Raw genomic sequence first — 57,671 nt, 5'->3', positions numbered from 1 at the left:
GGATTCTGGATGGAAAGTCCGGATACCGAGACGAGCACCGGACGGGCGGAGAGGGAGGAAGAGGCGGCAGCAGGCGGCGGGGAGCAGGTCGTCAGCCGCGACACAGTGCGCCGGGACAGCGGCGCACGCAGGGCATACGCATCGCTTTCGCGCCAGCTGTCGTCATGGGGGCCTCACTGTGCCGGGTCGGGTGCCGGTCCTGTGATGGTAACTCCGGTGGGGCCGCCGACCTGGTGTGACGTAGTCGTTGTCTCACTTTGTGAGAATTGGTGTCCAGGGCTTTGACGATTGGCTGGAAACGTTCTCATGATCTCCCTATGAAGACGCTGCTGCTCGTGCGTCGGCTGTACGTGGATCTGCTCCGGATGACCACAGCCAGCTGTCGCTGACCCCTCCCGGAGCCCCCGCGCGCCCCGCCACCGACCCCTGACGCCGGTGGCGCATTCCTTTCGCTCGCTCCGGGACACGCACCCCTCTGTCTTCGCCACCCCGCACCTGGAGCCCCTCATGTCCCGTGCCCGCCTCCCGCTCGCCGCGCTCTCGCTGGCCTCCGTCTCCGCCCTCGTGCTCTCCGGCTGCTCGCAGTCCACGGACGCCTCGAAGAACACCGCCGACACCGCCGCCTCCCCCTCGGCCGCCACCGGCAAGAAGCCCGCCCCCTTCAGCGCGGGCGCGGTCAAGGTGGCCCTGGTCCGGCAGAGCGGCGCCGGTGACTACTTCGAGCAGTGGGGCAACGGCGCCAAGGCCCAGGCCAAGGCCCTCGGAATCGACCTGACCGTGTACGACGCCCAGGCCGACAACGCCAAGCAGGCCACCGACCTGTCCTCCGCGATCAACTCCGGAGCCAAGGCGATCATCATCGACCACGGCTTCCCGGCGACGATCCAGCCGGAGATCGACCAGGCCGTGAAGAAGGGCATCAAGGTCGTCGTCTACGACGTCGACACCTCCACCAAGGGCGTGGTGAGCACCGAGCAGGACGACGCGAGCATGGCGCAGGCCGTCCTCGACGTGATGGCGACGAAACTCGGCAAGAACGCCAAGGTCGGCTACGTCAACGTCGCCGGCTACGCGGCCCTGGACAAGCGGAACACCGTCTGGGCGAAGGAACTCGCCGCGCAGGGCTGGAAGCAGCAGTTCAAGGTCGGCAAGGTCACCGACTCCACGGCCACCGACAACGTTCCCCTGGTCTCCGCCGCGCTCACCCAGCACGCGGACGTGACCGGCGTCTTCGCCCCCTACGACGAGCTCGCCAAGGGCACCGTCCTCGCCGTCCAGAACAAGAAGCTCCAGGACAAGGTGAAGGTCTTCGGCGCGGACGTCTCCAACGCCGACATCCAGCAGATGACCGCCGCCGACAGCCCCTGGGTCGCCACCGCCGGCACCGACCCGTCCGCGGTCGGCGCCGCTGTCGTGCGGACCGCCGCCCTGGAGCTGGCCGGTCAGCTGAACAAGACCTCCGTGGAGTTCCCGGCCGTCGCCATCACCCAGGACTTCCTGCGCGAGAAGAAGATCGAGAACATGGACCAGCTCCGCACGGCGCTGCCGGCGCTGAACCTGTCGCAGGTCTCCACCGCCGACTGGATCTCGAATGTCGCGCACTGACATCGGCCACCCGGAGGCCGCGGTCGGCCTCACCGACGTCAGCATGGCGTTCGGCGGCAAGACCGTGCTCGCCTCCATCAGCCTCGACATCGCCCCGGGCAGCGTCGTCGCGCTGCTCGGCGCGAACGGCGCAGGCAAGTCCACGCTGATCAAGATCCTGTCCGGCGTGCACGCCGGACACGGGGGACAGGTGCGGGTCGCCGGGGAGCCCGCGGCCCTCCGGTCCCCGCTCGCCGCACGGCAGTTGGGCATCCAGACCGTGCACCAGCGCATCGGCGAGGGCATCGTCGCGGGCCTCTCGGTCGCCGAGAACCTCGTCTTCGAGGAACTGGCGCAGAAGCGCGGAAACCCGCTGCTGAACAGCGGCCGGCTGCTGGCCCGTGCCCGCGAGATCCAGGCGGGCCTGGGCCTCGACTGGAGCGACACCCTGCTCAAGCGGGACGTCACGGAACTCGGCATCTCCGACCGCCAGTTGCTGATCCTCGCCCGCGCCCTGGCCACCCGCCCCCGGCTGCTGATCCTCGACGAACCGACCTCGGCCCTGTCCGCCGCCGAGGCCGAACGCCTCTTCGCCCTCGTCGAGAAGATGCGCGACGAGGGCATCGCCGTCCTCTACGTCTCCCACAGGCTCGGCGAGATCGACGCCCTCGCCGACCGCCTGGTCGTCCTGCGGGACGGCCTCCTCACCGAGGACCAGGCCAAGCCCTTCGACTGGGACAGCGCCCTGCGCGCGATGCTCGCCCAGGCCCAGGAGACGACGACGGCCCGCCCGGTCAGGGAGGGCGCCGAGGGCGATGTGGTGCTGTCGCTGCGAGGGGTGCGGCTCATCGAGGGCCGGGCACCTCTGGACCTCGACCTGCGGACGGGTGAAGTCACCGGTGTGGTCGGCCTGTTGGGCGCCGGGAAGACCGAGCTCGCCCGCGGTCTGTTCGGTGCCGAACCCTTCCGGACGGGTTCCGCCGAACTGGACGGCAGGCCGTACGCGCCGAAAAGGCCCTCCGACGCGATCCGCGCGGGCATCCACCTGGTCCCCGAGGACCGGCACACCGACGCACTCGTGCCCGGCTGGTCGCTGGCCCAGAACATCTCCCTGCCGTTCCTCAAGTCGCTGTCCCGGGGCGGACTCGTCCAGCGTGCGAAGGAGGACGCCCTCGGCCGCGACACCATCGAGGCCCTCGGCGTCGTCGCGCGGGACGAGCACAGCACCGTGGAGGAGCTCTCCGGCGGCAACCAGCAGAAGGTCGTCGTGGGCCGCTGGCTCGCCGAGACACCCCGTGTCCTGATCCTGGACGAGCCGTTCCGAGGCGTGGACATCGGTGCGCGTCGGGACATCGGCCGTCGCGCCAGATCCCTCGCCGCCGAGGGCGCCGCCGTGCTCGTCCTGTCCGCCGACGTCGACGAGATCCTCGAGATCGCCGACCGGGTCGTCGTGCTCGCCTCCGGCGAGATCCACCTCGACGCGTACGGCGAGGACGCGGAACGCGACCGCGTCATCCAGACCATCTCCGCGTCCGTGTGACCCCGGCTCCCTGAGGAACTACGCCATGACCACCACCCAGAGCACGGAAGTCCCCACGAAGGCGGCCCTCCCGCCGGCCACCGGCACCGCCGTGCGGATCCAGAACGCCGTCATCAAGTACGGCTTCATCTTCGTCACGGTCGCGCTGTTCCTGTACTTCGCGCTCAGCGAGGGTTCCTTCCGCGAGTCCGCGACCCTCCTCGACACCCTCCGGTACGTCTCCGTCGCCGCGATCCTCGGCCTCGGCGTCACCCTGACCATGGCCGCCGGCGGAATGGACATGTCCGTCGGCGCGGTCGCCGGCCTCGGCGTCTCGGTCTCCGCCCAGACGATGGTCGTGTACAACCAGGTCGGCACGGTCGCCATCCTCGCGGTGCTCGCGGCAGGCGCCCTGGCGGGCCTGCTGAACGCCCTCCTGATCGTCGTACTGAAGATCCCCGACATGCTCGCCACCCTCGGCACCATGTTCGTGATCCAGGGCGGCAAGCTCATCCTGGTCGACGGCCAGTCCATCACCCCCGGCATGACACTGGACGACGGCAGCACGGCCCCCGGCAGGTTCACCGCCGGCTTCCTGAAGATCGACCGTGGCACGGTCCTCGGCATCCCCGTCTCGGTCCTCGTCTTCGGCGGCCTCACCGTCGCCGCCTGGATCTTCCTCGCCCGCACCCGCTGGGGCCGCGTCCTGTACGCGATCGGCGCCAACCCCGAGGCCTCCCGGCTGGCCGGCATCCGCGTCGGCGCGTACCGGGCCCTGGCCTACGTCCTGTCCGGCGTCCTCGCCTCGATCGGCGGCCTGATCCTGGCGGCCCGCATCGGCCAGGGCGACGTGTCGGCCGGAACCTCCCAGCTCCTGGAGGCCGTGGCCGTGGCCCTCGTCGGTACCTCCGTGCTGGGCCGGGGCCGCCCCAACGTCTGGGGAACGGCCCTCGGAGCGGTGCTCATCGGCATCATCACCACCGGCCTGACCATCAAGGGCCTGCCGTACTACACCCAGGACGTCGTCGAGGGCGCGGTCCTCATCCTCGCCCTGGTCTTCAGCTTCACGTTGTCCAAGCGCCGCACGTCCTGAGGAGACACATGGGCTACCGCATCCTGGAGACCGACGACATCCCGGCATACCTGCGCGAGCGCGGCCACTGGGAGACCCCGGGCGCCATCGCCGTCCGCGAGGTCTCCGACGGCAACATGAACCGGGTCTTCCTCGCCGCGTCGGCCGACGGCACCCGCCGCCTCGCCGTGAAGCAGGCCCTGCCCTGGGTGCGCGTGGCGGGCCCGTCCTGGCCGATGAACCCGGACCGCGCCGACGCCGAGGCCCGCGCCTACGCGCAGATCGCCAAGGTCGCCCCCGACCGCATCCCGGCGATCCACGGCTACGACCCCGAGAACTACGCGACCGTCATGGAGGACATGTCGGACCTTGAGGTCCTGCGCACCCTCCTGAACGAGGGCGCGTCGTACGGCCCCGACACCTCGGCCCGCGTCGGCGAACTGGTCGCCCGCCTCTCCTTCGCCACCAGCGACTTCGGCATGCCCTCCGCCGAACGCAAGGCGCTGATCGCCGCCTCCGTCAGCCCCGAACTCTGCAAGATCACCGAGGACGTGGTGCTGTCCGAGCCGTACGTCGAGCACGAGCACAACCACTGGCACGAGGGAGTGGACGACCTGGCGGTGTCCTTCCGCGCGGACACGGCGCTCCGCACCGAGGTGGCCGACCTCAGGCATCTGTTCATGACCAGCGCCCAGGCACTCCTCCACGGCGACCTGCACACCGGCAGCATCATGGTCGGCGAACGCGAAGGCGCCCACGTGGTCCGGGTGTTCGACCCCGAGTTCTCCTTCGTCGGCCCGATCGGCTTCGACCTCGGCCTGTACTGGGCGAACGCGCTGGTCTCGGAGGAACGGGCCCGCGCGCTGGATGCGTTGAGCGATCACGCCGATCAACTCGCCCTGTCCTGGACGGCGTTCGAGACGGAGTTCCGCCGCCTGTGGCAGACCCGCGTGGACACCTTCTTCGACGACGCCTACCTGGACCGCTTCCTGGAGCGGGTCTGGACCGACGCCCTCGGCTACGCCGGCACGGAGATCATCCGCCGCATCATCGGGTTCGCCCACCTGACCGACCTCACGACCCTGCCGGACCCGGTCCCCGCCTCCCGCCGGGCCCTGCTCCTCGGGCGCGAACTCATCCTGCGGCGCGCGGAGTTGACGGGACCGGACGAGGTGCGGGCGGCTGTGACAGCACTGTCCTGAGCGGCGCGCCCCGACACGGGGTGCAGAGCCCGAGGGACGTCTCGCCGCGGTGCGCGCGAACTCCGGTGCCTGGACCCGAAGTACGTCCTTGACCGGCGGCGAGCCGGTCCACGGCCACTCGCGCGCGGACCAGAGACACGCATGCGAAAGGGGCGGCTCCGTCAGACGACGGGCCGCCCCCTTCACTACCGGCCCCCATAGGGGGGAGGGGCCGGGGTCTACTTCTTGTCGAGCAGGTCCTGGACCTTCGCCCGGACGTCGTCCGTGGCCAGGCCGCGGATCGTCAGGGTCGTACGGCGGCGCAGCACGTCGTCCTGCGTCTCGGCCCACTCGTTGTCCCGGGCGTACACGACCTGCGCCCAGATCTCGGGCGCGTCCGGGTGGACGCGCTCACCCAGCTCGGGGTTCTCGTTGGCGAGCCGCGCGATGTCGAAGGCCAGCGAACCGTAGTGCGTGGCGAGGTGCCTCGCCGTGTCGGCGGCCATCCGAGGGCCGGTCGCCGGGTTGTCCACCAGCAGCCGGTGCGCGACGGCGCGCGGGTTGGCGACACCGGGCAGCGGCAGCTTCTTCGGCAGGGAGGAGACCGGCTCGAAGTCGTCACCGAGCGGGTGGCCCGGCAGCGCCTCCAGCTTCTGCATCACCGTACGGCCGATGTGCCGGAAGGTCGTCCACTTGCCGCCCGCGACGGACAGCATGCCGCCCCTGCCCTCGGTGACCACCGTCTCGCGCTTGGCCTTCGCAGTGCTGCCGGGGCCTCCCGGCAGCACCCGCAGACCGGCGAACGAGTAGGTGATCAGGTCACGGGACAGCTGCTGGTCGCGGACCGAGAACGCGGCCTCGTCGAGTATCTGGGCCGTGTCCTTCTCGGTGACCGTGACATCCGCCGGGTCGCCCTCGAACTGCTCGTCCGTGGTGCCGAGGAGGAGCATGTCCTCCCAGGGCAGGGCGAAGGTGATCCGGTACTTGTCGATCGGGGTCGCGAGCGCGGCCTTCCACGGCGAGGTCCGCTTCAGGACCAGGTGCGCGCCCTTGGAGAGACGAATGGACGGCGCCGCGTCCGGGTTCTCCATCTTGCGCAGGTGGTCGACCCACGGCCCGGTGGCGTTGAGCACGAGCCGGGCGTTCACGCCGAACTCGTCGCCGGACTGCCGGTCGCGCAGGTCGGCGCCCGTGACCCGGCCCCTGGTGAACCGGAGGCCGGTCACCTGGGCGTGGTTGAGGACGACCGCGCCCGCCTCGACGGCCGCGCGGACCGTCATCAGCGCCATGCGGGCGTCGTTCATCTGGTCGTCGCCGTACACGGCCACGGCCTTGAGGTTCTCGGTGCGCAGCTCGGGCACGTCCTGCGCCGCCTTGGCGGGGGACAGGAGGTGACCGACGCCGTCGCCGAACGCGGAGAGCGCGGAGTAGGCGAACACGCCCGCCCCGAGCTTCGCGGCGCCGTGCGGCCCGCCCTTGTACACGGGGAGGTAGAACGTGAGCGGGTTCGCCAGGTGGGGAGCCACCTGGCGGGAGACCGCACGGCGTTCGAAGTGATTCTCCGCCACCAGCTTCACCGCGCCGGTCTGCAGATAGCGCAGACCGCCGTGGAGCAGCTTGGAGGAGGCGGAGGAGGTGGCGCCGGCGAAGTCGCCGGCGTCGACCAGGGCCACCCTGAGGCCGGACTGCGCGGCATGCCAGGCGGTGGAGATGCCCAGGATGCCGCCGCCGATCACGAGAAGGTCGTACGACGCCTTGGAGAGCTGCTCCCGGGTCTCGGCGCGGCTCGCGTTGGAGCCGAAAGCCGGGCGCGTACCGAGGGCAGGCACGGACTGCAGGGTGGACTGACTGGTCATGTGGGGTTCTTACTCCTCGTCAGAACTACGAGATGAGCCGGTGTGCGCTCGCTCGTCAGTTCTCGTCCTCGAGCCAGCCCATGGTCCGCTCGACGGCCTTGAGCCAGCTCTTGTACTCACGGTCGCGCTTCTCCGCGTCCATGTTGGGGGTCCACTCGGCGGCCCGGCGCCAGTTGGCGCGCAGGTCGTCGGTGCTGGTCCAGAAGCCGACGGCGAGGCCGGCGGCGTAGGCGGCGCCCAGGCAGGTGGTCTCGGCGACCATCGGGCGCACCACGGGGGCGTCCAGGAAGTCCGAGAGGGTCTGCATCAGCAGGTTGTTGGAGGTCATGCCGCCGTCGACCTTGAGGGCCGCGAGCTCGACACCGGAGTCCTTCGTCATGGCGTCCGTGATCTCACGGGTCTGCCAGGCGGTGGCCTCCAGCACGGCACGCGCGAGGTGCGCCTTGGTGACGTACCGGGTCAGACCGGCGATCACACCGCGGGCGTCGGAGCGCCAGTACGGGGCGAACAGACCGGAGAAGGCCGGCACGAAGTAGGCGCCGCCGTTGTCCTCGACGGAGAGCGCGAGCGTCTCGATCTCGGCGGCGGTGGAGATCAGGCCCATCTGGTCGCGCATCCACTGCACCAGCGAACCGGTGACGGCGATCGAGCCCTCGAGGGCGTAGACCGGCTTGTCGTTCCCGATGCGGTAGCCGACGGTGGTCAGCAGCCCGGAGTACGAGTTGATGATCTTCTCGCCGGTGTTCAGCAGCATGAAGGTGCCGGTGCCGTACGTCGACTTGGCCTCGCCCTCGGCGAAACAGGTCTGGCCGAACAGGGCCGCCTGCTGGTCGCCGAGCGCGGAGGCGACCGGGATGCCGCCGAGCAGGTCGCCGAGCTTGCCGCCGGTGACCTCGCCGTAGACCTCGGCGGAGGAGCGGATCTCCGGGAGCATGTTCATCGGGACGCCGATGGACTCGGCGATCTTCTCGTCCCACTCCAGGGTGTGGAGGTTCATCAGCATGGTGCGGGAGGCGTTGGTGACGTCGGTGTAGTGCTTGCCGCCGTTGACACCACCGGTCAGGTTCCAGATGACCCAGCTGTCCATGGTGCCGAAGAGGATGTCCCCGGCCTGGGCGCGCTCGCGCAGCCCCTCGACGTTGTCGAGCAGCCAGCGGGCCTTCGGGCCGGCGAAGTACGAGGCCAGCGGCAGGCCGGTCTCGCGGCGGAAGCGGTCCTGGCCGACGTTGCGGCCGAGGTCCTTGCACAGGGCGTCGGTGCGGGTGTCCTGCCAGACGATGGCGTTGTGGACGGGCTGACCGGTGTTCTTGTCCCAGAGGAGAGTGGTCTCGCGCTGGTTGGTGATGCCGATGGCCTTGATGTCGTCACGGGTGATGCCGGCCTTCTGGATGGCTCCGGCGACGACTTCCTCGACGTTGGTCCAGATCTCGTTGGCGTCGTGCTCGACCCAGCCCGGCTTCGGGAAGATCTGCTCGTGCTCCTTCTGGTCGACGGAGACGATACGTCCGTCGCGGTCGAAGACGATGCAGCGGCTGGAGGTGGTGCCCTGGTCGATCGCGGCGATGAACGGGCCGGCGGTGTGGGCGTCGGTCACTGTGTGCTCCTGGGTTCCGTGAGTTAGGGACGGTCTACGACTGCTGTTCGACTGCTGGTCTAAGCGAACGCGATGTTGTAGATGCCTGCAGCGATCGCGCCGCCGATCAGCGGACCGACGACCGGAACCCAGGCGTAGCTCCAGTCGGAGCCGCCCTTGTTGGGCAGGGGCAGGAGTGCGTGCACGATGCGCGGACCGAGGTCACGGGCCGGGTTGATCGCGTAACCGGTCGGGCCACCGAGGGACAGACCGATGGAGACGACGACGAGTGCGGTGATCAGGGCGCCGAGGGTGCCCAGGCCCTTGCCGTCACCGTTGAGGCCCTGGGTGAGGACGGCGAGCACCAGCACGATCGTGCCGATGACCTCGGTGGCGACGTTCTGCCAGGCGACGCGGACCTCGGGGCCGGTGGAGAAGATGCCCAGGACCGGGCCCGCGCCCTTCTCCTGCGCCTCGACGGCCTTGGCGGTCGTGGCCTGCGCACCAGGAGCGCCGACGATCTCCTTGTCGGTGAGGTGCGCGTGGAACTGGCCGTAGTAGGCGACCCAGACCAGGGCCGCACCGATCATGGCGCCGAGCAGTTGCCCGCCCCAGTAGATCGGGACGTCGCTCCAGGCGATGCCGTTCTTCTTCAGCGCGAGCGCGAGGGTCACGGCCGGGTTGAGGTGGGCGCCGGAGAGCGGCGCCGAGGTGTACACGGCCGTCAGTACGGCGAAACCCCACCCGAAGGTGATGGCGAGCCAGCCGGCGTTGCGAGCCTTGGAGGCCTTCAGCGTGACGGCGGCGCACACGCCACCGCCGAGCAGGATGAGTATGGCGGTACCGATGGTCTCGCCGATGAAGATGTCGGAGCTGGACACCCGCGACTCCTTTGTCCTTCGTCCAGGGGACCGAACCCCGGGTCCCTCCGGTGGTTCGAGCTGCTCTCGGGGGTGAGAGCGGTGTCGGCCCTTGGCGTTGTCACACTCTAGCGCGTATTGCCGGTAGGTGTTCGACAATGCCGACCGATGGACGGGAGTCTTTCTCCGGCGTTACGTGCACGTCAAGAGCTGTGTTGCCTAAACCGCGATCGTTATTGATTGCGTGGGCTATCGATCTTGAGTTCGACACGCACGGCTGCCGCGCGGGCACTGTGCGTGCGGATCTGTGGGTTTGCCTTGTTTGTCGGCGTACAGACGAGGGCCGGCACGCCCGACGGACGTACCGGCCCTCTTGTGCTCGTCTGGAAGGCCCGGGTCAGAACCGCCCGGCACCCAGGTCCCGCGACACCGCGCGGGCGCAGTCCCGCACCGCCGCGATCAGCTCGGGACGCACCTCGCCGTCCCGGCACAGCCGCTCCACGGCCCCGGTGATGCCGACCGCACCGACGGGCATGCGCCGCCGGTCGTGGATGGGGGCGGCGACGGACGCGACGCCCTCCCAGGTCTCCTCGACGTCCGCCGCGTACCCACGCGCACGGGTGATGTCGAGGATCTGCTCGAAGTCGTCCAGCTCGCACACGGTCCGGTCGGTGAACACCTTGCGGTCGCTCTCCACAGCCTCGCTGTGCGCCACCGGGTCGTACGCGGAGAGCACCTTGCCCAGGGCCGTGCAGTGCAGGGGCTGCATGGCCCCGATCTCCAGCACCTGCCGGCTGTCGTCGGGCCGGAAGACGTGGTGCACGATCAGCACGCCCTGCTGGTGCAGGACGCCCAGGTGCACGCTCTCGCCGCTGGAGCGGGCCAGGTCGTCGGTCCACACCAGCGCACGCGCGCGCAGCTCGTGCACATCCAGGTAGGTGGTGCCCAGGCGCAGCAGCTCGGCGCCCAGCTGGTAGCGCCCGGACGCCTCGTCCTGCTCCACGAACCCCTCGTGCTGAAGGGTGCGCAGAATGCCGTGCGCGGTGCCCTTGGCGAGGCCCAGGGACGAGGCGATGTCCGACAGGCCGAGCCTCCGCTCGCCGCCCGCGAGGAGCCGCAGCATCGCGGCCGCCCGTTCGAGCGACTGGATGTTCCGTGCCATCGCAGTCCTGCCTCCGTCCCCTTCGACAACCGATTGTTACGGCGTCGCTGCCACTGTTCGGCAATGCCGAACACTACCGGTCCATGCCGACCTCCCGCTAATGGTCGGTCGTCAACTGTTGCGTCACTGGTATCCAGTCGGTGGCCCGCCCGCCACCCTCGTCCGTCCCGTGGACGTGCCGACCATACGGTGGCAGGCCCGGCTACCCTGGCGTGGTGCGCCCAGCGTGGGACGTCTCGCGGGCGCCGTGAAGCCGACAGCCGTCGCAACTGAGGGAGCCCTTTCATGGCCTCGTCGCCGCTGACCCCTTCCGCCGACAGCCGGACCCGTGTGTCCGCGCTCCGTCAGGCGCTCGCCACCAGAGTGGTGGTGGCCGACGGAGCGATGGGCACCATGCTGCAGGCCCAGGATCCGACGCTGGAGGACTTCGAGCAGCTGGAGGGCTGCAACGAGATCCTCAACGTCACCCGGCCCGACATCGTCCGTTCCGTCCACGACGCCTACTTCGCGGTGGGCGTGGACTGCGTCGAGACGAACACCTTCGGTTCCAACCACACGGCCGCGTCGGAGTACGACATCGCCGACCGTGTCCACGAGCTCTCCGAGGCGGGCGCCCGGATCGCCCGCGAGGTGGCCGACGAGTACACCGCCCGCGACGGCCGGCAGCGCTGGGTTCTCGGCTCGATCGGCCCCGGCACCAAGCTGCCCACCCTCGGCCACATCGACTACGCCACGATCCGCGACGGCTACCAGGCCAACGTCGAGGGCCTGCTCGCGGGCGGGGCGGACGCCCTGATCGTCGAGACCACGCAGGACCTGCTCCAGACGAAGGCCTCCGTCCTCGGCGCCCGGCGTGCGCTGGAGGCGACCGGCACCGACGTGCCGCTGGTGGTCTCGATGGCGTTCGAGACGACCGGCACGATGCTGCTGGGCTCGGAGATCGGTGCCGCGCTGACCGCGCTGGAGCCGCTGGGCATCGACATGATCGGCCTGAACTGCTCGACCGGCCCCGCCGAGATGAGCGAGCACCTGCGCTACCTCACCCGGCACTCCCGCATCCCACTGCTGTGCATGCCGAACGCCGGCCTGCCGATCCTCACCAAGGACGGCGCGCACTTCCCGCTCGACCCCGAGGGCCTGGCCGACGCCCAGGAGAACTTCGTCCGCGACTACGGCCTGTCCCTGATCGGCGGCTGCTGCGGTACGACCCCCGAACACCTGCGCCAGGTGGTCGACCGGGTCCGTGACCTCACGCCTTCCGAGCGCAGCCCGCGCCCGGAGCCGGGTGCCGCCTCCCTCTACCAGACGGTTCCGTTCCGTCAGGACACCTCGTATCTGGCGATCGGTGAGCGGACGAACGCGAACGGTTCGAAGAAGTTCCGTGAGGCGATGCTGGAGGCGCGCTGGGACGACTGTGTGGAGATGGCCCGCGACCAGATCCGCGAGGGCGCCCACATGCTGGACCTCTGCGTGGACTATGTGGGCCGTGACGGCGTCGCCGACATGAAGGAACTCGCCGGCCGGTTCGCCACCGCCTCCACCCTGCCGATCGTGCTGGACTCCACCGAAGTCCCCGTCGTCCGGGCCGGGTTGGAGATGCTCGGCGGGCGCGCGGTGATCAACTCGGTGAACTACGAGGACGGTGACGGTCCCGAGTCCCGGTTCGCGCAGGTCACCGCGCTGGCGCGGGAGCACGGCGCCGCGCTGATCGCGCTGACCATCGACGAGGAGGGCCAGGCCCGTACTCCGGAGCACAAGGTCGCCATCGCCGAGCGGCTGATCGAGGACCTGACGGGCAACTGGGGCATCCACGAGTCGGACATCCTCATCGACACCCTGACCTTCACCATCTGTACGGGTCAGGAGGAGTCCCGCAAGGACGGCGTGGCCACCATCGAGGCGATCCGTGAGCTCAAGCGTCGCCACCCGGACGTGCAGACCACCCTGGGCCTGTCGAACATCTCCTTCGGCCTGAACCCGGCCGCGCGGGTGCTGCTCAACTCGGTGTTCCTGGACGAGTGCACCAAGGCGGGGCTGGACTCGGCGATCGTGCACGCGTCGAAGATCCTGCCGATCGCCCGGTTCAGCGAGGAGGAGGTCCAGACCGCCCTCGACCTGATCCACGACCGCCGTGCCGAGGGCTACGACCCCCTGCAGAAGCTGATGGCCCTGTTCGAGGGTGCGACGACGAAGTCGTTGAAGGCGGGGCGGGCCGAGGAGCTGGCGGCGCTGCCGCTGGAGGAGCGTCTCAAGCGGCGGATCATCGACGGTGAGAAGAACGGCCTGGAGGCCGACCTGGACGAGGCGCTGGAGACCCGTCCGGCACTGGACATCGTCAACGAGATCCTGCTGGACGGCATGAAGGTCGTCGGTGAGCTGTTCGGCTCGGGGCAGATGCAGTTGCCGTTCGTGCTGCAGTCGGCCGAGGTGATGAAGACGGCGGTGGCTCATCTGGAGCCGCACATGGAGAAGTCCGACGCGGAGGGCAAGGGCACCATCGTCCTGGCGACGGTGCGCGGCGATGTGCACGACATCGGCAAGAACCTCGTCGACATCATCCTGTCCAACAACGGCTACAACGTGGTCAACCTCGGTATCAAGCAGCCGGTCTCGGCGATTTTGGAGGCGGCGGCCGAGCACCGTGCGGATGTGATCGGCATGTCGGGGCTGCTGGTGAAGTCCACGGTGATCATGAAGGAGAACCTGGAGGAGCTCAACCAGCGGGGCATGGCCGCCGACTTCCCGGTCATCCTGGGCGGAGCCGCCCTGACCCGGGCCTACGTCGAACAGGACCTGCACGAGATCTACGAGGGCGAAGTCCGCTACGCCCGCGACGCCTTCGAAGGCCTGCGCCTCATGGACGCCCTCATCGGCGTCAAGCGGGGCGTGCCCGGAGCCAAGCTGCCCGAGCTCAAGCAGCGCCGGGTGCGCGCCAGCGCCGTTCCCGTCGAGGAGGAGCGGCCCGAAGAGGGGCACGTTCGTTCCGACGTGGCCACCGACAACCCGGTCCCGACTCCGCCCTTCCGGGGCACCCGCGTCATCAAGGGCATCCAGCTCAAGGAGTACGCCTCCTGGCTCGACGAGGGCGCCCTGTTCAAGGGCCAGTGGGGACTCAAGCAGGCCCGCACCGGCGAGGGGCCGACGTACGAGGAGCTCGTCGACACCGAGGGCCGGCCGCGACTGCGCGGACTGCTCGACCAGCTGCAGACCGAGAACCTCCTCGAAGCCGCCGTCGTCTACGGCTACTTCCCCTGCGTCTCCAAGGACGACGACCTGATCATCCTGGACGAGCAGGGCAACGAACGCACCCGCTTCACCTTCCCCCGCCAGCGCCGCGGCCGCCGGCTCTGCCTGGCCGACTTCTTCCGCCCCGAGGAGTCAGGCGAGATCGACGTCGTCGGCTTCCAGGTCGTCACCGTCGGCTCCCGGATCGGTGAGCAGACCGCCAAGCTGTTCGAGGCGAACGCCTACCGCGACTACCTCGAACTGCACGGCCTGTCCGTCCAGTTGGCCGAGGCGCTCGCCGAGTACTGGCACGCGCGCGTGCGGTCCGAGCTCGGCTTCGCGGGCGAGGACCCCAGTGAGATCGAGGACATGTTCTCGCTGAAGTACCGCGGTGCCCGCTTCTCCCTCGGCTACGGCGCCTGCCCCAACCTGGAGGACCGCGCCAAGATCGCCGACATGCTCCAGCCCGAACGGATCGGCGTCCACCTCTCGGAGGAGTTCCAGCTCCACCCCGAGCAGTCCACCGACGCCATCGTCATCCACCACCCGGAGGCGAAGTACTTCAACGCCCGGTGAAACGCTCCTGAGTCATGACTCACCGAGCACACTGATCGGATAAGTCGTACACTGGTCGGTCCACTGGAGGCCGGTTCCCCGTGCGGGGGACCGGCCTGCTCGTCCCTCAAGGAGGTACGTGGATGACCAGCACGGTCCCCGCGCCCGTAACCCGAACGGCCGACGGCTCAGCACTTCAGGCCGTTCTCCTCGACATGGACGGCACTCTGGTGGACACCGAGGGCTTCTGGTGGGACGTCGAGGTCGACGTCTTCGCCCGCCTCGGCCACACCCTCGACGACTCCTGGCGCCATGTCGTGGTCGGCGGCCCCATGACCCGCAGCGCGGGCTTCCTGATCGAGGCCACCGGCGCCGACATCACCCTCGCCGAACTCAGCGTCCTGCTCAACGACGGCTTCGAGGACCGCATCGGCCGCCACCTGCCCCTGATGCCGGGCGCCCTGCGGCTGCTGGCCGAACTGTCCGCGCACCGGATCCCCACGGCCCTGGTCTCCGCGTCGCACCGGCGCATCATCGACCGTGTCCTCACGTCCCTCGGCCCCCAGCACTTCGCCCTCACGGTTGCCGGTGACGAGGTGTCCCGCACCAAGCCGTACCCCGACCCCTATCTGTTCGCCGCCGCCGGACTCGGTGCGGATCCGGCCAGATGTGCGGTCGTCGAGGACACCGCCACCGGTGTCGCCGCCGCCGAGGCCGCCGGCTGTCAGGTCGTGGCCGTACCCTCCGTGGCTCCCATCGCCCCGGCCCCCGGACGCACCGTCGTCAGCTCCCTCGAAGAGATCGACCTGACATTCCTGCGCGGTCTGATCACCCTTCGATGACGGAAATGCCTCGGGTGTTCACCCAGCGTGCAGCGCGGATAGCGCGGTAATTCCCCAGATCCCTGTCACGGGAATTCCAAGCCTGCCGGATGGCCGAATTCCGGTCGTCTCCCTCCCTATTACGGGTGTGACGTTCCCCACGCGGACGGACCTCGACAGCCGGGCGAGGCTGTGCCGGAGGCCCTGATTCCGGGCGCTTGGGCGTGCCCATGTGTCCCGTTTGATGGAAACCTGCACTAATCATTCCCCTGGCCGGTATTCGGTGCGTCCACACCCGGTTCCGCTGTGTGATGGAGGCCCAACTCCGGGGGCCGTGAACCCTCCTGCCGGTCCGGACTAACCTCCTGGTGAGAACATCGACCTCACCCCGTGATCCGCCGCACCACCCATGCATGCCGGTTACACGGACTCGACAGCTGTGGAGAAACTCGCGCATGAACCGCAAGACTTTGGTGCTGCCGGCCGTCATCGGTCTGCTCGCGCCGGTACTCGCCGCCTGCGGCGGGACCGACAGCGGCAGCGGCGGGAGCGATGCGATCGGCGTCGGCACCACGGACCGGTTCACCGCCACGAAGGACGCTCCCGCGCCGCTCGACCCCGCCTACGCCTACGACGTCGGCACCTGGAACGTCCTGCGCCAGACCGTGCAGACCCTGATGATCCAGCCCAAGGGCGACGGCGACCCCGTGCCCGAGGCCGCCCAGTCCTGCGGCTTCAGCGACAGCGGCAACGAACGCTACGTCTGCACCCTGCGCGACGGCCTCAAGTTCTCCAACGGCGACGCCATCACTGCGGCCGATGTGAAGTACTCCATCGACCGCGCCCTCGCCCTCAAGGCGGACTCCGGGGTCTTCGCCCTGCTGTCCACCATCGACACCGTCGAGACCAAGGGTGAGCGCCAGGTCATCTTCCACCTCAAGACCGCCGACGCCACCTTCCCGTACAAGCTGTCGACCCCGGTCGCCGGCATCGTCAACCCCGACGACTACGCGAAGGGCAAGCTCCGCGACGGCTTCGACATCGACGGCTCCGGCCCCTACACGATGAAGGCCGACGTCAAGAACGACGAGCTCGTCAACGCCGTGTTCACCAAGAACCCCAACTACAAGGGGTCGTTGAAGGTGAACAACGACAAGGTCGAACTGCGCTCCTTCGCGGACGCCGACGCGATGGGCACCGCCCTCACCAAGGGCGACATCGACCTCATCACCCGCACCATGTCGCCCGCGCAGATCCAGAAGCTCTCCAACGAGTCCGGCGGCGACGTCGACCTCGTCGAGATGGCCGGCCTGGAGATCCGCTACCTGGCCTTCAACACCGACGCCCCCTCGGTGAAGTCCCGTGCCGTACGCCAGGCGATGGCCCAGCTGATCAACCGCGGCGAACTCGTCTCCAAGGTCTACGGCACCCAGGCCCAGCCGCTCTTCTCCCTGGTCCCGGCCACCATCACCGGTCACGTCAACGCGTTCTTCAACAAGTACGGCGACCCGAGCCTCACCAAGGCCAAGTTCCTGCTGACCCAGGCCGGCATCACCACCCCGGTGAAAATGACCCTCCACTACACGACCGACCACTACGGCTCGGGCACCAAGGAGGAGTTCGAGGACCTCCAGAAGCAGCTCAACGGCAGCGGGCTCTTCGAGGTCAGCATCAAGGGCGCCCCCTGGGCCACCTTCCGCCCGGCGGAGAAGAAGGGCGACTACGACGTCTACGGCATGGGCTGGTTCCCGGACTTCCCCGACGCGGACAACTACCTCGCCCCGTTCCTCGACAAGGACAACTTCCTCGGCTCGCCCTACGACAACCCCAAGATCCGCAACAGCCTGATCCCGGACTCCCGTCGCGAGGCCGACCGCATCGCCGCGTCCGGAAGCCTGACCGAGATCCAGGACATCGTCGCCAACGACGTCCCCGTGCTGCCACTGTGGCAGGGCAACCAGTACGTCGCCGCACGCGACGACGTCACAGGCACCGCCTACGCGCTCAACTCCTCGTCCACGCTGCAGCTGTGGGAACTCGGCAAGGGTGTGAGCGGCTGACCCGGCCGGCGCCTTTCCCGCCCGGGGCCTGCGCGGACAGGTCCCGGGATTCCACAAGAATCGACGACAAGGCACTCGCACGTGAACAAGCGCATACAGTGGCCGGTCCTGCCGATCGTCGCGGGGCTGGCCACCGGCCTGCTGACCGGTTGCGGCGCGGATTCCGGTGACTCCGGTTCCGGCGGCTCCTCGGTGGTCGTGGGGATGTCCGACGACGTCCTCGCCACCGACCCGGCCTCCGGCTACGACCCCGGCTCCTGGCTGTTGTTCAACAACGTCTTCCAGTCGCTGCTCAGCTTCCCCAAGGGCGCCCCGGAACCGGAGCCCGACGCCGCCCAGAGCTGCAGGTTCACGGACACCAGGACCCAGGTGTACGCGTGCACGCTCAAGACCGGCCTCAAGTTCAGCAACGGCGACTCGCTCACCTCGCAGGACGTCAAGTTCTCCTTCGACCGCACGCTGAAGATCAACGACGACGCCGGTCCCGCGATCATGTTCCCGATGCTCGACAAGGTCGAGACCCCGGACGAGAAGACCATCGTCTTCACGCTGAACACACCGGACGCCACCTTCCCGAGCAAGATCGCCTCCGGTGCGGGTTCCATCGTCGACCACACGCAGTACGACGCCGACGGCCTGCGCAAGGACGGCGAGGCGGTCGGCTCCGGCCCCTACCGGCTCGACTCGTTCGGCGACGACCAGGCCGTGTTCTCCGTCAACGAGAACTACAAGGGCACCGCCGAGCCCCAGAACTCCGGCGTGACACTGAAGTTCTTCCACGGCGACCAGGCCGCCCTGAAGACCGCCCTCACCGACAAGAAGGTCGACATCGCCTACCGCGGCCTCACCGCGGGCGACATCACCGACATCGAGAACGCCTCGCCCGACTCCGGCATCGAGGTCGTCGAGGGCACCAGCGCCGAGGTCCAGCACCTCGTCTTCAACATGGACGACCCCGTCACCGGGAAACCGGGCGTCCGCAAGGCGATCGCCTACCTGCTCGACCGCGAAGCCCTCATCGACGACGTCTACCAGGGCACCGCGACCCCGCTCTACTCGATCATCCCGGCCGGTATCGCCGGCCACAACACGGCCTTCTTCGACACCTACGGCGCCGAGCCCTCCACGCCCCGGGCCGCCGCCGCCCTGGCCGCCGACGGCATCACCGGCAAGGTGAAGCTGACCCTGTGGTCGACACCGTCCCGCTACGGCCCGGCCACCGACCAGGAACTCAAGACGATCGCCCGACAGCTCAACGCCAGCGGTCTGTTCGACGCCGACGTGAAGTCCGTGGCCTTCGACCAGTATGAGAAGGACATCGCGGCCGGCAAGTACGGCGTCTACGTGAAGGGCTGGGTGCCCGACTACCCGGACGCCGACAACTTCACGGCCCCCTTCTTCGGCAAGGGCAACGTGCTCGACAACAACTACAGCAACACCAAGATCAGCGGCACGCTCATCCCGCAGACCGCCGCCCAGCCGGACCGCGCCGCCACCGACGACCCCTTCGCCACGCTCCAGGACATCGTCGCCAGGGACGTTCCCGTCCTGCCCGTCTGGCAGGCCAAGCAGTACGCCGTCGTCCGCGACGACGTCTACGGCCTGGAGTACTGCCTCGACGCCTCCACCGTGTTCCGCTTCTGGGAACTCAGCAAGGGCTGATCCGACGGCGGATCCGGTCCGCCGCCGCACACACGAAGAGGGCGCCCCCTGTCAGGAAGGGGACGCCCTCTTCGCTCACCGCCGCTGCCGGCTACTGCGCTCCGGGACGCACCAGACCGCTCTCGTACGCGTACACCGCGGCCTGCACCCGGTCCCGCAGCCCCAGTTTGGTCAGGACGTGACCGACATGCGTCTTCACGGTGGTCTCGCTGACGAACAGATCCGCTGCGACCTCGGCGTTGGACAGCCCGCGCGCCACCAGCTTCAGCACCTCGACCTCCCGGTCGGTGAGCGTGTGCAGCGTGTCGGGCACCGGCTCGTCACCGGACGGCAGATGCGTGGCGTACTTGTCGAGCAGCCGGCGCGTGATGCTCGGCGCGAGCATCGCCTCACCCGCCGCCACCACCCGGATCGCCTGCACGAGCTCGTTGGCCGGGGCGTCCTTGAGCAGGAACCCGCTGGCCCCCGCCCGCAGCGCCTCCACCACATACTCGTCGAGGTCGAAAGTGGTCAGCACCAACACCTTCGCCGGGCCGTCCCGCCCCGGCCCGGTGATCTGCCGGGTTGCCTCCACACCGTCCATCCGTGGCATACGGATGTCCATCAGGACCACGTCGGGCTGCAGAGCCCGCACCTGGTCCAGAGCCTGAAGGCCGTCTCCGGCCTCGCCCACGACCGCGAGATCCTGCTCGGCTTCCAGAATCATCCGGAAGCCGGTGCGCAGCAGCGGCTGGTCGTCGACCAGTAGGACGCGGATGGCCACGTAAGTCTCCTTCGCTAGTCCGGCCCCATTCTGCCCTGCGCAGCGCCCGCCGACTCGGCCGCCCTCACCGGCAGCGGATACGGCGGGGGAGTGCCGCCGAATTCCGGGCAGTGCTCCTGGTGGTCGCACCAGCCGCACAACTTGGTGGGACGGGGCCGCCACTCGCCCGTCTCCGTGGCCTCCCGGATCGCCTCCCACAGGGCCAGCAGCTTGCGCTCGACGCGCTCCAGGTCGGCGAGGACCGGGTCGTACGTCAGGACGTCACCGCTGCCGAGATAGACGAGCTGGAGCCGGCGAGGGATCACGTTCTTCAGGCGCCACACCACCAGGGCGTAGAACTTCATCTGGAACAACGCGCCCTCGGCGTACTCGGGCCGGGGCGCCTTGCCCGTCTTGTAGTCGACGATCCGCACCTCGCCGGTCGGCGCCACATCGACCCGGTCGATGATCCCGCGCAGCCTCAGCCCCGAGTCCAGCTCCGTCTCGACGAACATCTCCCGCTCGGCGGGCTCCAGCCGCGTCGGGTCCTCCAGCGTGAACCACCGCTCGACCAGCCGCTCCGCCTCACCGAGCCAGCGCGTCAGCCGCTCGCCGTCCGGATCGTCGGCGAACAGCTCGACCACCTCCGGGCGACTCTCCCTGAGCCGGTCCCACTGACCAGGGACGAGCGACTTGGCCTTCGGCGCGGTCCGCTCGGTGGCCGGCGCGTCGAAGAGCCGCTCGAGCACCGAGTGCACGAGGGTCCCCCGGGTCGCCGCCTCGCTCGGCTTCTCCGGCAGCCGGTCGATCACCCGGAACCGGTACAGCAGCGGGCACTGCATGAAGTCACTGGCCCGCGAGGGGGAGAGGGACGCGGGCGCCATGGCGGGCCGGGACACCTCACCGGCGCCCTCCACCACTGCCGCCGCCATCGGCTCGACCACGACCGGCTCTGCCGCCGCCCCCGGGTCTCCACTCGCGGTCTCCGCCGTGCCCTCGGTGCTCGTCTCCATGACCACAGACCATACGGCCCGCCACTGACAGTTACCCAGCCGCCGCCGTGACCGCAGCGACCCCGGGGAAACGCGGGGGTGCCGGGGCGGAACGCGTTGAGACCGCCGCATACCATCGACCCGAGACCCTTCCGCACGGCAGGCGCGGAAGACGCTTCGAACGAGGGGACATCGTGGACGAGAGCGGCGGGAGCGGGCAGCCGCGGTCCGGCACGGACAGGTCGGCCAAGCCCCACGCAGGGCCCACGGCCCAGACCACCGACCCCCACGACAACGGAACCCGGGCCACCACCACGAACACCGACCCCCCTACGGCCGACCAGCCCGCCACGGACCCGGGGAGCGGCACCGCCCCCGCGCAGGAACCGGCCGCCGCCAAGAATGCCGACCACGGAACCGACGGCCCCGCCGCGCCTACGGCCGACCAGCCCGCCACGGACCCGGGGAGCGGCACCGCCCCCGTGCAGGAACCGGCCGCCGATGACAATGCCGACCAGGCTCCGGCAGCCGCCGCCCCATCGCCGCCGGAGGCTCACGGAGCTCCGGAGGCGGGCTCGGCTCCCGGAGCCGACGACGACACCGGCGCGAGCCCGGCCGAGCCCGCGGCCGACGCCCCGGACGACGGCACCCGCACAGGCGAACGCACGGACGCAGAGCAGGACCCCGGCCGCCCCCGCAGCGACCACCGGCAACCCCCCGCCGAGCTCCGGAAACCCGAAGAGCACGGCACTGCCGACGACCACCGCACCCTCGCCCACTCCGGCGCGGCCCCCAAGAATCGCCCACCGCAGCAGCCACAGTCCCGCGGCGGACTGCTCATGGGCCGTCCCTTCGGTGTGCCCGTCTACGTCGCCCCCAGCTGGTTCCTCGTCGCCGCACTCATCACCTGGGTGTTCGGCGGCCAGCTGGACCGCGTGCTGCCGGAACTCGGCGCCGCCCGCTACCTCGTCGCCCTCTTCTTCGCGGTCGCCTTCTACGCCTCCGTCCTCGTCCACGAACTCGCCCACACCGTCGCGGCCCTCCGCTTCAAGCTCCCCGTGCGCCGCATCCAGCTCCAGTTCTTCGGCGGCGTCTCCGAGATCGAGAAGGAGGCCGAGACCCCCGGCCGGGAGTTCGTGCTGGCCTTCGTCGGCCCACTGCTCTCCCTCGTCCTCGCCGGCCTCTTCTACGTCGCCCTCCAGCCCGTCGAACCCGGCACCGTCCCCGCCGTCCTGCTCGGCGGCCTGATGATCTCCAACCTCATCGTGGCCGTCTTCAACCTCCTGCCCGGTCTCCCTCTCGACGGCGGACGCATGCTCCGCGCCGTCGTCTGGAAGATCACCGGCAGGCCCATGACCGGCACCATCGCCGCCGCCTGGGTCGGCCGCGCACTCGCCGTCTCCGTCCTCATCGGCCTCCCGCTGCTCACCCAGTCCGGAGCGCTCGGCACCACCGCCGAGGACAACGTCGGCATGGACACGGTGATGGACGCCCTGCTCGCCGCGATCCTCGCCGCGATCATCTGGACCGGCGCCGGCAACAGCCTCCGCGTGGCCCGACTGCGCGAACACCTCCCCGACCTGCGCGCCCGCACCCTCACCCGCCGCGCGGTCCCCGTCGAGACCGACACACCCCTGTCCGAGGCCCTGCGCCGCGCCAACGCCGCCGGCGCGCGCGCCCTGGTCGTCGTCGACGCCGAGGGCACCCCGCTCTCCCTCGTACGCGAGGCCGCCATCGTCGGCGTACCCGAACACCGCCGCCCCTGGGTCGCCGTCAGCGGCCTCGCCCAGGACCTCACCGACGGCATGCGCGTCTCGGCGGAGCTGGCCGGCGAGGACCTCCTGGACGCCCTGCGCGAGACCCCCGCGACCGAATACCTCGTCGTCGAGGAGAGCGGCGAGATCTACGGCGTGCTGTCCGCGGCCGACGTCGAGCGTGCCTTCGTGAAGGCCATGGCCAGACCGTCGTAGTGGTCGGTGGGCCCCACAAACCCCGGTAGGCTGTTCACATGTCCGAACCGACCGGTGCCGCCCGCAGGCGCGGGCCCTTCAAGGTCGGGGACCAGGTTCAGCTGACCGACCCCAAGGGCCGTCACTACACGTTCACGCTCGAAGAGGGAAAGAACTTTCACACCCACAAGGGTTCCTTCCCGCACGACGAGCTGATCGGCGCACCCGAGGGCAGCGTTGTCCGCACCACCGGTAACGTCGCCTATCTCGCGCTGCGCCCCCTGCTCCCCGACTACGTCCTGTCCATGCCCCGCGGCGCCGCCGTGGTCTACCCCAAGGACGCGGGGCAGATCCTCGCCTTCGCCGACATCTTCCCCGGCGCCCGCGTTGTGGAGGCCGGCGTCGGCTCCGGCTCGCTCAGCAGCTTCCTGCTGCGCGCCATCGGCGACCAGGGCATGCTGCACAGCTACGAGCGTCGCGAGGACTTCGCCGAGATCGCCCAGCAGAACGTCGAGCGCTACTTCGGCGGCCCGCACCCCGCCTGGCAGCTCACCGTCGGCGACCTCCAGGACAACCTGTCCGACACCGACGTCGACCGCGTCGTCCTCGACATGCTCGCCCCGTGGGAGTGCCTGGAGGCCGTCTCCAAGGCGCTCGTCCCCGGCGGCATCCTGTGCTGCTACGTCGCCACCACCACCCAGCTCGCCCGGACCGTCGAGTCCATCCGTGAGATCGGCTCCTTCAACGAGCCCACCTCCTGGGAATCGATGATCCGCAACTGGCACGTGGAGGGCCTGGCCGTCCGCCCGGACCACCGCATGATCGGCCACACCGGCTTCCTCCTCACCGCCCGCCGCCTCGCGGACGGCGTCGAGCCGCCCATGCGTCGCCGCCGCCCCTCCAAGGGCTCCTACGGCGAGGACTACACCGGCCCCAACGCCGACGGCGGCGGCGGTCGCTGACGTACCGCACACCCCCATCAACGCAACGGCGCCGCTGCCGCGTTCTCGGAAACCTCCGGAACACGGCAGCGGCGCCCTTGTGTTGACACCACGCCACAAAGCGAACAAACCCGACGGGCGGGCCCGTAGCCTCGGACCCCGCCGTTTCCCCGTCCTGTGACGTGTGGCACCATGCTGGCCACCCCCCACCGGCACAGCCCTCACAGGAGACGCTCCTAGTGCAGCAATCCGCCGTCCCGGAACTGGCACACACGTACACCCGCCCGATCCACTGGGTCGCGACCGCCACCGCCGTGGCGGGAGTCGTGGCCTTCTCCTCGGTCCTGCAGCCCAACCCGGCGACAGCCGCCCAGGCATCCGGCCCCGAAGCCCGGACCGCCCCGGTCGTCACGACGGCACCCGATCCCGCCGGCGTCCACTTCCCCATCGACTGCGGACCGGTCAAGGCGAAGGTGCAGAAACGGATCTCCGGAGACCTCGACGGCGACGGACGGCCGGAAACAGTCGTCGTGGTGCACTGCGACGCCGCCATGGGCACCCCGCCCGACGGCGTCTACGTCATCACGCGTGCAAAGAGCACCGGTGAACCCCGCGTCGTCGCCACCCTGCTGAGCCCAGGGACCCGCAACACCGTCACCGACTTCACGGTGAGCGACGGAGCCGTCCACGCGACCCTGCTCGGCTACTCCACGTCCGACGTACCGAGTTGCTGCCCGGACGTGACGGACAAGGCCGAGTGGCAGTGGAAGGACGGCGCGTTCGTCCGCTCCACCCCCGCGGGCACGCACACCGTCTGACCGAAGCGATCACAGCTGTGGCAAATCAGGCAACAGTCACACAGGGCGACGATCGGGTCACTCCGAGTCCGGCCCGTAGATCTCCACCCTGTCCGAAACTCGACGTACGTGGATGCAGTCACCCGGACACTCCTTCGCGGAGTCGACCACATCGGTGAGAAGGGGCAGCGGTACGGGCGTTGTGGCGCCCCTGTCCTGGAGAAGCTCGTCGTCCGAGCCCTTCACGTAGGCCAGACCGTCGATGTCCAGCTCGAACACCTCCGGCGCGTACTGCACACAGATGCCGTCGCCGGTACAGAGATCCTGGTCGATCCAGACCTCCAGCGCCTCGCCACCGACCTCGGCCTCCTGTTGCACGCTCATCTCTCCTGCCGTTTAAGTGCCGAACCGGCGGGAATCAGGCCAGCTCTGACGGGTGTTGAACACTTCGACCCTACCTCCGGCGGCTTCCCAATCATGTTCGGTGGGTATTCCCCTGGCGTGAGGGAGAGCGCAAGGGTGAAGATCGGACACACCTCGACAGTCTTTGTGATCTAGGGGTTTCAATCGACACCCACCCAGGTAGGGTCTGGAAGCGTCCAGCTCCCCTTGGAGGAGGTGAGGACCGTGGCAGCCCACGACGACGACATGAACCGCGGCATCCGCCCGGGACGAGGGTCCGACGACCCGGCCGGGCAGGTTGCCTACCTTGAGCAGGAGATCGCCGTCCTGCGACGCAAGCTCGCCGACTCTCCGCGGCACACGAGGATTCTCGAAGAGCGGATCGTCGAGCTACAGACAAACCTGGCCGGCGTGTCCGCCCAGAACGAGCGACTGGCCAACACACTCCGTGAGGCCCGCGACCAGATCGTGGCCCTCAAGGAGGAAGTCGACCGGCTCGCACAGCCCCCTGCCGGCTTCGGCGTCTTCCTCGAAGCGAACGAGGACGGCACCGCCGACATCTTCACCGGCGGCCGCAAACTGCGGGTGAACGTCAGCCCCAGCGTCGAGCTCGAAGAGCTCCGGCGTGGCCAGGAAGTGATGCTCAACGAAGCTCTCAACGTGGTCGAGGCCATGGAGTACGAGAGCGTCGGCGACATCGTCACCCTCAAGGAGATCCTCGAGGACGGCGAACGCGCCCTCGTACAAGGACACACCGACGAGGAACGAGTGGTCCGGCTCGCCGAACCACTCCTGGACATCGTCATCCGACCCGGCGACGCCCTCCTGCTCGAACCCCGCTCCGGGTACGTCTACGAAGTCGTACCGAAGAGCGAGGTCGAGGAACTCGTCCTCGAAGAGGTCCCCGACATCGGCTACGAGCAGATCGGTGGCCTCGGCGGGCAGATCGAGATGATCCGCGACGCCGTCGAGCTCCCCTACCTCTACCCCGACCTCTTCAAGGAGCACGAGCTGCGCCCACCCAAGGGCGTCCTGCTCTACGGACCGCCCGGATGCGGCAAGACGCTCATCGCCAAGGCCGTCGCCAACTCGCTGGCCAAGAAGGTCGCCGAGGTCACCGGCCAAGCCACCGGCAAGAGCTTCTTCCTCAACATCAAGGGCCCCGAGCTCCTCAACAAGTACGTCGGCGAGACCGAGCGGCAGATCCGCCTCGTCTTCCAGCGCGCCAGGGAGAAGGCCTCCGAGGGCACCCCCGTCATCGTCTTCTTCGACGAGATGGAATCCCTCTTCCGCACCCGCGGCTCCGGCGTCAGCTCCGACGTCGAGAACACCATCGTCCCGCAGCTCCTCGCCGAGATCGACGGCGTCGAAGGCCTGCAGAACGTGGTCGTCATCGGTGCCTCCAACCGCGAGGACATGATCGACCCCGCCATCCTGCGCCCCGGCCGGCTCGACGTGAAGATCAAGATCGAGCGTCCGGACGCCGAAGCGGCCAAGGACATCTTCGCCAAGTACCTCACCGAGCGCCTCCCGCTGCACTCCGACGACGTCGGCGAGCACGGCGGCAGCAAGACCACGACCGTCCAGAGCATGATCCAGACGACCGTGGAACACATGTACGCCGAGTCCGAGGAGAACCGCTTCCTGGAAGTCACCTACGCCAACGGCGACAAGGAAGTCCTCTACTTCAAGGACTTCAACTCCGGCGCCATGATCGAGAACATCGTGGGCCGTGCCAAGAAGATGGCGATCAAGGACTTCCTCGACCACAACCAGAAGGGCCTCCGCGTCTCCCACCTCCTCCAGGCCTGCGTGGACGAGTTCAAGGAGAACGAAGACCTGCCCAACACCACCAACCCGGACGACTGGGCCCGCATCTCCGGAAAGAAGGGCGAACGGATCGTCTACATCCGTACGCTCATCACCGGAAAGCAGGGCGCCGACACCGGACGCTCCATCGACACGGTGGCCAACACCGGTCAGTACCTGTAAAGACAGGGCGGCTGCGGGTGCCCTCACCGGGGTACCCGCAGCCGACTGTTTTTCAGGCAACTAACCGGAACAGAGGCGAGCAAGGCAATGACGCAAATGATCTCCCCACCAGCGCGGAGCCGTTCTAGGCTCTTCAATACCGCCGAGTCGCGCAGTGCGGGGACGGGCACCGCACACGCACCGGAGCGCCAGCGGTACTTGAGCGGCGCCCCCGACCGAGGGCGCCGCCGGGCAAGGAGGGCCGCATGACCGTACGGCGAGTAATGGGCATCGAGACGGAGTACGGGATCTCCGTCCCCGGCCACCCCAACGCCAATGCCATGCTCACCTCGTCCCAGATCGTCAACGCCTACGCGGCGGCGATGCACCGGGCCCGGCGGGCCCGCTGGGACTTCGAGGAGGAAAACCCCCTACGGGACGCACGGGGCTTCGACCTCGCCCGCGAAACCGCCGACTCCAGCCAGCTCACCGACGAGGACATCGGCCTCGCCAACGTCATCCTCACCAACGGCGCACGGCTCTACGTCGACCACGCACACCCCGAATACAGCGCCCCCGAGGTCACCAACCCGCGCGACGCCGTCCTCTGGGACAAGGCCGGCGAGCGCATCATGGCCGAGGCCGCCGAACGAGCCGCACAACTCCCCGGCGCCCAGCCCATCCACCTCTACAAGAACAACACCGACAACAAGGGCGCCTCCTACGGCACGCACGAGAACTACCTGATGAAGCGGGAAACCCCCTTCTCGGACATCGTGCGCCACCTCACGCCCTTCTTCGTCTCCCGTCAGGTGTTCGCCGGAGCCGGCCGCGTCGGCATCGGCCAGGACGGACACGAACACGGCTTCCAGCTCAGCCAGCGCGCCGACTACTTCGAGGTCGAGGTGGGTCTGGAGACCACCCTCAAGCGCCCGATCATCAACACCCGCGACGAACCGCACGCCGACGCCGAGAAGTACCGCCGCCTCCACGTGATCATCGGCGACGCCAACCTCTCGGAGATCTCGACCTATCTGAAACTGGGCACCACGGCCCTGGTCCTGTCGATGATCGAGGACGGCTTCATCGCCGTGGACCTCGCGGTCGACCAGCCCGTACGGACCCTGCACCAGGTCTCCCACGACCCGACACTCCAGCGCCTGGTCACCCTCCGCAGCGGCCGCACACTCACCGCGGTCCAGCTCCAGATGGAGTACTACGAACTGGCCCGCAAATACGTCGAGGAGCGGTTCGGCGCCGACGTGGACGACCAGACCAAGGACGTCCTGGCCCGCTGGGAGGACACCCTCAACCGCCTGGAGAACGACCCCATGAGCCTCGCCGGCGAGCTCGACTGGGTCGCCAAGCGCGAACTCATGGAGGGCTACCGGCGCCGCGACGACCTCGACTGGGACGCCGCGAAACTCCACCTCCTCGACCTCCAGTACGCCGACGTACGGGCCGAGAAGGGCCTCTACAACCGGCTCGCGGCCCGCGGTCGCATGAAACGGCTCCTCGACGAACAGGACGTCGAGCGGGCCCGCACCAAGCCCCCTGAGGACACCCGCGCGTACTTCCGCGGCCGCTGCCTGGAGCAGTACGCCGACGACGTCGCCGCGGCCTCCTGGGACTCGGTGATCTTCGACCTCCCGGGCCGGGATTCGCTCCAGCGGGTCCCAACCCTGGAACCGCTTCGCGGAACGCGAAATCACGTCAAGGAGCTCCTGGACCGCTGTCGAACGGCAGAAGACCTGGTCAGGGTGCTGTCGGGCGGCTGAAAGGGTACTCGGGCCGGGCACTGCGACAGGGTGGAAAACCTGGCCAGAGGGAATCATCGAGATGGCCCCCGTACGTTGTAGGAACTGCGGGGCCGATGTCGGACCCTGCTTGTAGGGTCTGATCAAGAACGTCGAACCGAGCGGGGTGAGGGGTTATGGCGACCAAGGACACCGGCGGCGGACAGCAGAAGGCCACACACAACACCGAGGAGGTCGAGGAGCAGGTTGCGGAGACGCAGGGTTCCGAAGACCTCAAGGAGCGCCAGGAGAAGCTGAGCGACGACGTCGACTCCGTCCTCGACGAAATCGATGATGTGCTCGAAGAAAATGCCGAGGACTTCGTTCGCTCTTTTGTTCAGAAGGGTGGCCAGTAGGCCGCTTCCCCCTTCGATTCGAAGGTGAGTGGGGTGGGGTGGTGGCAAGCGAGTCGGAGGTGAAGCGCTGCGCGCGGTGCGGCGAGGCCAAGCCGCGCGCAGCCTTCGCGCCCAAGCGCACAAACCTCGACGGCCTTCAGCGCCGTTGCCGTGATTGTGCCGCTGAATCCGACAGGAAGCGGCAGCGGTCCATGGGTAGGCCAGTACCCGAGCACGGGGGCGTCTCCGAGGGATCCAAACACTGCCAGGGGTGTGGTGAGAGCAAGCCGCACTCGGGTTGGCACCGGAAAGCCTCGACCTCCGACGGGTGGGCGTCGCGTTGCAAGGCGTGCCGCGCCGTTGAAGCCCGTGCGAAACGCCTGGAGCGTAATTACGGCATGACCGAGGCCGAGCGTGACGAGATGGTCGCCGTCCAGCGGGGGCTCTGCGCGATCTGTTTGACAGCCCCCGCCGTTCATGTGGATCACTGCCACAAGACGGGTAGGGTCCGAGGCGTACTGTGCTTCAACTGCAATTCCGGCCTCGGCCTGTTGAGGGACGATCCCGAAGCGATGTACCGAGCTGCCGATTACCTGGAAGGAAACGCGTGGAAGCCAACACTCGTAGCACCGGGCGTCTACCAGCTGCCTTCCTGACGCCCGGGTCGTCGTCCTTCATGGACTTCCTGTCCGAGCATCAGCCGGAGATGTTGCCCGGTAAGCGGCAACTGCCGCCCACGCAGGGCGTGATCGAGGCGCCGCACGGGACGACCATCGTGGCCGTCACGTTCCCGGGTGGTGTCGTGCTCGCCGGTGACCGGCGGGCGACCATGGGCAATGTCATCGCTCAGCGGGACATCGAGAAGGTGTTCCCGGCCGACGAGTACTCGGCTGTGGGGATCGCCGGCACGGCGGGTCTCGCCGTGGAGATGGTGAAGCTCTTCCAGCTGGAGCTGGAGCACTTCGAGAAGGTCGAGGGTGCTCAGCTGTCGCTGGAGGGCAAGGCGAACCGACTGTCGACCATGATCCGTTCGAATCTGGGCATGGCGATGCAGGGTCTGGCCGTGGTGCCGTTGTTCGCGGGGTACGACGTGGACCGGGGCAGGGGCAGGATCTTCTCCTACGACGTCACGGGTGGCCGTTCCGAGGAGCACCACTTCGCCGCGACCGGTTCCGGCTCGGTCTTCGCGCGCGGTGCCATGAAGAAGTTCTTCCATGGTGGTCTGAGCGAGGCCGAGGCCACGACATTGGTGGTGCAGGCCCTGTACGACGCGGCTGACGACGACTCGGCGACCGGTGGTCCCGATGTCGCCCGCCGGATCTATCCGATCGTCACCGTGATCACCGAGGACGGCTTCCGTCGGCTCACCGACGACGAGTCGTCCGAGATCGCCCGTTCGATTCTGGCGCGTCGGCTGGAGCAGCCCGACGGCCCGCGGGCCGCGTTGCTGTAGCGGACGTGCCGGTTCTTGCAAGGTGATCGCAGTGACTTCCACAGAAAGGGACGGATAACCGGTGTCGACTCCGTTCTATGTCTCCCCCCAGCAGGCGATGGCCGACCGGGCGGAGTACGCCCGCAAGGGCATCGCTCGTGGTCGCAGTCTGGTCGTGCTGCAGTATGCCGACGGCATCGTGTTCGTCGGTGAGAATCCGTCCCGCGCGCTGCACAAGTTCAGCGAGATCTATGACCGGATCGGCTTCGCGGCGGCCGGCAAGTACAACGAGTACGAGAACCTGCGGATCGGTGGCGTGCGGTACGCCGACCTCCGTGGTTACACCTATGACCGTGACGACGTGACCGCCCGTGGTCTCGCCAACGTCTATGCCCAGACCCTGGGCACGATCTTCTCCTCGGCCGGTGAGAAGCCGTACGAGGTGGAGCTGGTCGTGGCCGAGGTCGGTGACACGCCGGACGGGGACCAGATCTATCGGTTGCCGCACGACGGTTCGATCGTGGACGAGCACGGTTCGGTCGCGGTCGGCGGCAATGCCGAGCAGATCAGTACCTATCTGGATCAGCGTCACCAGGACGGCGTGAGTCTGGCCGAGGCACTGAAGCTGGCCGTGCAGGCTCTGTCCCGGGACACGAACGGCAGCGAACGGGAGATTCCCGCGGAGCGCCTGGAGGTCGCGGTGCTGGACCGTACGCGTCCGCAGCAGCGGAAGTTCAAGCGCATCGTGGGCCGTCAGCTCGATCGTCTGCTGGAGGCGGGCGGCGCGACCACGGAGGCGGAGAGCGCGCAGGAGGCGGAGGACTCCGAGGAGGACTAGTCCGGTCTGCTGTGCCCGATCGTCACCCCTTTCTGCGCCCCGGCCTGATCGTCAGGCCGGGGCGCAGGGCGTTCAGGGGGCGCCTGGAGGGGCTGTGGAGCCCCGTACGACCAACTCGACGGGGATGTCTCCCGCTTGTGGTGTGCGGCCCTCCAGGACGGCCAGCAGGGCCTGCATGCCACGCTCGCCGAAGAGTTCGGCGTCGAGTCGTACGGTCGTCAGTTCGGGGTCGATGGCGGTGGCGATGGCGAGGTCGTCCAGGCCGGTGACGGAGATGTCGTCGGGGACGCGCAGGCCGAGTCGTCGTACGGCTTTGTAGGCGCCGGCGGCGAGTTTGTCGTCGTCGCAGACGAGGGCGGTGGGGCGGGGGCCGGGGGAGGAGAGGGCGGCCTGGGCGGCGGTCAGGGCGCCGTCGATGGAGATGGGTGCGTGGGCCGTGCGGACGGTGGTGCCGGGGACGGAGGCGAGTTGTGCGGCCAGTACGCGCGCGCGTACTTCGAAGGTCCAGGAGGGTACGTCGGCCGCGAGGTGCAGGTAATGCCGGTGGCCAAGGGCCAGGAGGTGGGTGGCGACCTGGCGGACGCCGTCGGCGATGTCGAGGTTGACGGTGGCGGCGCCGAGGCTGCCGGAGGGGTCGCTGTCGAGCATGACGAGGGGGAGTTGGTCGCCACCGCGGATGGCGGTGAGGGCGTCGGCGGCCATGGAGGAGGCGATGACGCCGTCCAGGGCGGCCTGGGCGGAGGCGAAGGGGTCGCGGGCGGGGCCGATGCCTTCGGGTGAGGGGTACAGGAGGACGCCGAAGCCGTGGTCGGCGGCGACGCGTGCGGCGCCGGTGTAGACACCTGCGAAGAACTCCGTGGTGAGCGCCGGGACGACCAGGAGGACGGTGCGGGTGTGGCCGAGGCGGAGGTTGCGGGCGGCCAGGTTGGGGCGGTAGCCGAGGTCGCGTGCGGCTTCCCGGACGCGTTGGGCGGTGGTCTCGGAGACCCGGCCGCGCCATTTGTCGCCCAGGACGAGCGAGACGGCCGCCTGGGAGACTCCGGCGGCCTGTGCGACGTCTCGGCTGGTCGGGCGCGTACTGCTGGGTGCCACCGTGGACCTGCTCTTTCGTCTGGACCTGCGGACAGCGCACATGGTACGTATGGGGGACGGCGTTATACGTATGACTTGGAGGCTGGGCATGGCTGCGGGATACCTGGAGATCCTCAGGGCACGGCACGCGATGCGCCTGCTGACCGGCACGCTGGTGGGGCGGCTGCCCAATGCGACCGCGGCGATAGCCCTGGTGCTCTTCGTCCGGGCCGGGGGCGGCACGTACAGCCTGGCGGGTGCTCTCGCGGCGGTGTACGGCGTCGCCAACGCCGTCGGCCAGCCCGTCCTCGGCCGGCTGGTGGACGTGTACGGCCAGCCGCGGGTCCAGTTGCCCGCCGCCGTCCTGTCCGCGCTGGCCATGACGGGCTTCGCCTTCACCGGCACCGACCCGCTTCCGCTCGCCTACGCGTGCGTGGCGGCCGCCGGTCTGTTCACCCCGCCCCTTGAGGGCGGCCTGCGGGCCCTGTGGCCCTCGGTGCTGCGCCGGGAGGAGCACGTGCACCGGGCGTACGCGCTGGACGCCGTGGCGCAGGAAGTCATGTTCGCCGTCGGCCCGTTGCTGGTGACCCTGTGCGTGTCGCTGTGGTCGGAGCGGGCGGCTCTGCTGGTGCTGAACGCGGTGGGGGTGCTCGGTGCCCTTTCGGTGGTCGTGTCGCCGCCCTCGCGCGCGTGGCGTTCCGCACCGCGGGAGGCGCACTGGCTGGGCGCGCTGCGCTCGCGTGGACTGCTGGCGATGCTGGGCGCGTTCCTGTTCGTGGGGATCGCGCTCGGGTCCATAACGGTCGCCTCGGTGCCGTACGCGGACGAGCACGGCGGGGACGCTGTGTACGGCTGGCTGATGGCCGGTATCGGTCTGGGCGCGCTCCTGGGCGGTCTGGCGTACGGGGCGCGGCAGTGGGCCGGTGAGCCCGCGCGGCGACTGCAGGTGCTGGTGGGCTTCCTGGCGGTGTGTTATGTGCCGCTGACGCTGATGCCGGGCGCGGTCGGCATGACGCTGCTGTCGGTGCTCGCGGGTGTGTTCCTGGCGCCTGTCATCGCGTGTGCCTTCGTGCTGGTCGACCGGCATGCTCCGGCCGGCACGGTCACCGAGGCCTTCTCCTGGCTGGTGACGACGTTCACCGTGGGCGCGTCCGTCGGAACGGGGCTCGCCGGCCCGGTCGTGGAGCGGGGTGGGGCCCTGTGGGGGTTTGCCGTGCCGGGGGTCGCGGGGGGTGTGTCGCTGCTGGTTCTGCTGGTCACGGGAAGCGTCCTCACAGCTCCCGTGGGGCGGGCGGTGGTTGCGGCTTCATCGGAAAATGATCCAAACCGTGCTGCCGAACCCCGTTTCAGCTCGGGGGATCGAGCGTAATGTTCACTCATGGACCGCCGCATTTTCGGGCTGGAGAACGAGTACGGCGTCACGTGTACGTTCAGGGGACAGCGTCGGCTGTCTCCCGACGAGGTGGCGCGGTACCTCTTCCGCCGTGTCGTGTCATGGGGCCGCAGCAGCAATGTCTTTCTGCGAAACGGCGCCCGCCTCTATCTCGACGTCGGGTCACATCCGGAATACGCCACACCCGAATGTGACAACGTGACCGAACTGGTCACGCACGACAAAGCAGGCGAGCGCATTCTCGAAGGACTCCTGGTGGACGCCGAACGACGCCTGCACGAGGAAGGAATCGCGGGCGACGTCTACCTCTTCAAGAACAACACGGACTCGGCCGGGAACTCCTACGGCTGCCACGAGAACTACCTCGTCGCACGCCACGGGGAGTTCTCCCGGCTCGCGGACATTCTCATTCCGTTCCTGGTCACCAGGCAGCTTCTCTGCGGCGCCGGCAAGGTGTTGCAGACCCCGCGGGGCGCGGTGTACTGCGTCAGTCAGCGGGCCGAGCACATCTGGGAGGGCGTCTCCTCGGCGACGACCCGTTCCCGGCCGATCATCAACACCCGCGACGAACCCCACGCGGATGCCGAGCGCTACCGCCGACTGCATGTGATCGTGGGCGACTCGAACATGTCCGAAACGACCATGCTGCTCAAGGTCGGCGCGACCGATCTGGTGCTGCGCATGATCGAGGCGGGCACCGTGATGCGCGACCTGACCCTGGAGAACCCGATCCGGGCGATCCGCGAGGTCAGCCATGACATCACGGGTCGGCGCAAGGTGCGTCTGGCCAGCGGTCGTGAGGCCTCCGCGCTGGAGGTGCAGCGCGAGTACTACGAGAAGGCCGTGGACTTTGTCGAGCGGCGTGGTATCCGCACCGGCAACGTCGACCAGGTCCTGGAGCTGTGGGGCCGCGTGTTGGACTCGATCGAGGCCGAGGACCTCGACCGGATCGGCACCGAGATCGACTGGGTCATGAAGTACAAGCTCATCGAGCGGTACCGGGCCAAGCACAACATGACCATGTCCCACCCGCGGGTCGCGCAGATCGACCTCGCGTATCACGACATTCACCGCCGTCGTGGTCTCTACTACCTTCTGGAGAGGAAGGGCCAAGCCGCCCGTATCTGCAACGACTTGAAGATCTTCGAAGGCAAGTCGGTTCCGCCGCAGACGACTCGGGCCCGGTTGCGCGGTGACTTCATCCGCAGGGCGCAGGAACAGCGCAGGGACTTCACCGTCGACTGGGTGCACCTGAAGCTCAACGACCAGGCGCAGCGCACGGTGTTGTGCAAGGACCCGTTCCGTTCGGTCGACGACCGGGTCGAGAAACTGATCGCCGGTATGTGATCGAAGCGTTCCGCTTCACGGCCGGAACGCAACACGGGCGCCGTACGTTTCCCGTACGGCGCCCTTCGCACGCCGTAGAGTTGCGCGCACGCCATCCACAAGATCGACCGATTACGAGGCTTCCACCGTGCGCCGACGCTCACTGCTCATTGCCGTACCCGCAGGACTTGCCACACTCGCCGCGTGCGGCGACGACAAGTCCGACTCGAGTAAGGCGAGCGACAGTGCGTCGCCCTCGGCCTCGTCGTCCGGCACCCCGGCGCCGCCTGCGCCGAAGGTCGTCGACGGGCCGCTGCCGGCGATCACCGCGGGCGCGAAGCTCGGTGAGAAGCCGACCGTCGCCAAGGGCAGCGGCACCCCGTCCGACAAGCTCGCGGTCAAGACGGTCGTCGCGGGCAACGGAACCACGGTCGCCGAGGGCGACTACATCCAGGCCCACTACCTCGGTCAGATCTACGCCACGGCGAAGGTCTTCGACAACTCCTACGACCGCAAGACGCCGTTGGTCATCCAGCTCGCGCCGAACAGCATCATCGACGGCTGGCGGTACGCCCTGCCGGGCAAGAAGGCCGGCAGCCGCGTCGAGTTCTCCATCCCGCCCACCTGGGGGTACGGCAAGGAGGGCAACACGCAGGCGGGTATCAAGGGCACCGACACGCTGGTGTTCGTCGTCGACATCCAGGACACGTTCAACGCGAAGAGCTCCGCCAAGGGCAAGACCGTGGCGCAGAGCGACGCGAAGCTGCCCAAGGTCGGTACGAACACCGACGGCAAGGCTCCCTCCATCGAGATCCCCAAGGGGGACGCGCCCACCAAGCTGGTGTCGGAGTACGTCATCGAGGGCGACGGCGACAAGGTGGCGGCCGACAGCACGCTGCTCGTGCAGTACAAGGGCGTGGTGTGGGACTCCGGCAAGGAGTTCGATTCGACGTACGGCCGCAAGCAGCTGGCGTCGTTCTCGCTCCAGCAGGTCGTCAAGGGTTGGGCGCAGGGCCTCACCGGCAAGAAGGTCGGCAGCCGGGTGCTCATCTCCATCCCGCCGAAGCTGGGCTACGGCGACAACCCGCCGGCGGGCAGCGGCATCGAGAAGGACTCCACGCTGGTCTTCACCGTGGACATCCTGGCGAAGATGTGACGCAAGGGGGACATGCGCGAAGGTCCCCGCGGCGGAGATGTAAGACTGGACCCTGTTGCCTTTCCGTGAACAAGCAGGAGCGAGTGACGTGAGCATCGACAAGCCCGAGATCGACTTCCCGGGCGGCGAGCCCCCGGCCGACCTGGAGATCAAGGACATCTGGGAGGGCGACGGCGAGGTCGCGAAGTCCGGCCAGACCGTCACCGTCCACTACGTGGGCGTCTCCTTCAGCACCGGTGAGGAGTTCGACGCCAGCTGGAACCGCGGTCAGCCGTTCCGCTTCCCGCTGGGCGGCGGCCGGGTCATCAAGGGCTGGGACCAGGGCGTGCAGGGCATGAAGGTCGGTGGTCGCCGACAGCTGACCATCCCCGCCCACCTCGCCTACGGCAACCAGAGCCCGACTCCGGCGATCAAGGCAGGGGAGACCCTGATCTTCGTGGTCGACCTGGTCGGCGTCTGATCGTCGTACCGCAGTCGTCGTAGAAGTCATAAGAGATCGCGTCGCGGTCGGATCGTCGTACGGCATCCGACCGGATTTGATCAACCGGGGTCCATGCCTGTCCGGGCATGGGCCCTCGGCTTTTGCCTTGCTCCTTCGGGGCGGTACGGTCATCGTCCGGAAGCACCATAGAGAGGCGAAGGGCGTCGATGGCCATTGCCAAGGCCGAGCGGCTGATGAACCTGGCGCTGTGTCTGCTCGGGACGCGCCGGCCGCTCAGCAAGCGCGAGCTCCGTGAGTCCATCGAGGCCTATCTGGAAGCGAACTCGGACGACAGCTTCAACCGGATGTTCGAGCGCGACAAGGACGATCTGCGCGAACTCGGGCTCGTCATCGAGACCGTGGAGAACCTGGACGGCGAAGTCGGCTATCTCGCGCGGCGCGACAGCAACAGGCTGCCGCCCATCACTCTCGACGCCGAGGAGGCCGCCGCCCTGGGGCTGGCCGCCAAGGTGTGGCAGCAGGCCCGGCTGGCCGGTGCCGCCAGTGGCGCTCTGCAGAAGCTGCGCGCGGCGGGGCTGCCCGAGGACGTCGACCCGTACGGGGCGCACGGCGCCCTGGAGCCCCGTATCCCGGTGCACGAGGCGTCGTTCGAGCCGCTGATGCTGGCCTGCCGGGACCGTCGCCCGGTCGTCTTCGACTACCGCAAGGCCACCGCCGTCCGTCCCGAGCCCCGGCACGTCGAGCCGTGGGCGCTGGAGTGCTGGCGCGGCCACTGGTACCTGGCCGGCTTCGACCGGGACCGGGGCGCGGAGCGGGTGTTCCGGCTCTCCCGGATCACCGGGAAGGTGCGTTCGCGCGGCGGGCCCTTCACGGTCCCGGTCCCCGATGTCGTGACGGTCCGTGAGACCGTCGCGAGCTGGGCGGGCGAGACCGCCGACCGCAGCGCGCGGATCCGGCTGCGCACCGGCGCCGGATACCCCCTGCGGGCCAAGGCCGCCTCGGTACGGGAACTGGGCGACGGCTGGGACGAGTTGGAGATTCCGTACGGCCACGGCCTGGACGCCTGGCTGGTGGAGTTCGGCCCTGACGTGGTGGTCCTGGAGCCCGCCGAACTGCGGGCCGACGTGGTGGACCGGCTGCGCGCCGTGGCCAAGGGCTGAGGGGGAACGGAAGAGAACGTGGCAGGCAAACCGGTCAGGCCCACGAATGCCATCGACCAGACCCGGCGGATGCTCTCGCTGGTGACCTATCTCAAGGAGCGACCCGGAGCCCGGGTCGAGGACGTCGCCCGTGCCTTCGGGATCACCGAGGACGAGCTGGTCTCCGACCTCGATGTGCTGCCCATGTGCGGCACCAGTTTCCGCGGCGGCGATCTGCTCGACATCGACACCGACGGCGAGCGGATCTGGTGGCACAACCCCGACGACGTGGCGGAGCCGCTCCGGCTCGCCGCCGACGAGGCGACCGCGCTGCTGGTGGCCGCCCGCGCGGTGTCCACCCTGCCTGGCCTGCGGGAGAGCGACCGGCAGGCACTGCTGCGGGCCACCGCCAAGGTGGAGACGGCGGCCGGTGAGACCGCCGTCGCCAGTGCGCGGCTGTCGGTGACCTTCGAGTCCGAGGGCGGTGTCTTCGCGGACGTCGACCGGGCCATCTCCGAGCGGCGCCGCCTGTGGATCCGCTACTACTCGCCCGCCCGCGACGAGGTCACCGAACGCGAGATCGACCCGATTCGCCTGGTCAGCGTCGGTCACACCTACGTGGAGGCCTGGTGCCGCCGCTCCGAGGCACGCCGCACCTTCAGGCTCGACCGGGTCGCCGAGATCAAGATCCTCGACGAAGCGTCCGCGCCGCCCGAGATCGAGCTCAGGGACCTGTCCGAGGGGCTCGTGCAGCCCGCCGCCGAGGACCCCGAGGTGGTCGTCGAGGTGGGGCCGGGCGGCCGCTGGGTCGCGGAATACTACCCGCACGACAGTGCGGATGAGCTTTCCGACGGCGGGCTGCGTATTACCCTCCGCACCCCCGAGCCTGCGTCGCTGAGGCGGCTGGGGCTCCGGCTCGGCCGCGACGGCCGTATCGTCTCGCCGCCGGACCTCGCCGACAGCGCGCGCCTGGCGGCCCGTGAGGCGCTGGCGGCGTACGACGGTGTCGAGGCGCAGGATCCCCCGCGGGCCCGGGCCCAGGACGGTCGGCACGACAGGCAGGAGCAGGAGCTTTGAGCGAGTTGGCGACCTCTGGTGCGGGCATGACGGTGGCCGCCGCCTTCGCGGGGCTGAGGAGTGCGGCTCCGGTGACCTTCAAGGCGGGCTGCCCGGACTGCCGGGAGCGGTTCGAGCTGGCCGCGAGCGCCCTGCGCCTGGCCATCGGCGCGAGCAGTCGTACCACCTTCTACTCCTTCACCTGCCCCGAGTGCGGCTCGGCCGTCCGCAAACCCGCGGGCGAGCGGATCGTGGAGCTGCTGACGGGCGGCGGGGTCCGGACCCTGCGGCTGCACTCCACCCTCTAGGCTCGGTCCCATGTTCTGGCCGATGTTCGCGGTAGCTGTGGGTTTCGTGGGTCTCGCCGTCCTCGGCGTGCTCGCCGTCCGGGTCTTTCTGGAGGCGCAGCGCCTCGGAAGGCAGGTCACGGACTCCGCGCGGCGGATCAACCGGGCCGCGGAGGACCTGGAGCGGGCGGCGGTGAGCACGGCCCGTTCCGCGGACTCCCTGTGAGTACGGCTGAGAGTTGGGTGTGAGTAGCGGGTCGGGTGCGTTTTGCGCCACTTCGCCCTGTCACCTCGGCCAGGTCGGCAGGTACGCTGCTCGTCGCGGTCCGGATAACGAGGCCCGGCCGCGGACCGGGAGTACGCACAGGGATTGCCAGGCGTTCACCCCTGAGCGTTACGATCGCTGTCAGCACGACTGATCGGACGCATGTCCGACCGGTCGGACAGCACCCCACAAGCCGCCTCGGTGAGAAGGTAAAGACTTATGTTCGGAAGGCTCGGCGCCCCCGAGATCATTCTCATCCTCGTCGTCGTCATCCTGCTGTTCGGCGCGAAGAAGCTTCCCGACATGGCGCGCTCGCTCGGCAAGTCCGCTCGCATCCTCAAGAGCGAGGCCAAGGCGATGAAGGAAGAGGGCAGCAGCACGGCCACTCCGGCCGGCCCGCCCAACACCGACGAGCAGAACCCGGCTCAGCGCACCATCCAGGCCGCCCCCGGCGACGTGACGAGCTCGCGCCCGGTCACCGAGCCGACGGACACGACCAAGCGCTGACGCGGGGCCGGAGCTCTCCGGCCCGCCCGCACGAGATGGGAACGTGGGTTGCTCAAGTCTGCCCGCAAAGAGGAGAAGGATCCCGAGGGGCGGATGCCCCTCGCGGAGCACCTTCGTGAGCTCCGCAACCGGCTTGCGAAGGCGATGCTGGCCATCGTCGCCATCACGGTCGTCGCCGCCTTCTTCTACAACGACATCATCAACTTGATCACCAAGCCGATCCTCGACTCGGTCGGCTGTGACAAGTCCTTCTCGGAACTGGCCCGGGCGACGAAGTCGACCAAGCCGTGCGCCGAGATCACGATCAACGGCCTTCTCACGCCCTTCACGCTGGCCCTGAAGGTGTCGCTGATGGCCGGCGTCGTCGCGGCCTCCCCGGTCTGGCTCTACCAGCTGTGGGCCTTCATCGCGCCCGGTCTGCACCGGCACGAGCGGAAGTACGCCTACGCCTTCGTCGGCACGGGTGCCCCGCTCTTCATGGTCGGTGCCTACTTCGCCTACTCGGTCCTGCCGACCACGGCGAAGGTGCTCATCGGCTTCACCCCGGGCGACGCCACCAACCTGTTGCCCCTGGACGACCTGCTCGACCTCGTCCTGCGCATGGTGCTGGTCTTCGGCCTCTCCTTCGAGCTGCCTCTGCTGCTGGTCTTCCTCAACCTCATCGGGATGATCACCGGCAAGCGGATGCTCGGCTGGTGGCGCGGCATGATCATGGGCATCACGGTGTTCGCGGCCGTCGCCACGCCCAGCACCGACCCGCTGACCATGCTGGCCCTGGCCGCACCGATCTGGATCCTGTATTTCTGCGCGGTCGTCTTCTCCCTGGTCAACGACAAGCGCAGGCACCGTCGTGCGTCCGAGGGGCCCGACGACGACGAGGCCTCCGACCTGGACCTCACCCCCGACGAGATCGGCGAGGTCGAGACCGTCTCCGCGAGCCGGGCCCTGCCCGAACAGTCGGGAACGGACCGGGTCAACGGCTACGACGACGTGACCTGACGGACCACGTTCTTCGTCACCCCCCACCGCGGGCCGCGGCCGGGGCGCCCGAGCGGCGCGACCGGCCGCTTCCGCGTTCCGGGCCGCTTCCGTCGAGTGCGCGCCCTGCCCTGCTTCCTCCCGGGACGGTTCCTCGATCCACGAGGGGCCGTTGATCTGCGTGAAGAGCAGGTTTCGCAGAGGCCGATCCGGATAATGATCGTCCTGTTGTCAGTGGCGCCCGGTACGCTCGAAAGCACGATGACAGAGGACCTCTCACCGGCCGAGCGGTACGCGGCAGCCCGCCTGCGGGCAGCCGAGCAGGCCACCTCGCTCGCGGACTTCCGCGAGATGTACGACTTCGGTCTCGATCCCTTCCAGATCGATGCCTGCAAGGCTCTCGAAGCGGGCAAGGGCGTGCTGGTGGCCGCCCCCACCGGCTCCGGCAAGACGATCGTCGGCGAGTTCGCCGTCCACCTCGCCCTCCAGCAGGGCAAGAAGTGTTTCTACACCACCCCCATCAAGGCGCTGTCGAACCAGAAGTACGCAGACCTGAGCCGCCGTTACGGCGCGGACAAGGTCGGCCTGCTCACCGGTGACAACAGCGTCAACTCCGACGCCCCCGTGGTCGTGATGACCACCGAGGTACTGCGGAACATGCTCTACGCGGGCTCGCAGACCCTCCTCGGCCTCGGATACGTGGTGATGGACGAGGTGCACTACCTCTCCGACCGCTTCCGGGGCGCCGTATGGGAAGAGGTGATCATCCACCTCCCCGAGTCGGTGACCCTGGTGTCCTTGTCGGCAACGGTGTCCAACGCCGAGGAGTTCGGCGACTGGCTCGACACCGTCCGCGGCGACACCCAGGTGATCGTCTCCGAGCACCGGCCCGTGCCGCTGTTCCAGCACGTGCTCGCCGGGCGGCGGATGTACGACCTGTTCGAGGAGGGCGAGGGCCAGAAGAAGGCCGTCAACCCCGACCTCACGCGGCTGGCCCGGATGGAGGCCCAGCGGCCGTCCTACCAGGACCGCAGACGCGGCCGCGCGATGCGCGAGGCCGACCGTGAGCGCGAGCGCCGGCAGCGGTCCAAGGTGTGGACACCGAGCCGGCCCGAGGTCATCGAGCGGCTGGACGCCGAAGGGCTGCTGCCCGCCATCACGTTCATCTTCAGCCGCGCCGCCTGCGAGGCGGCCGTCCAGCAGTGCCTGCACGCGGGACTGCGGCTGAACGACGACGAGGCGCGCGGCAAGGTGCGCGAACTCGTCGAGGAGCGCACCTCGTCCATCCCGACCGAGGACCTGCACGTCCTCGGGTACTACGAGTGGCTGGAAGGCCTGGAGCGCGGCATCGCGGCCCACCACGCGGGCATGCTGCCGACCTTCAAGGAGGTCGTCGAGGAACTCTTCGTGCGCGGTCTGGTGAGGGCCGTGTTCGCGACCGAGACCCTGGCGCTGGGCATCAACATGCCCGCCCGCTCGGTGGTGCTGGAGAAGCTCGTCAAGTGGAACGGCGAACAGCACGCCGACATCACTCCCGGCGAGTACACGCAGTTGACGGGGCGGGCGGGCCGACGGGGCATCGACGTCGAAGGACACGCCGTCGTGCTCTGGCAGCGCGGAAGCAGCCCCGAGCACCTCGCGGGGCTGGCCGGCACACGCACGTACCCGCTGCGCTCCAGCTTCAAGCCGTCGTACAACATGGCGGTCAACCTGGTCGAGCAGTTCGGCCGACACCGCTCGCGCGAGCTCCTCGAAACGTCCTTCGCACAGTTCCAGGCCGACAAGTCGGTCGTCGGGATCTCGCGGCAGGTGCAGCGCAACGAGGAGGGAATAGACGGCTACAAGGAGTCCATGACCTGCCACCTCGGCGACTTCGAGGACTACGCGCGGCTGCGGCGCGAGCTCAAGGACCGGGAGACGGAGCTGGCCCGGCAGGGAGTGTCGGAGCGGCGGGCCGAGGCGGCCGTCGCGCTGGAGAAGCTCAAGCCGGGTGACGTCATCCATGTACCGACGGGCAAGTACGCCGGTCTCGCACTGGTGCTGGATCCGGGGCTGCCCGCCGGGCGCTCCAACGGCCACCGGGGCTTCGAGCACCACGACGGGCCGAGGCCCCTGGTGCTGACCGCCGAACGGCAGGTCAAGCGGCTCGCCTCGATGGACTTCCCGGTGCCGGTCGAGGCGTTGGAGCGGATGCGGATCCCGAAGTCCTTCAACCCGCGCTCACCGCAGTCCCGTCGGGACCTGGCCACCGCTCTCCGTACCAAGGCCGGGCACATCCCGCCGGAGCGGGCCCGCAAGAAGCGTACCCAGGCGGCCGACGACCGGGAGATCGCCCGGCTGCGGACGGCGATCCGTGCGCATCCCTGCCATGGGTGCAACGACCGGGAGGACCACGCCCGTTGGGCCGAGCGGTATCACCGGCTGATGCGGGACACCTCGCAGCTGGAGCGGCGCATCGAGGGCCGGACGAACACCATCGCCCGCACCTTCGACCGGATCGTCGCGCTGCTGACCGAGCTGGACTATCTGCGGGGCGACGAGGTCACCGAGCACGGCAAGCGGCTGGCCCGGTTGTACGGCGAACTCGACCTGCTGGCCAGTGAATGCCTGCGGGCGGGCGTCTGGGAGGGGCTTTCCCCTGCCGAACTGGCCGCGTGCGTGTCGGCGTTGGTGTACGAGGCCCGAGTGGGCGACGACGCCATGGCGCCCAAGGTGCCGTCCGGCAAGGCGAAGGCCTCGCTCGGTGAGATGGTGCGGATCTGGGGGCGGCTGGATGCCCTGGAGGAGGACTTCGGGATCAGCCAGACCGAGGGGGTCGGGCAGCGGGAGCCGGATCTCGGGTTCGCCTGGGCCGCGTACATGTGGGCCGACGGCAAGGGGCTCGACGAGGTGCTGCGGGAGGCGGAGATGCCTGCCGGTGACTTCGTGCGGTGGTGCAAGCAGGTGATCGACGTCCTGGGACAGATCTCCGCGGCGGCTCCGGTGTCCGGGGGTGACGGGGCTTCCGTCGCGAGGAACGCGCGCAAGGCGGTCGATCTGTTGCTGCGGGGGGTTGTCGCCTACTCGTCGGTGGGGTGATCCTTCGTTGGCGGGCGCGGGTGGGCTGTGGCTGGTCGCGCAGTTCCCCGCGCCCCTGGTAGGTGGACCTACTCGGCGTTCAGATAGGGCCGCCAGCCTTCGTACGACGTGATGTCCTTGGCGTCCGTGAGGGCGGAGGGCTCGCAGAGGAAGCCGGGTACATCGGTGCCGTCGGCCAGTTGCACGCTGCCGAGCGCCATGGGGCGGGGGAGGGTGGAAAGGAGCCGGCCGAGGCCCGCTGCGGGCATCCTCCAGATCTCCACTTCGATCTGCGCGCCGCCCTCGCCCACATGTTCCAGACCCGGCTTCGGCGGCGTTGTCCGCAGGGCGTGCAGGCGGTACACCGGGGCCGTGGTCGTCGTACGGTCCAGGTGGGCGCCCAGGGCCAGGAGTTGAGGGTTCAGGGGTTGGCCCGTCAGGTGGGCGCCCACCACCGCCAGCAGCGCCTCGGGCTGGACCAGACCCGCGATCCTCGCCAGGCGTTCATCGCTGTGGGCCGGGCCGATGAGCATCACGCCGAAGGGGAGGCCGCTCACCTCGCCGGCCGGGACCGCGACCGCGGCCAGGTCGAAGAGGTTCGTGGAGTTGGTGAAGCGGCCCAGGCGGGCGTTGGCGCCAAGGGGGTCGGCGGCGACCTCGGCGAGGGTCGGGTGACCGGGGGCCGTGGGGAGCAGGAGGGCGTCCGCGTCGCCCAGTTCGGTCAGGGCACGGGTGCGCAGGGCCGACAGGCGGTCCAGGTCGGCGTAGAGCTGGTGGGCGGGCAGGTCGCGGGCCCGGGTGATGATGGCGGCGACCGTGGGGTCGAGGGAGCCGTCGTCGGCTGCCATCGCCTTGTCGACAAAGGCTCCCACGGCGGTGTAGCGCTCGGCCACGAACGCTCCCTCGTAGAGCATTGCCGCCGCCTCGGTGAAGGGCGTGAGGTCGAGTTCGCGCAGCGAGGCGCCGGCTGCCCTCAGTCGCGCCACCGTCCGCTCGTACGCCTGTGCCCAGCCCTCGTCCAGTTCGCCCAGCTGCTCGCGCGGGGCGACGGCGATCCGCCAGGGGCCGGGGCGGCGGCCGGGAAGAGACGGGGCCGTGCCCGTCGCCATGTGGGACAGCGCCTGCTCCGCCTCCGGGAGGGTGCGGGCGAAGACCGTCACACAGTCGAGGGAGGCGCAGGCCGGGACGACTCCGGCGGTGGGGACCAGACCGCGGGTGGGCTTGAGACCGACGATGCCGTTGAAGGCGGCCGGGACCCGGCCCGAGCCCGCCGTGTCCGTTCCGAGGGCGAAGTCGACGATGCCCAGGGCCACGGCGACCGCCGAGCCGGAGCTGGAACCGCCGCTCACCCGCTCGGGGTCGTAGGCGTTGCGGACCGCGCCGTGCGGGGAGCGGGTGCCGACCAGGCCCGTCGCGAACTGGTCCAGGTTCGTGGTGCCGAGCACGATCGCCCCCGCCGCGCGCAGACGGGCGACGACCGGGGCATCGGCCTCGGGGTGATAGGCGTACGACGGACAGCCCGCCGTGGTGGGCAGGCCGGCCACGTCGATGTTGCCCTTGGTGGCGAACAGACGGCCCCCGAGGGGGAGTTGCTCGCCCATCTCGAGCCGGTCGTCGATCGTCCGGGCTTCCCGCTCGACCTCCTCCCGCGGGCGCAGGTCGATCCAGATCTCGGGGCGGTCCACGGCCTCGACGCGGTCGTAGGCGGCGCGGACCCGGGTGACGGTGGCGGACATGTCCTGCTCCTCTTTCACTGTGCGGACGGGGCCAGGACGAGCAGTGCCGTCCCCGCCTCGACCTGATCGCCGGGCCTCGCCAGGATCTCCGCGACCACGCCGTCCGTCGGCGCGTGCACCCTGGACTCCATCTTCATCGCCTCCAGGGCGAGGAGCGGCTGTCCGGCCGTCACCTCGTCACCCGGCTCGACGTTCAACTGCCATACGGAGGCGGCGAATTCGGCCTCGATCAGCTGACCGCCCGCAGGGACGGCCACCTCGGCCGGGGGGAGCGCCGGTGCGGACACCGCGTCGGCGCGCGCGAACTCTCCCGCCGCTTCCCACGCGTCCCGCTCCTGGGAGAAGGCGGACTGCTGGCGGCCTCTGAACTCCGCGATGGACTCGGCGTGTTCGCCGAGGAAGCCCTGGTACTCGGCGAGCGAGAAGGTGCCCTCCTCGATGCGGGGCACGAAACGGCCGGAGACGATGTCGGCGCGCAGCTCCAGCAGTTCGTCCGCGTCCACCGGATACCACTTGATGCGGTCGAAGAAGCGCAGCAGCCAGGGCGAGCCCGGCTCGAACGCGCCGCGCTGCTGCCAGCCCGACCACACCTGGGTCGTACGGCCGACGAACTGGTAGCCGCCGGGGCCCTCCATGCCGTAGACGCAGAGGTAGGCCCCACCGATGCCGACCGAGTTCTCGGCCGTCCAGGTGCGGGCCGGGTTGTACTTGGTGGTCACCAGGCGGTGCCGTGGGTCGAGCGGGGTGGCGACCGGGGCGCCCAGGTACACGTCCCCCAGGCCGAGGACGAGGTACTCGGCGTCGAAGACCGTGCGGTAGACGTCGTCCACCGAGTCCAGGCCGTTGACCCGGCGGATGAACTCGATGTTCCACGGGCACCAGGGCGCGTCGTCGCGGACGCCCGCCATGTAGCGGGCGATCGCCTCGCGGGTGGCCGGGTCGTCCCAGGAGAGGGGGAGGTGGACCGTGCGGGAGGGCACGACCAGCTCGTCGGACGGGGGGAGCGAGGTGGTGATCTCCCGTACGGCGGCGAGGAGTTCGTGTTGGGGCAGACGGCCGGGGTCGGTCTGGATCTGCAGTGAGCGGATGCCGGGGGTGAGGTCGGTGATGCCGTCCGGGCCCTGCTCGGTCACCGCTTCCATGAGCGCGTGGACGCGCATGCGGAGCGCCAGGTCGAGCTGCATGGACCCGAATTCGACCAGCAGGTTGTCGTCGCCGCTGCGCCGGTACGTCACGTCCCCGTCGCGGGCGAGGATCCCGCCGTCCACGATGGCCGGGCGGGGCCCGCCCGAGGTGTCCACCGGCATGAACCGCACGGTGTCACCCGGGCGCAGTTGGCCCAGTTTCCAGCGTTCGGCACTGATCACGGTCGCCGGGCACACGAAGCCGCCCAGCGAAGGGCCGTCCGGTCCGAGCAGCACCGGCATGTCACCCGTGTAGTCGACGGCGCCGACCGAGTAGGGCGTGTCGTGGATGTTGGACGGGTGCAGGCCGGCCTCGCCGCCGTCGGTGCGTGCCCAGCGCGGCTTCGGGCCGACCAGGCGGACACCGGTGCGGGCCGAGTTGAAGTGGACCTTCCAGTCGGCGGCGTAGAAGTCGTGGATGTCGTCCTCGGTGAAGAACTCCGGGGCGGCGTGCGGGCCTTCGACGGCGCCGATGTGCCAGGTGGAGGTGTAGGAAGGGCGGTCAGCGACGGCCGTCCCCTCGGCCTGACGGCCTCCGTGCAGCACGTCTCCCGTGCGCAGCGCCCGTCCGCCGTGCCCGCCGAAGCGGCCCAGCGTGAAGGTGCTCGCGCTGCCGAGGAAGGCCGGGACGTCGAGGCCGCCCGCGAAGAGGACGTAGGTCCGAAGGCCGTGCTCGGCCGGCGCGCCGACCGCCAGGACACCGCCCGCGGGCACGGTCACCGGCTCCCACTGCGCGACCGGTGTGCCGTCCACGGTGACCGGGGCCGGGGCGCCGGTCACACAGACCGTCGTGGGGTGGGAGAACCGCAACGACGGTCCCTGCAGGGTGCATTCGAGGCCGGGGGCGCCCTCGGGGTTGGCCAGGGCCGTGTTGCCGAGCCGGAAGGAACGGTCGTCCATCGGCCCGCACGGGGGCACGCCGACCTGCCAGTAGCCGGTGCGGCCGGGCCAGTCCTGCACGGTGGTGAGGGTGCCGCCGGCCACGACCTCGATGCGGGGGGTGGGGTCGGTCACCTCGCCGAGGGTCGCCGTGGAGTGGGCGGCCCTGGTGAAGTCGGCGTTCGTGAGCGCCGCCCGCACCAGACCCAGGTTGGTCTCGATGCCGTCGACGCGGGTGCGGGCCAGGGCCTCGTCGAGGCGCCGCAGCGCGTGGGCGCGGTCGGGGCCGTACGCGATGACCTTGGCGAGCATCGGGTCGTACGACGTCGTCACCTCGGTACCGGTCTCCACCCAGCCGTCGACACGCACCCCGGTGGGGAACTCGACCCGGGTCAACAGGCCCGCGCTGGGCCGGTGTTCACGGGAGGGGTCCTCGGCGTAGAGGCGGGCCTCGACGGCGTGACCGCGCGGGGTGCCGGGCTCACGCACGACGTCCCGCTCGCCCCGGGCCAGGCGGAGCATCCAGGCGACCAGGTCGACGCCGTAGATCTCCTCGGTGACCGGGTGCTCCACCTGGAGGCGGGTGTTGACCTCCAGGAAGTAGGCCTCCTCGCGGGCGTCGTCGTACACGAACTCGACGGTCCCGGCGGAGCGGTAGCCCACCGAGGCGCACAGGTCGCGTGCGCTGTCGGCGAGTTGAGCGCGAATGTGTACGGGGAGACCCGGTGCGGGCGCCTCCTCCAGGACCTTCTGGTTGCGGCGCTGGAGGGAGCAGTCGCGGTCGCCGAAGGTGACGACCCGGCCCTCGCCGTCGCCGAAGACCTGCACCTCGACATGGCGGGCGTGCTCGACGAGCCGTTCCAGGAAGACGCCTGCGGTGGAGAAGGAGGCGGCGGCGACGCGCTGCACCCGGTCCCAGGCGTCGGTGAGTTCGTCGGCGGAGCGACATGCCGACATGCCGATGCCGCCGCCACCGCCGGTGGCCTTGAGCATGACGGGATAGCCGACGACCGCCGCGGCTTCGAGGGCCGCTTCGAGCGAGGGCAGCAGTCCCGTGCCCGGCGCCAGAGGCACCCCGGCTGCCTGAGCCGCGGCCCGTGCCGTGTGCTTCGCGCCGAAGAGCTCCAGCTGGCCGGGGGTGGGGCCGACGAACACGATCCCGGCGTCCTCGCAGCGGCGGGCGAAGGCCGCGTCCTCGGACAGGAAGCCGTAGCCGGGGTGGATGGCGCCCGCGCCCGTGTCCTTGGCCGCCTTCAGGACCAGGTCGGTGTCGAGGTACGACTCCTTCGCGGGCGCCGGGCCGAGGCGTACGGCCGTGTCGGCGAGGCGGACATGGGGGGCGGCCCGGTCGGCGTCGGAGTACACCGCGACCGTGCGCAGGCCGAGTTCGCGGGCGGTGCGGATGATCCGGACCGCTATCTCGCCCCGGTTGGCGACCAGGAGGGTGTCGAAGGTCATGCGACGGCCCCGATCGTCATCTCCACGGGCGTCGGGTCGAAACCGTTGCAGGGGTTGTTGATCTGGGGGCAGTTGGAGACCAGGACGAGGACGTCCCGCTCGGCGCGCAGGACCAGGGAGAGCCCCGGGGCGGACAGGCCGTCGACGATGCCGAGGGTGCCGTCCTTCTCGACCGGGACGTTCATGTACCAGTTGATGTTGGAGACGAGGTCGCGCTTGCCGAGCCCGTACTTGGCGCCCTCGGCGAGGAAGTTGTCCACGCAGGCGTGCTGCGACCAGGTGTGATGGCCGTAGCGCAGGGTGTTCGACTCCTTGGAGCAGGCGCCGCCGACCGTGTCGTGGCGGCCCACGTCGTCGGCGGTGACCGTCATCAGCGGGGTGTGCTCGTTGGACATCAGCACACTGCCCGTGGTGAGGAAGATGCCGCCCTGCGCGTGGATGGTGTCGGGCGCGCTGTAACGGACCGACGTGTCATGGGCGTCGTAGACGAGGAAGTCGACGGCCTGGTTGCCGTACAGGTCGGTGATGGTGAGTGTCTCGCCCTCGCGGACGACGGCGGACCAGGCGGCGCGGGCCGGAACGACCGCCTTCGTGTGCGTCCCTTCGAGCTTCATGCGCGTCCCTTCGAGGCGAGGAAGTCAGCGGTGTTGAGGAAGGCGCGGCGACCCTCGGGGCCGGCGTCCCAGAGCGGGTCGCCGGGGCGGGTGGGGTCGGCCCGCCAGGCGAGCACCTCAAGGGGGGTGCTGACGTATGCGGGTCGGGGGTCCGCGGGGTGCGGGACGTTCGCGATCAGTACGGTCACGTCCTGTTCGGCGCGGAGGGTGACGCCGGCGCCGGGGCCCGCCGAGCCGGTGAAGTCGAGGGTGCCGTCCTCGTGTATCCGCACGCCCTGGAAGAAGGAGAGGGACGGGGGGAGGTCGCGAGGTTCGAGGCCGTTCTTCGCGGCCGCCAGTTTGAAGAGCTCGCGGCCGGCGGGGGAGGGGCTCTGGGGGGTGCCGTCGCCGTAGCGCTCGGTGTTGCGGACCAGGGTGGAGGTGCCGCACAGGGCGTCGTGGCGGCCGGAGGTGTCGGCGATGACGCTCGCGAGGACGCGGCCCTGGTCGGACAGCAGCAGCTGGTTCTCGCCGAGGTAGGCGTTCCACTGGACCTTGACCGTGTCGGCGACGTTCAGGCGCTCCCAAGGGCGGCCCTCCGCGAACAGCAGCAGGTGGGCGCAGGCGTCTCCGTGCAGGTCGGTGAGGCGGAGCTCGGTGCCGCGGGCGAGGACACGGTGGGTGTAGTTGCCGCCCGCGACCGTCTCCGCCCACACCAGGTGGCCCGCCTCGCACGGCGGGTCCGGCCAGTCGCCGGCCGGGACGACGGGCATGGCCTCGGCACGGGTGCCCTCCTGGGCCCGGGCGTGGTCGCGGGCTCCGTACGTGGTCTCTGTTGCCATGGCGGGCCTCCGGCTCCTGGGTTATTTCTGTCGCTTGACAGAAATTAGGTGCCGGGTGGGTCGCAGGGGTTGCCCGGGTGTTGCCGGTCGGTTACCGGGGGCTCACGGCGGTGGGGGATCGGCGGGCGTCTGCGGGTGCGGGGAGTCGGGGCATCCGTGTGACCGTGTGCCCGCGTGTCTCCGTGGCGGCCGTCCGGAGTACGCGTAGATCATCCGGAGAGTCCCGCCAGCCTCCATGTGCGAGGATCGAACGCATGGGTACGACACGTGGTGCGGAGTCCGGGCGGAGGGTCGGCCGGCCCCGGGCTGCTCGGCGGCCGGACAGCGGACTGGCGCCGCGTGAGGAACTCCTCGTCGCCGCGGCCGAGTTGTTCACCACCCTCGGATACGCCGCCACCAGCACCCGGGCCGTCGCCGAGCGCGCGGGCATGCGGCAGGCCTCCATGTACCACTATGTCTCCGGCAAGGAGGAACTCCTCGCCGAGCTCCTGGAGTCCACCGTCACGCCCTCGCTCGCGTACGCCCGTGAGCTGCTCGCCGACGACACGGTTCCGGCGGAGGACCGGCTGTGGGAGCTGTGTCGCGCGGACGCCGAGGTGCTGTGTGCCGGGCCGCACAACCTCGGCGGTCTCTACCTGCTGCCCGAGGTGCGTGCCGAGCGGTTCGCGGGGTTCCATGCCGTGCGTGCCGAACTCAAGGACGCCTACCGGCAGTTGATCGCTGCCACGGCCGCGGGCGGCGCGCTCGCCAAGGGTGGGCTCGATCTCCGCACCGACCTGCTGTTCGGCCTGATCGAGAGCGTCATCCTCATCCACCGCTCCGATCCCGACCGCACCGTCTCCGTGTTCGCGGAGGCCACCGCGGACGCCGCGCTGCGTATCGCCGGGGCCTGAACCGGAGGTTCGGGTCGACCCTGCACCGCTCTCCGGACAGTCGACCGCACCGCTGATCGGGACGCGGGCCGCTCCGGAAGGTGACCTTCACCCGTCACGGTGAGTGAGTTCCGTATGGCTGTTCTCCGTTACGTACCGTGTGCGAATGATGCCTCAGTGTGTAAATGGACTGAGGGTACTCCAGTCGCAATGCCCGTTTCAGGGCCTTGCTGAATATGACACGGCGTTGATCCGGTCGGACTAAGCTCGCCCGCAGCGCACCGAGTTGTTGTGTATTCGTGCGCTTGTTCCCTATATGTGCGACTACCCGTCGATACGTCTCAGAGGGCCCACATGGTGAGTGTTCAATCCCCCCCAGGACGCCGTGAACTTCCCTACGCGCGCGTACTGTTGCTGCCCGCCATAGTCATGGCTGCGGCGACCGGGGCCGCCGTCGCCGCGGTGACGGATCCGGCCAGGGCGGCCGTCGGCCTGTGCGGTGCCGTCGCCACACTGCTGGTGATCGCGGTGGGGGCCGAGGCGGTGCGGCGCGGTCGCGCGCTGCGGGACGTCCGCGTCGAACAGGCCCGTCACACGGCGTATCTGGAACAGCGGATCGCCCATCAGGACCAGGACATGACCCGCCTCGCCAAGGAGATCGCACCCGCGGCCCTGCACTGGATGCGCCGCGGGAATTCCCCCGGAGAGGTGATTCGCCGGCTCGGTGACATCGACCCGGCGTGGGGCGAACTGCCCGAGGCGCAGCAGCGGTTGCTGATGACGGTGCTCGACATCGTCGACACCGAGGAGGTCATGCGTGACGCCGCGCAGCGCTCCTTCGTGAACATCGCCCGCCGCGTCCAGGCCATCGTTCACCAACAGGCCAACGAACTGCGGGAGATGGAGGAGGACCACGGCCGCAACCCCGAGGTCTTCGACGACCTCCTGCGGATCGACCACGGCACCGCGCTGATCGGCCGCCTCGCCGACTCCATCTCCGTTCTCGGTGGCGGGCGCCCCGGCCGGCAGTGGCCCGAGCCCGTCGCGCTGTACAGCGTGCTGCGCGGCGCGATGTCCCGGATCCTGGAGTACCGGCGTATCGACCTGTCCTCGATCGCCAAGGTCAATGTCAAGGGCACCGCGGTCGAGCCCGTCATCCACGCCGCGGCCGAACTCCTCGACAACGCCACCCGGTACTCGCCGCCTCAGAGCAAGGTGCACGTCACCGCCACCGAGGTGCAGACCGGCGTCTGCATCGAGATCGAGGACGCCGGCGTCAGCCTCAGCGAGGAGGCCCGGCTGCGGGCCGAGGGCATGCTGGAGCGCGCCAGGGCCGGGGTGGACCTCCAGGACCTCGGCGAGTCGCCGCGCCTCGGTCTCGCCGTCGTGGGCCGCCTCTGCCAGGCGTACGACATGCAGGTCTCCCTGCGCGCCTCCGCGTACGGCGGGGTCCGCGCCATCCTCGTCGTGCCCAGCGACATGCTCACCGACGAGCCCGGCGTCGGACTCGCCCACGGCATCGGCGCCACCGCCGTGCCCAAGGCCGAACTCGGCGCCCTGCCCGGACCCAAGCGCACCATCAAGAGGCGCCGCCCCACCAGCCCCAAGTTCACGACGCCGGTCGCCATGGAGGACGACGTCCCCGAGGTGACCGAGTGGACCGCGAACGGGCTTCCGCAGCGCCGCAGCCGGGTCAAGACCCCGCTCGCCCAGCGCTACGCAGAGCAGGCCGAGGTCGAGCAGGCCGAGCGGGAAGGCCGCCCGAGCATCTGGTCGACGGCCCGCCGCGAGCCCGCACAGGAGCCGGAGCCGAAGCCGGACGACACCCCGCCGGGCCTGTGGGTCCAGGCGTTCATGGACGGCCTCAAGCGCCCCACCTCTTCCACAGTCACCCAGCCGACCGACGAACCGGCCCGTACCGAGGCCGAAGACGAGGGGAACCTCAAGTGATCCAGCAGCGAGGCAACTTCGACTGGATGCTCCAGGACCTCGCCAAAGGCGTACCGGGCATTCAGATGATCGTGGTGCTCTCCGCCGACGGCCTGCGCATCGCACGGCACGGCGGCGATCCGGACACCGCGGACCGTGTCGCGGCCGCATGCGCGGGCCTGCAGAGCCTGGCGGGCGCCGTCGCCGGGGAGATCCCGGGCAGCGACGGCAAGATGAAGATGGTCCTCATCGAGATCCACGGGGGCTACTTCTACCTGATGGCCGCCGGCCCGAACGCCTATCTCGCGGTGCTCTCCGACATCATCACCGAACCCGGCCACATGAGCGCCCGCATGAGCGATCTGGTCGTCCGTATCGGCGCGCACCTCACCAGTCCGCCCCGACGCAACGGGCAGACCGTATGACTCCTCCGCAACGCCGACGGCGACACCCCAAAGCCAGTCCGGAACCGGCACCGAAACCCGCGCAGGAGGGCCAGGATCCCCCCGAGGGACCGAAGAAGAACCCCGAGCGCCTGTACGTCATCACCTGTCCCGACGGGGCGGAGCGCTCGGAGCTCGACCTGGTCACGTTAATCGTGGCGCACGCCGATCCGCCGCCCTCCGCCACGCCTGAGCAGGCGGCGCTGCTCAGGCTCTGTACGGCACCCCTGTCCGTGGCCGAACTGTCCGCCTATCTCAGCCTGCCGTTCAGCGTGGTGACCGTCCTGCTCACCGAGCTGCTGACGGCCGAACTGGTGACGGCGCGCGCCCCGGTCATCCGCCAGGCGCTGGCCGACCGTTCCCTCCTCGAAGCGGTGATGCATGGACTTCAAAGGCTCTGACACGATTCCCGGTCCGCGAACCGAGGACCATCTCCCGCAGACCGCGCAGGCCGCGGTGAAGATCGTCATCGTGGGCGGCTTCGGCGTCGGCAAGACGACCATGGTCGGTTCCGTCAGCGAGATCAAACCGCTGACCACCGAGGAGACCATGACGCAGGCGGGCGTCGGGGTCGACGACAACTACGGTTCCGAGTCCAAGACGGCCACCACCGTGGCGATGGACTTCGGCCGCATCAGCATCACCGAGCAGCTGGTGCTCTACCTCTTCGGCACCCCGGGCCAGGAACGCTTCTGGTTCCTGTGGAACGGCCTGTTCGAGGGCGCCCTCGGCGCGGTCGTGCTGGTCGACACCCGGCGTCTGGAGGTCAGCTTCGACGTCATGGGGCGCCTGGAGGAGCGCGGGGTGCCGTTCGTCGTCGCCGTCAACTCCTTCCCGGACGGCCCCCGTCACGACTTCGAGGAACTGCGTACCGCGCTCGACCTCAGCCCGGAGATCCCCATCGTGGAATGCGACGCCCGCCGCCGCGCCTCCAGCAGGGACGTCCTGATGACGCTGCTGCGGTTCCTGCACTCCCTGACGACGGAGAAGGCCCCCGCGTGAACCGCGGACCGGCCGAGCCGTGCAGCCGCTCCGGTTCCTTCGCGGGACACGGCGCGCACCGGCGTTCCCCGCACGACCTCATTCCCTGTACAGCAGATCCACTTCAGTTTCGGAGCGATCATCGTGACGTCTGAATCCCTGTTCCCGGCCGGTACGGGCAACCCCACGGCCGTCCCGCCCCCGGGCTGCCCCGCGCATGCCATCGGGCCCGGCGGACTGCGCCGACTGTACGGTCCCGAGGCGGAGGACCTCGGAGCCGTGTACGAGACGCTCCGCGCCGAGCACGGTTCCGTTGCTCCCGCGCTGCTTCACGACGACGTGCCGATCTGGGTGGTGCTCGGCCACAGCGAGAACATGCACATGGTGCGCACCCCCTCGCAGTTCTGCCGTGACACCCGGCAGTGGAGCGCGCTGCAGGACGGCACCGTCAAGCCCGATCACCCGCTCATGCCGCACATCGCGTGGCAACCCATCTGCTGCCACGCCGAGGGCAACGAGCATCTGCGGCTGCGCGGCGCGGTCACCGGCGCCATGTCGACCATCGACCACCGGGGCATCCGCCGCTACGCCAACCGCGCGACCCAGCACCTCGTCAACAAGTTCTGCGGGAACGGCAGGGCCGACCTGGTCAGCCAGTTCGCCGAGCACCTGCCGATGGCGGTGATGTGCGAGATCCTCGGCATGCCCGAGGAGTACGACGAACGGATCGTGCAGGCCGCCCGCGACATGCTCAAGGGCACCGAGACCGCCATCGCCAGCAACGCCTACATCATGGACGCCCTGACGCGGCTCACCGTCCGCCGTCGGGCCGAACCCGAGGAGGACTTCACCAGCCACCTGATCAACCACCCGGCACGGCTCACCGACGAGGAGATCAGTCAGCACCTGCGCGTCGTCCTGATCGCCGCGTACGAGACGACCGCCAACCTCCTGGCCAACGTGTTGCGGGTGGTGCTCACCGACCCGCGGTTCCGTGCCCAGCTCAACGGCGGCCAGATGACGGTGCCCGAGGCCGTCGAGCAGTCCCTGTGGGACGAGCCGCCGTTCAGCACGATCCTGCCCTACATCGCCAAGCAGGACACGGAGTTGGGCGGCCAGCGCATCCGCACGGGCGACGCCCTCCTCTTCGGTATCGCGCCGGGCAACGTCGACCCGCGCGTCCGTCCCGACCTCAAGGCCAACATGCAGGGCAACCGCTCCCACCTCGCCTTCGGCGGCGGCCCCCACGAATGCCCGGGCCAGGACATCGGCCGTGCCATCGCGGATGTCGGCGTCGACGCGCTGCTGACCCGGCTCCCGGACGTCGAACTCGCCGGCTACGAAGACGAACTGAGCTGGCGGTCGTTCATTCTGAACCGGCATCTGGTGGAGCTGCCGGTGAAGTTCGAGCCGAAGCCGCAGCAGGACGTCACGCTGCTGCCCTCGATCAACCCGGTGCCGCTGCAGCGCGCGGACAACTGGCAGGTCGGCACGGTACGGACGGAGTCGCCCGCTCCTCAGCCCACGGTGCCGGAGCCGGAGCCGACCATCGAGACCCCGACGGTGGTGCCCGAACCGGCCGGCCGGCCGAACGTGTTCCGGCGTCTCCTGAACTGGTGGCGCGGGGAGTGAGCCGACCGGGGCGTCGGGCTATCGGGCCCACTCGTCGTACGACGACCAGGCCGGCAGGACGCGCGGACTCGCGAACCGGTGCTCGAGCCCGGTGATCGGATCGGTGAACTCCAGTGTCCGCGCGAGGAGTTGGAGCGGACGCCGGAAGTCGCCGGCCGGCCCGGGGTCGGCCACCACCGGATACAGGGGATCACCGAGGATCGGCACTCCCAGAGCGCTCATGTGCACCCTCAGCTGATGCGTCTGCCCGGTACGCGGTGTCAACCGGTACCGGGCGCGCCCGCTTCGGTGCTCCAGCAACTCGACCCGGCTGACGGCGTTGGGCTCGCCCTCGACCTCGCGGGCCGCCAGCACCCCGCGCTCCTTGAGGATGCGGCTGCGCACGGTGCGCGGCAGCTCCAGCGCGGGGTCGTACCCGGCGACGGCCTCGTACACCTTCGTGACCTGCTTGTCGCGGAACAGTGCCTGGTACGCGCCGCGCTCCTCGGGGCGTACGACGAACAGCACCAGCCCGGCCGTCAGCCGGTCCAGCCGGTGCGCAGCGCCGAGAGCCGGGACATCCAGCTCCCGCCGCAGCCGCGCCAGGGCGGTCTCGGCGACATGGCTGCCGCGCGGGGTGGTGGCCAGGAAATGCGGCTTGTCGGCCACCACCACGTGCTCGTCCCGGTAGACGACCTCGACCGGGAAGGGCACCTGTTCCTCGTCGGGAAGGTCCCGGTGGAACCACACGAACATCCCCGGGGCGTACGCCATGTCCCGCGGCACCGGACATCCTGCGACGTCCACGATCCGTCCCGCTTCGATCATGCCGTCGATCACTCCGGCTCCGGCCGCCAGCCGCGCCACGAGATGATCACGTACGGTCGCCCAGGCCTCCCCGGGAGGCAGTCTCAGACGCACCGGGTCCACCCCGTCGCGCTGCGGCAGGGGAGAGGGCGGAGGCGGTGTGCGGCGTCTCATCACGATCAAGGGTAAGAGGCGGAACCGACAGCGGGGGAGGGGCGCGGTGCGAGGCGGGGCCTCTCACACCGTTCAGCGCCCCTGTGCTCCGGCTCAGCGCCCCGGACTCCGGCGCACCAGCGCGTTCAGTGGTGTACGCGTTCGACTCGCCCGTCGGTGC

Annotated in this window: 47 protein-coding genes; 34 read left to right on the top strand and 13 right to left on the bottom strand. The window is 69.4% G+C overall.

What is annotated here, in order from left to right; genetic code table 11:
- The first annotated feature begins 507 nt into the window (after positions 1-507).
- Genes OHT57_RS10415 through mtnK form a run of 4 tightly spaced genes read left to right on the top strand, consistent with a single transcriptional unit; the run spans position 508 to position 5,377 of the window.
- Positions 508-1,605, top strand: a complete 1,098-nt coding sequence (locus tag OHT57_RS10415) for a substrate-binding domain-containing protein (RefSeq protein WP_328745827.1) — start codon at positions 508-510, stop codon at positions 1,603-1,605.
- Positions 1,592-3,124 carry a sugar ABC transporter ATP-binding protein gene (locus tag OHT57_RS10410; protein WP_328745826.1) on the top strand — a complete coding sequence of 511 codons (1,533 nt, stop codon included), beginning with the start codon at positions 1,592-1,594 and terminating at the stop codon, positions 3,122-3,124. Before OHT57_RS10415 ends, OHT57_RS10410 begins: the two co-directional genes overlap by 14 nt.
- Positions 3,125-3,149: 25 nt before the next feature.
- Positions 3,150-4,196 carry an ABC transporter permease gene (locus tag OHT57_RS10405; RefSeq protein WP_328745825.1) on the top strand — a complete coding sequence of 349 codons (1,047 nt, stop codon included), beginning with the start codon at positions 3,150-3,152 and terminating at the stop codon, positions 4,194-4,196.
- A gap of 8 nt (positions 4,197-4,204) precedes the next feature.
- Positions 4,205-5,377, top strand: a complete 1,173-nt coding sequence (gene mtnK, locus OHT57_RS10400) for an S-methyl-5-thioribose kinase (protein ID WP_328745824.1) — start codon at positions 4,205-4,207, stop codon at positions 5,375-5,377.
- Positions 5,378-5,595: 218 nt separating this feature from the next.
- Here the strand turns inward: mtnK and OHT57_RS10395 are convergent, their stop codons facing one another.
- The 4 genes from OHT57_RS10395 to OHT57_RS10380 all read right to left on the bottom strand — a co-directional run bounded on the left by OHT57_RS10395 (position 5,596) and on the right by OHT57_RS10380 (position 10,807).
- The gene (locus OHT57_RS10395; RefSeq protein WP_328745823.1) at positions 5,596-7,212 is read right to left on the bottom strand and encodes a glycerol-3-phosphate dehydrogenase/oxidase; all 1,617 of its coding nucleotides are present in this window, start codon (positions 7,210-7,212) and stop codon (positions 5,596-5,598) included.
- Positions 7,213-7,267: 55 nt separating this feature from the next.
- Positions 7,268-8,806, bottom strand: coding sequence for a glycerol kinase GlpK (glpK, locus tag OHT57_RS10390; protein ID WP_328745822.1), 1,539 nt, complete (start codon positions 8,804-8,806; stop codon positions 7,268-7,270).
- 59 nt (positions 8,807-8,865) lie between these two features.
- The gene (locus tag OHT57_RS10385) at positions 8,866-9,666 is read right to left on the bottom strand and encodes an MIP/aquaporin family protein (RefSeq protein WP_328745821.1); all 801 of its coding nucleotides are present in this window, start codon (positions 9,664-9,666) and stop codon (positions 8,866-8,868) included.
- Between the two features lie 376 nt (positions 9,667-10,042).
- Positions 10,043-10,807 carry an IclR family transcriptional regulator gene (locus tag OHT57_RS10380; protein ID WP_328745820.1) on the bottom strand — a complete coding sequence of 255 codons (765 nt, stop codon included), beginning with the start codon at positions 10,805-10,807 and terminating at the stop codon, positions 10,043-10,045.
- Positions 10,808-11,092: 285 nt separating this feature from the next.
- Here OHT57_RS10380 and metH point away from each other — a divergent pair, with 285 nt between their 5' ends.
- From metH to OHT57_RS10360, 4 genes are all read left to right on the top strand, one after another.
- Positions 11,093-14,608 carry a methionine synthase gene (gene metH / locus OHT57_RS10375; protein WP_328745818.1) on the top strand — a complete coding sequence of 1,172 codons (3,516 nt, stop codon included), beginning with the start codon at positions 11,093-11,095 and terminating at the stop codon, positions 14,606-14,608.
- Between the two features lie 122 nt (positions 14,609-14,730).
- Positions 14,731-15,429, top strand: coding sequence for an HAD family hydrolase (locus tag OHT57_RS10370; RefSeq protein WP_328745817.1), 699 nt, complete (start codon positions 14,731-14,733; stop codon positions 15,427-15,429).
- 434 nt (positions 15,430-15,863) lie between these two features.
- The gene (locus OHT57_RS10365; protein WP_328745816.1) at positions 15,864-17,468 is read left to right on the top strand and encodes an ABC transporter substrate-binding protein; all 1,605 of its coding nucleotides are present in this window, start codon (positions 15,864-15,866) and stop codon (positions 17,466-17,468) included.
- Between the two features lie 81 nt (positions 17,469-17,549).
- On the top strand, positions 17,550-19,130 hold the full coding sequence (locus OHT57_RS10360; protein WP_328745815.1) for an ABC transporter substrate-binding protein: 1,581 nt from the start codon (positions 17,550-17,552) through the stop codon (positions 19,128-19,130).
- Positions 19,131-19,221: 91 nt separating this feature from the next.
- Here the strand turns inward: OHT57_RS10360 and OHT57_RS10355 are convergent, their stop codons facing one another.
- Both OHT57_RS10355 and OHT57_RS10350 read right to left on the bottom strand, forming a co-directional pair.
- On the bottom strand, positions 19,222-19,893 hold the full coding sequence (locus OHT57_RS10355; protein WP_328745814.1) for a response regulator transcription factor: 672 nt from the start codon (positions 19,891-19,893) through the stop codon (positions 19,222-19,224).
- Between the two features lie 14 nt (positions 19,894-19,907).
- Positions 19,908-20,885, bottom strand: a complete 978-nt coding sequence (locus OHT57_RS10350; RefSeq protein ID WP_328745813.1) for a RecB family exonuclease — start codon at positions 20,883-20,885, stop codon at positions 19,908-19,910.
- A gap of 173 nt (positions 20,886-21,058) precedes the next feature.
- Here OHT57_RS10350 and OHT57_RS10345 point away from each other — a divergent pair, with 173 nt between their 5' ends.
- The 3 genes from OHT57_RS10345 to OHT57_RS10335 all read left to right on the top strand — a co-directional run bounded on the left by OHT57_RS10345 (position 21,059) and on the right by OHT57_RS10335 (position 24,572).
- Positions 21,059-22,834, top strand: a complete 1,776-nt coding sequence (locus tag OHT57_RS10345) for a site-2 protease family protein (RefSeq protein WP_328745812.1) — start codon at positions 21,059-21,061, stop codon at positions 22,832-22,834.
- Between the two features lie 38 nt (positions 22,835-22,872).
- Positions 22,873-23,775, top strand: a complete 903-nt coding sequence (locus tag OHT57_RS10340) for a tRNA (adenine-N1)-methyltransferase (RefSeq protein WP_328745811.1) — start codon at positions 22,873-22,875, stop codon at positions 23,773-23,775.
- A 218-nt stretch (positions 23,776-23,993) separates the two neighbouring features.
- The gene (locus tag OHT57_RS10335) at positions 23,994-24,572 is read left to right on the top strand and encodes a hypothetical protein (protein WP_328745810.1); all 579 of its coding nucleotides are present in this window, start codon (positions 23,994-23,996) and stop codon (positions 24,570-24,572) included.
- 57 nt (positions 24,573-24,629) lie between these two features.
- Here the strand turns inward: OHT57_RS10335 and OHT57_RS10330 are convergent, their stop codons facing one another.
- Positions 24,630-24,935, bottom strand: a complete 306-nt coding sequence (locus tag OHT57_RS10330; protein WP_328745809.1) for a ferredoxin — start codon at positions 24,933-24,935, stop codon at positions 24,630-24,632.
- Between the two features lie 243 nt (positions 24,936-25,178).
- Between OHT57_RS10330 and arc the strand changes: the two genes are divergently transcribed.
- From arc to prcA, 6 genes are all read left to right on the top strand, one after another.
- Positions 25,179-26,945 carry a proteasome ATPase gene (gene arc / locus OHT57_RS10325; RefSeq protein ID WP_328745808.1) on the top strand — a complete coding sequence of 589 codons (1,767 nt, stop codon included), beginning with the start codon at positions 25,179-25,181 and terminating at the stop codon, positions 26,943-26,945.
- 245 nt (positions 26,946-27,190) lie between these two features.
- A complete protein-coding gene (gene dop / locus OHT57_RS10320; protein ID WP_443053434.1) occupies positions 27,191-28,702 on the top strand; it encodes a depupylase/deamidase Dop in 1,512 nt (503 codons plus the stop codon).
- A gap of 155 nt (positions 28,703-28,857) precedes the next feature.
- Positions 28,858-29,076 carry a ubiquitin-like protein Pup gene (locus OHT57_RS10315; RefSeq protein ID WP_328745807.1) on the top strand — a complete coding sequence of 73 codons (219 nt, stop codon included), beginning with the start codon at positions 28,858-28,860 and terminating at the stop codon, positions 29,074-29,076.
- Between the two features lie 377 nt (positions 29,077-29,453).
- Positions 29,454-29,711, top strand: a complete 258-nt coding sequence (locus OHT57_RS10310) for an endonuclease VII domain-containing protein (protein ID WP_328745806.1) — start codon at positions 29,454-29,456, stop codon at positions 29,709-29,711.
- Positions 29,663-30,508, top strand: coding sequence for a proteasome subunit beta (gene prcB, locus OHT57_RS10305; protein ID WP_328745805.1), 846 nt, complete (start codon positions 29,663-29,665; stop codon positions 30,506-30,508). The genes OHT57_RS10310 and prcB overlap by 49 nt, the downstream gene beginning before the upstream one ends.
- Positions 30,509-30,569: 61 nt before the next feature.
- A complete protein-coding gene (prcA, locus tag OHT57_RS10300) occupies positions 30,570-31,325 on the top strand; it encodes a proteasome subunit alpha (RefSeq protein WP_328745804.1) in 756 nt (251 codons plus the stop codon).
- A 72-nt stretch (positions 31,326-31,397) separates the two neighbouring features.
- On the opposite strand, the gene OHT57_RS10295 is transcribed toward prcA, so the two are convergent.
- The gene (locus tag OHT57_RS10295; RefSeq protein ID WP_328745803.1) at positions 31,398-32,417 is read right to left on the bottom strand and encodes a LacI family DNA-binding transcriptional regulator; all 1,020 of its coding nucleotides are present in this window, start codon (positions 32,415-32,417) and stop codon (positions 31,398-31,400) included.
- A gap of 88 nt (positions 32,418-32,505) precedes the next feature.
- Here OHT57_RS10295 and OHT57_RS10290 point away from each other — a divergent pair, with 88 nt between their 5' ends.
- The 11 genes from OHT57_RS10290 (at position 32,506) to OHT57_RS10240 (ending at position 44,023) form a co-directional block, all read left to right on the top strand.
- The gene (locus tag OHT57_RS10290) at positions 32,506-33,765 is read left to right on the top strand and encodes an MFS transporter (RefSeq protein ID WP_328745802.1); all 1,260 of its coding nucleotides are present in this window, start codon (positions 32,506-32,508) and stop codon (positions 33,763-33,765) included.
- Positions 33,766-33,774: 9 nt separating this feature from the next.
- A complete protein-coding gene (pafA, locus tag OHT57_RS10285; RefSeq protein WP_328745801.1) occupies positions 33,775-35,136 on the top strand; it encodes a Pup--protein ligase in 1,362 nt (453 codons plus the stop codon).
- Positions 35,137-35,263: 127 nt separating this feature from the next.
- Positions 35,264-36,271: an FKBP-type peptidyl-prolyl cis-trans isomerase gene (locus tag OHT57_RS10280; RefSeq protein WP_328745800.1), complete on the top strand. Its 1,008-nt coding sequence runs from the start codon at positions 35,264-35,266 to the stop codon at positions 36,269-36,271.
- Positions 36,272-36,359: 88 nt separating this feature from the next.
- On the top strand, positions 36,360-36,731 hold the full coding sequence (locus OHT57_RS10275) for an FKBP-type peptidyl-prolyl cis-trans isomerase (RefSeq protein ID WP_328745799.1): 372 nt from the start codon (positions 36,360-36,362) through the stop codon (positions 36,729-36,731).
- A 188-nt stretch (positions 36,732-36,919) separates the two neighbouring features.
- Complete coding sequence (locus OHT57_RS10270; RefSeq protein WP_328745798.1) at positions 36,920-37,873, top strand: helix-turn-helix transcriptional regulator; 954 nt, start codon at positions 36,920-36,922, stop codon at positions 37,871-37,873.
- 18 nt (positions 37,874-37,891) lie between these two features.
- On the top strand, positions 37,892-38,929 hold the full coding sequence (locus OHT57_RS10265; RefSeq protein ID WP_328745797.1) for a helix-turn-helix transcriptional regulator: 1,038 nt from the start codon (positions 37,892-37,894) through the stop codon (positions 38,927-38,929).
- Complete coding sequence (locus OHT57_RS10260; protein ID WP_328745796.1) at positions 38,926-39,216, top strand: hypothetical protein; 291 nt, start codon at positions 38,926-38,928, stop codon at positions 39,214-39,216. Before OHT57_RS10265 ends, OHT57_RS10260 begins: the two co-directional genes overlap by 4 nt.
- Before the next feature lie 10 nt (positions 39,217-39,226).
- Complete coding sequence (locus OHT57_RS10255; RefSeq protein WP_328745795.1) at positions 39,227-39,421, top strand: hypothetical protein; 195 nt, start codon at positions 39,227-39,229, stop codon at positions 39,419-39,421.
- Between the two features lie 258 nt (positions 39,422-39,679).
- Positions 39,680-39,967, top strand: a complete 288-nt coding sequence (tatA, locus tag OHT57_RS10250; RefSeq protein ID WP_328745794.1) for a Sec-independent protein translocase subunit TatA — start codon at positions 39,680-39,682, stop codon at positions 39,965-39,967.
- A gap of 48 nt (positions 39,968-40,015) precedes the next feature.
- Positions 40,016-40,966, top strand: coding sequence for a twin-arginine translocase subunit TatC (tatC, locus tag OHT57_RS10245; RefSeq protein WP_328745793.1), 951 nt, complete (start codon positions 40,016-40,018; stop codon positions 40,964-40,966).
- Positions 40,967-41,161: 195 nt separating this feature from the next.
- Complete coding sequence (locus tag OHT57_RS10240) at positions 41,162-44,023, top strand: DEAD/DEAH box helicase (RefSeq protein WP_328745792.1); 2,862 nt, start codon at positions 41,162-41,164, stop codon at positions 44,021-44,023.
- Positions 44,024-44,091: 68 nt separating this feature from the next.
- Here OHT57_RS10240 and atzF read toward each other — a convergent pair whose 3' ends face one another.
- From atzF to OHT57_RS10220, 4 genes are read right to left on the bottom strand one after another with little or no spacing between them, the layout of a single operon-like run.
- Positions 44,092-45,738, bottom strand: a complete 1,647-nt coding sequence (gene atzF, locus OHT57_RS10235) for an allophanate hydrolase (protein WP_328745791.1) — start codon at positions 45,736-45,738, stop codon at positions 44,092-44,094.
- A 14-nt stretch (positions 45,739-45,752) separates the two neighbouring features.
- Positions 45,753-49,259 (bottom strand): 5-oxoprolinase/urea amidolyase family protein, encoded by a 3,507-nt coding sequence (locus OHT57_RS10230; RefSeq protein ID WP_328745790.1) that lies wholly within the window; start codon positions 49,257-49,259, stop codon positions 45,753-45,755.
- Positions 49,256-49,873, bottom strand: coding sequence for an urea amidolyase associated protein UAAP2 (locus tag OHT57_RS10225; protein WP_328745789.1), 618 nt, complete (start codon positions 49,871-49,873; stop codon positions 49,256-49,258). Before OHT57_RS10225 ends, OHT57_RS10230 begins: the two co-directional genes overlap by 4 nt.
- Positions 49,870-50,694, bottom strand: a complete 825-nt coding sequence (locus tag OHT57_RS10220; RefSeq protein WP_328745788.1) for an urea amidolyase associated protein UAAP1 — start codon at positions 50,692-50,694, stop codon at positions 49,870-49,872. Before OHT57_RS10220 ends, OHT57_RS10225 begins: the two co-directional genes overlap by 4 nt.
- A 254-nt stretch (positions 50,695-50,948) precedes the next feature.
- On the opposite strand from OHT57_RS10220, the gene OHT57_RS10215 reads away from it, so the two are divergent.
- The 6 genes from OHT57_RS10215 (at position 50,949) to OHT57_RS10190 (ending at position 56,551) form a co-directional block, all read left to right on the top strand.
- Complete coding sequence (locus OHT57_RS10215) at positions 50,949-51,587, top strand: TetR/AcrR family transcriptional regulator (protein ID WP_328745787.1); 639 nt, start codon at positions 50,949-50,951, stop codon at positions 51,585-51,587.
- A 333-nt stretch (positions 51,588-51,920) separates the two neighbouring features.
- Positions 51,921-53,516: a sensor histidine kinase gene (locus OHT57_RS10210; RefSeq protein ID WP_328745786.1), complete on the top strand. Its 1,596-nt coding sequence runs from the start codon at positions 51,921-51,923 to the stop codon at positions 53,514-53,516.
- Positions 53,513-53,920: a roadblock/LC7 domain-containing protein gene (locus tag OHT57_RS10205; protein WP_007380839.1), complete on the top strand. Its 408-nt coding sequence runs from the start codon at positions 53,513-53,515 to the stop codon at positions 53,918-53,920. The genes OHT57_RS10210 and OHT57_RS10205 overlap by 4 nt, the downstream gene beginning before the upstream one ends.
- Positions 53,917-54,339 carry a DUF742 domain-containing protein gene (locus OHT57_RS10200; RefSeq protein WP_328745784.1) on the top strand — a complete coding sequence of 141 codons (423 nt, stop codon included), beginning with the start codon at positions 53,917-53,919 and terminating at the stop codon, positions 54,337-54,339. The genes OHT57_RS10205 and OHT57_RS10200 overlap by 4 nt, the downstream gene beginning before the upstream one ends.
- Positions 54,320-54,940, top strand: a complete 621-nt coding sequence (locus tag OHT57_RS10195; protein ID WP_328745783.1) for a GTP-binding protein — start codon at positions 54,320-54,322, stop codon at positions 54,938-54,940. Before OHT57_RS10200 ends, OHT57_RS10195 begins: the two co-directional genes overlap by 20 nt.
- A 123-nt stretch (positions 54,941-55,063) precedes the next feature.
- Positions 55,064-56,551 carry a cytochrome P450 gene (locus tag OHT57_RS10190; protein WP_328745782.1) on the top strand — a complete coding sequence of 496 codons (1,488 nt, stop codon included), beginning with the start codon at positions 55,064-55,066 and terminating at the stop codon, positions 56,549-56,551.
- Positions 56,552-56,569: 18 nt separating this feature from the next.
- On the opposite strand, the gene OHT57_RS10185 is transcribed toward OHT57_RS10190, so the two are convergent.
- Positions 56,570-57,511 carry an RluA family pseudouridine synthase gene (locus OHT57_RS10185; RefSeq protein WP_328745781.1) on the bottom strand — a complete coding sequence of 314 codons (942 nt, stop codon included), beginning with the start codon at positions 57,509-57,511 and terminating at the stop codon, positions 56,570-56,572.
- Positions 57,512-57,671 lie beyond the last annotated feature (160 nt).

The sequence above is a fragment of the Streptomyces sp. NBC_00285 genome (genome assembly GCF_036174265.1).
In the GTDB taxonomy this organism is placed as follows: domain Bacteria; phylum Actinomycetota; class Actinomycetes; order Streptomycetales; family Streptomycetaceae; genus Streptomyces.
The sequence above is the reverse complement of the archived record's forward strand: the minus strand, read 5'-3'. Positions and strand labels throughout refer to the sequence as shown.

Bases quoted from the DNA above. Each gene is read 5' to 3' on its own strand.
- OHT57_RS10415 (WP_328745827.1), top strand. From the start codon at position 508: ATGTCCCGTGCCCGCCTCCCGCTCGCCGCGCTCTCGCTGGCCTCCGTC.
- OHT57_RS10410 (WP_328745826.1), top strand. From the start codon at position 1,592: ATGTCGCGCACTGACATCGGCCACCCGGAGGCCGCGGTCGGCCTCACC.
- OHT57_RS10405 (WP_328745825.1), top strand. From the start codon at position 3,150: ATGACCACCACCCAGAGCACGGAAGTCCCCACGAAGGCGGCCCTCCCG.
- mtnK (WP_328745824.1), top strand. From the start codon at position 4,205: ATGGGCTACCGCATCCTGGAGACCGACGACATCCCGGCATACCTGCGC.
- OHT57_RS10395 (WP_328745823.1), bottom strand. From the start codon at position 7,212: ATGACCAGTCAGTCCACCCTGCAGTCCGTGCCTGCCCTCGGTACGCGC.
- OHT57_RS10380 (WP_328745820.1), bottom strand. From the start codon at position 10,807: ATGGCACGGAACATCCAGTCGCTCGAACGGGCGGCCGCGATGCTGCGG.
- metH (WP_328745818.1), top strand. From the start codon at position 11,093: ATGGCCTCGTCGCCGCTGACCCCTTCCGCCGACAGCCGGACCCGTGTG.
- OHT57_RS10370 (WP_328745817.1), top strand. From the start codon at position 14,731: ATGACCAGCACGGTCCCCGCGCCCGTAACCCGAACGGCCGACGGCTCA.
- OHT57_RS10365 (WP_328745816.1), top strand. From the start codon at position 15,864: ATGAACCGCAAGACTTTGGTGCTGCCGGCCGTCATCGGTCTGCTCGCG.
- OHT57_RS10350 (WP_328745813.1), bottom strand. From the start codon at position 20,885: ATGGAGACGAGCACCGAGGGCACGGCGGAGACCGCGAGTGGAGACCCG.
- OHT57_RS10340 (WP_328745811.1), top strand. From the start codon at position 22,873: ATGTCCGAACCGACCGGTGCCGCCCGCAGGCGCGGGCCCTTCAAGGTC.
- OHT57_RS10330 (WP_328745809.1), bottom strand. From the start codon at position 24,935: ATGAGCGTGCAACAGGAGGCCGAGGTCGGTGGCGAGGCGCTGGAGGTC.
- dop (WP_443053434.1), top strand. From the start codon at position 27,191: ATGACCGTACGGCGAGTAATGGGCATCGAGACGGAGTACGGGATCTCC.
- OHT57_RS10315 (WP_328745807.1), top strand. From the start codon at position 28,858: ATGGCGACCAAGGACACCGGCGGCGGACAGCAGAAGGCCACACACAAC.
- OHT57_RS10310 (WP_328745806.1), top strand. From the start codon at position 29,454: ATGACCGAGGCCGAGCGTGACGAGATGGTCGCCGTCCAGCGGGGGCTC.
- OHT57_RS10290 (WP_328745802.1), top strand. From the start codon at position 32,506: ATGGCTGCGGGATACCTGGAGATCCTCAGGGCACGGCACGCGATGCGC.
- pafA (WP_328745801.1), top strand. From the start codon at position 33,775: ATGGACCGCCGCATTTTCGGGCTGGAGAACGAGTACGGCGTCACGTGT.
- OHT57_RS10270 (WP_328745798.1), top strand. From the start codon at position 36,920: ATGGCCATTGCCAAGGCCGAGCGGCTGATGAACCTGGCGCTGTGTCTG.
- OHT57_RS10255 (WP_328745795.1), top strand. From the start codon at position 39,227: ATGTTCTGGCCGATGTTCGCGGTAGCTGTGGGTTTCGTGGGTCTCGCC.
- tatA (WP_328745794.1), top strand. From the start codon at position 39,680: ATGTTCGGAAGGCTCGGCGCCCCCGAGATCATTCTCATCCTCGTCGTC.
- OHT57_RS10240 (WP_328745792.1), top strand. From the start codon at position 41,162: ATGATCGTCCTGTTGTCAGTGGCGCCCGGTACGCTCGAAAGCACGATG.
- atzF (WP_328745791.1), bottom strand. From the start codon at position 45,738: ATGTCCGCCACCGTCACCCGGGTCCGCGCCGCCTACGACCGCGTCGAG.
- OHT57_RS10230 (WP_328745790.1), bottom strand. From the start codon at position 49,259: ATGACCTTCGACACCCTCCTGGTCGCCAACCGGGGCGAGATAGCGGTC.
- OHT57_RS10225 (WP_328745789.1), bottom strand. From the start codon at position 49,873: ATGAAGCTCGAAGGGACGCACACGAAGGCGGTCGTTCCGGCCCGCGCC.
- OHT57_RS10220 (WP_328745788.1), bottom strand. From the start codon at position 50,694: ATGGCAACAGAGACCACGTACGGAGCCCGCGACCACGCCCGGGCCCAG.
- OHT57_RS10215 (WP_328745787.1), top strand. From the start codon at position 50,949: ATGGGTACGACACGTGGTGCGGAGTCCGGGCGGAGGGTCGGCCGGCCC.
- OHT57_RS10210 (WP_328745786.1), top strand. From the start codon at position 51,921: ATGGTGAGTGTTCAATCCCCCCCAGGACGCCGTGAACTTCCCTACGCG.
- OHT57_RS10200 (WP_328745784.1), top strand. From the start codon at position 53,917: ATGACTCCTCCGCAACGCCGACGGCGACACCCCAAAGCCAGTCCGGAA.
- OHT57_RS10195 (WP_328745783.1), top strand. From the start codon at position 54,320: ATGGACTTCAAAGGCTCTGACACGATTCCCGGTCCGCGAACCGAGGAC.
- OHT57_RS10185 (WP_328745781.1), bottom strand. From the start codon at position 57,511: ATGAGACGCCGCACACCGCCTCCGCCCTCTCCCCTGCCGCAGCGCGAC.